We start from the raw sequence: 41324 nt of genomic DNA on the forward strand, positions 1-41324 counted from the left end.
CGTGCGCCTGACGCTGCGCAGTAACAGCTCTATCTCGGCAAACTTCTCTCGGCTGATGTCGCTCGGGTATTGCTTTCTTTTCACACCCCTATTGTCTGAGGTCGGAAGATCGCAAACAGGCTCTTAGGCTTATTCGGCCACCGAGCCGGGGCCGGCGATGAACCATGCGCGCCCGCGCAACCGCGCCACGATGGCATCCAGGAAGGCCAGCGCAAAGGCAATGCAGCCGATGGCCATGGAGAGCTGCGGAATCCACAGGGGCGTGGCGTCCGCCGCCGCAGAGACGTCGTGCGTGACGTAGGACAGCCACACGGCGCGCACGGCAAACCAGGCCAGGTACCCCGCCAGGCCCAGCGCAGCGACCAGCCCGCCCCACTCGAACACAGCACGCGCGCGGCTGCCCAGGCGGTCGAGCACCAGCGTGACGCGGATGTGGTCGCCGTGCATCAGGGCCGTGGGCAAGGCGAAGAACAGCGCCGCTGCAATGGCATAGCCGGCATAGGCATCCAGCCCCTGGATGTCGATGAACGACACCTGCCGCGCCAGGATGCCCAGCATGACGATGACGAACGCGGCCACCATGGACACGCAGGCAAGCCCGATGAGCAGGCGGTAAAGAGGACGGAAGAGCTGATCCATGGCAGGTTCCAGATGTGCACGAAAGAGGGGCGGGAAGCAGGAGCCAAGGCGCGTGCGCCCTGCGCCTTGCCTCCCGGCGGGGCTTAGCGCTTGTGGTAGGCGTCCACGATGGCCTTGCCGTCGGCGCCCGCCGTCTTCACCCATTCCTCGGTCATGGTGGCGCCGATGCGGGCGAACTCCTTCTTCAGCGCCTCCGACGGCTCGGCGACAGTCATGCCCTTGGCGGCCAGTTCCTTCAGGTACTCCTTGTCCAGGCGTTCGCTCGATTCCCAGCCGCGTTTTTCAGCCGCTGCGGCAGCCTTCATGACGGCCTCCTGCGTAGCCTTGTCCAGGCTGTCGAAGGCTTTCTTGTTGACCACGGTGGCGTTGCGCGGGAACCAGGCATTCACCGGGTAGAAATATTTGATCTGCTCGTACAGCTTGCTCTCCACGCCGCTGGCGCTGGAGGTAAGAAAGTTGTTCACCGTGTTCGTGGCCAGCGCCTGCCCCAGCTCGGACAACTGGATCGTCACCGGCTGGGCCTTGAGCAGTTGTGCAATGCGCGTGGAGGTCGGGTTGTACGCACGCATCTTCGTTCCCACCAGATCCGCGGGCGTCTGGACGGGCTTGCTGGAGTAGAGCGACTGGCCCGGCCAGGCGACGCTGTACAGCAGCTTCATCCCCTGGGAGGCCAGCAGCTTCTCCTGCGCCGGCCTGGCCGCCTGATACAGGCGCCAGGCATCGGCGTACGAGTTGGCCAGGAAAGGGACGGAATCCACTCCATACAGCGCGTTTTCATTGGCGGCGCCGGAGAGGATGAACTCGGCCGCCGGCACCTGGCCCGTCTGCACCGCGCGCTTGATCTCGTTGGCCTTGTAGAGCGACCCTCCCGGATGCAGCGTGATCTTGAGCTTGCCGCCGGTCAACTCGTCCACTTCCTTGGCGAATTGCTGGTTGTTCTGCGTCTGGAAGGTATTGGCCGCATAGCCCGTGGGCAGGTCCCACTTGACCTGTGCCTGGGACAGGCCTGCCGCCAGGCAGGCAACCGACAGAAGAATGCGTTTCATGGAATGGCTCCTTGGAATGAAAGAGGAAACGGGCGATCCGACAAAGATTGAACCCTCATGTGCAGAGCAGATTGACGAACCATTTACCGCACATTGTTCAACAATCATCGGGTAAAAACAGGGCAATCTGCATCCTGGGAAACCCTGAGCGGCGGCCCCTGCGCGCCGGGACGTGCACGGGGGCGCGCTGGATACACTTGCCCTTCCCGCCCTGCTTGCCCGCCCCATGCCCCAAGCCACCGACCCGCAACCCAACCTCTCCGACCGCATCGCGGCATTGGTCCGGGAAAAAATCATCCACGGGGAATTCGCCCCCGGGCAGCGCCTGTCCGAGGCCGCGCTGAGCGAACGCCTGGAGATTTCGCGCAACACGCTGCGCGAGGTCTTCCGCCTGCTGACCAAGGAAGGCCTGCTGCGGCACGAGCCCAACCGCGGCGTGTCGGTGGCCATCCCCAGCATCGCGGCCATCATCGACATCTACCGCGTGCGCCGGCTCATCGAGTGCCAGGCGCTGGCCCAGGCCTATCCGCGCCACCCGGCCAAGAAACACCTGCGCGAGGCCGTGGAAATGGCCCTGCGCTGCCGCGATGCGTGCGACTGGCGCAGCGTGGGCACGGCCAACATGGCGTTCCACCAGGCCATCGTGGAACTGGCCGACAGCGAGCGCCTGAACGAAATGTTCTCGCACCTGCTGGCCGAGCTGCGCCTGGCCTTCGGCCTGCTCAACGACCCCGAGTTCCTGCACGCGCCCTACGTGGACAGCAACGTGAAGATCGTGGAGCTGTTCGAGGCCGGCAAGCCGCAGGAAGCCGCCGCCGCGCTCAACGACTACCTGGTGCACTCCGAGCGCATCGTGCTGGCGGCCTACGCGCGGCGCATCTCCGACGCCGGCGCGGGCAAGTGATCGTCACCGGCCGGCGTCTGCGGCCGGCTTTTCGGCAGAGTCGCCCGCGGTGATCTGCTGCAGCGTGCGGGTCAGCGAGGACGTGCTGGGGTTCTCCACGAAGACGCACTGCTTTCCGGTGCGCTTGCAGAAGTCTTTCACGCGCCAATACGCGTTGTGGCTGATGCAGCCGGTCTGGCAGATGACCAGGTCCGCCGCGGCAAGCACCGAGTCGAGCGCTCCCTGCTTGTCCTCCAGCCCGCCATCGTGGTGCGCGAAATGCCCGCCCGCCTTCTCGACGACGTCCCGGTAGCTGGACACATTCCCGTTGCGGCCGCCGACGCACAGAACCGTCTTTTCCTTGAAATGGAACGTGACGGGGCTTTCCCTGGGCGCATCGCCCCGATGCTCCGCCGCAGGAGCGGGCGCGGCCTCGCGCAGCCCCTGCAGGTATTGCGCTTCGCCGAGCTGCTGGCGCAGCCGCGCGTTCTGCGCCTCCAGGCCGGCCAGCCGGGCGCCGAGCTGTTCGAGCTTCCTGCGCAGTTTCGAGGTGTCCTCGTAGTCCGGCAGCGACGCCCTGAGCCGTTCCAGGTCCTGGGTGAGGAACGCAATCCGCGAGTCCTTGCCGATCGCAATGGCGCGCTGCTGCACCAGCTGGGCGTTGAGCCGTTCGATTTCGGCCGACTTCTCGCCGATCACGCGGGTGCAGCGCTCCTGCACCCTGCCCAGCTCCCGGCCCAGGACCCCGTTTTCCTTGACCAGTTCGTTGACACGGGCGACGTCCACCCGCACCGCAGCCCCGGCCTGGTGCTGCAGCATGTGCATGTCGCGCAGGACGACCTCCTGCAGCGTCTCGTCGCAGCGCGGATGGGTCAGCACGGCCCAGAACGCGCCCGGGACATCCCCGCTTCGGACCGCTGCCGTCCACATGTCCGCGACCGCCTTGGCATCCTTGGCGGCACGCGATACCTGCACCATGCCGGCGTAGCGGGACTCCAGGTCCTTCTGCAGCAATTCGGACAGCCGGTTGCGCTTCATGCATTCGGCCACTGCGCCAAGGTGGATCTCGTAGTCGTCCGCGACGGCCTTGCCGCCCAGCGCCCTGCCGACCAGCTGGCGCAGCACCGGCAGCGGGAAGCAGACACCCACCACGGGACAGTGGCATCGGTGCGGCAGGTCCCAGAGCCGCCTGCGGCGCGACCCACGGGTGGCCGCCAGAAAGCGGAAGCATTCATCACACATGCGACCTCCTTGCTCTGCGCGCCCGGGGCTTCAGTGAACGGCACCCGCCCGGCCGTCGTGGCTGCGGCTCTCGCGCAGCTGGATGCCGTGCAGGCGCTTGTGCGCCTGGGACAGCATCTCGGCCAATGCCAGGAAGGCGCCCACCTCCAGCCGCACGGAGACACAGTCGAGGGAAAGATGCACGACGCCGCAATCGGGGCAGACGGACACATGTCCGACGGGGCTATGGGCCAGCAAGGCGTGCTGGCAGCTGGACGAAGTAGGCGAGCGCTCCATGCGGTCCTCCTGTGAGTGGCTGGAGCACATATTGTAGATAAGAATCATTCTCATTAAAAGAGAGCGAAACGTAACGAACCCCAGCGGCATCCCCAAGGGCGAGGGCAGATTGCGGCCCATGCCACCGGGCCGCCAGCGCGCGGCGGGAAACCTCGGAAAACGGCTTCAGCCCCCGCGCGGCGGCTGCCGGCCAGGCGTCACCACCGCCCCCGGTTGGGCTGGCGCCGGCGCACGGCCTGGGCCACCAGGTCCACCATGTCGGCGCGGTCGGCCTGGCGGGCGAAGTCGATGGCCGTCATGCCCAGGTCGTTCTTCAGCGTGGGATCGGCGCCTTCCTCGATCAGCAGACGCGCCACGTCGCCCGAGCCGTAGCGCACGGCCATCATCAAGGGCGTGGTGCCGTTGGGCGAGGCGGCGTCGATGTAGGCGCTCTCCTCCAGCAGCAGCGCCACCATGGCCTTGGCCTCCGCCGTGGTGCCGGAGGCGGCGTAGTGCAGCGGCGTCCAGCCGGTCTTGTTGACGTCGGCATCCAGCGCGATCAGCGTGCGCGCCGCGCTCAGGTTGCCGCGCAGGGCGGCCAGCATCAGCGCGCTCTCGTCCTTGGCGTTGCGCTCCTCCACCTTCAGGCCCCTGGCCGCGATCAGCGCGGCCGCGGCCTTGCGCGAGTCTCCGCGCAGCGCCACGATGAGCGCGGGCTGGCCCTTGGGGTCGCGCGCGTTGGGGTCGAAGCCACGGCGCAGCAGGTCGGCCACGGCGGCGCCGTTGTCGAGCTCTATGGCCTTGAAGAAGTCCTCGTAGGCGCCGGCATGCGCCAGGCCGGCCACGGGTGCGGCGGCGGCCAGCGCCAGCCATGCCAGGGTGCGGCGGCGGCTCGTCATGCGGCGCTCCCCTGCAGGAACAGCCGCTCGAAGTTGCGGCTCGTGGCCCGGGCCACCTCCTGCACCGGCAGGCCCCTGATGGCCGCGATCTGCTGCGCCACGAAGGGCACGTAGGACGGGTTGTTGGTCTTGCCGCGGTAGGGCACGGGGGCCAGGTAGGGGCTGTCGGTCTCGATGAGCAGGCGGTCCATGGGCACGAAGGCGGCCACGTCGCGCAGGTCCTGCGCGTTCTTGAAGGTGATGATGCCGGAAAACGAGATGTAGTAGCCCAGGTCCAGCGCCGCGCGCGCCACCTCGGCCGTCTCTGTGAAGCAGTGGAACACGCCGCCGGCGCGGTTGCCCGCGCCGTCCTCGCCCTCCTCGCGCAGGATGGCCAGGGTGTCGCCCGAGGCGCTGCGCGTGTGGATCACCAGCGGTTTGCCGCAGGCGCGCGCGGCGCGGATGTGGGTGCGGAAGCGCTCGCGCTGCCACTCCAGGTCGGCGATGCTGCGCCCGCCCTTGCGGTCTTCCATGCCGTAGTAGTCGAGCCCGGTCTCGCCGATGGCCACCACGCGCGGCAGCGCGGCGCGCTCCAGCAGGTCCTGCACCGAAGGCTCGGCCATGTCCTCGGTGTCGGGGTGCACGCCCACGGTGGCCCAGAAGTTGTCATGGGCCGTGGCCAGGCCGTGCACGGCGGGGAACTCCTCCATGGTGGTGCAGATGCACAGCGCGCGCTCCACCTGCGCCGCCGCCATGGCCTGGCGGATCTGGGGCAGTTGGCTGGCGAGCTCGGGAAAGTTCAGATGGCAGTGGGAATCGACGAACATGGCGCAATGGAAAACGAAAAGCCGGCCGGAGAGGCCGGCGGCAAAAGCGGGACCGCGCCGCTCAAATGGTCTGCGTGGGCCGGTCGGCGGCCAGGGCCGTGCCCAGGATTTCCTCGATCTTGAGCTTGAGCTGGCGCGACTTCTCGTCCTTGGGGAACTGTATGCCCACGCCCTGCGTGCGGTTGCCGACGGCGCGCGCCGGCGTCACCCAGGCCACGCGGCCGGCCACGGGGTAGCGCTGCGGGTCATCGGGCAGCGTGAGCAGCACGTAGACGTCGTCGCCCAGCCTGTACTCGCGCGTCGTGGGCACGAAGATGCCGCCCTCCTCGAAGAACGGGATGTAGGCTGCGTACAGAGCAGCCTTTTCCTTGATGTTCAGCTGCATGACGCTGGGGCGCGGCGCTGTGGACGGACTGCTCATAGGTGGCCTGGGGGAATCAATGGCGCGAGTTTAGTGTCTGGCGCGCCTGGGCTACAAGCGACTCCAGCATCAAGCCCGCGTTGAAAGGGTGGTCGGCCGTGCGAGCCTCCTGGATGAGCGCGCGCGACCAGCGCGTGAGCGGCCCCAGGCCGGGCGGCCGGGGCAGGTCTGCCGCGTCGAAGTAGCGCGGCTGCGCGCCCACGCGCTGCGCCAGCAGGTCGTGGCAGAGCTTCTGCAGCGCGTCCACGGCCTGGGCGGGTTCGAGCGCGGACAGCGCCGAGACGTCTCCGCGCGCCATGGCCTTGGGGATCAGGGCCCAGGCCTGGGGGCTGCGGCCCGCGCGGGCCAGGGCCAGCGCGTCGTCGGGCCGCCCGCCCGCGGCGCGCAGCAGGGCCTGGGCCGCATCGGGCGCCACGCCCTGCCCCGCGAGCCAGCCGTGCGCCTCGTCGGGCCTGGGCCACAGCATGGCGTGGCCCAGGCAGCGGCTGCGGATGGTGGGCAGCAGCTCGTGCGCGGCCTCGGTGGCGAGCACGAAGCGCACGTCGCCCGGCGGCTCCTCCAGCGTCTTGAGCAGGGCGTTGGCCGTCACGTGGTTCATCTGCTCGGCCGGGAACACCAGCACCGCCTTACCGCGCCCGCGCGCGCTGGTGCGCTGGGCGAACTCCACGGCGTCGCGCATGGCCTCCACGCGGATCTCGCGGCTCGCCTTGCGCTTCTTGTCCTCGATCTCGGCCTGGGCCTTCTCGGGCAGGGGCCAGCCCAGGGCCAGCGTCGTGGTCTCGGGCATGAGCACGCACAGGTCGGCATGGGTGCGCACGGCTATGCCGTGGCAGCTCGCGCACCGGCCGCAGGCGCCGTGCTCGCCGGGCGCGTCGCACAGCCAGGCGCGCACCAGCTCCAGCGCCAGCGCGTACTGGCCCAGGCCCGACGGGCCGTGCAGCAGCCAGGCGTGGCCGCGCTGCGCGAGCAGCTGCGCGCGCTGGGCCGCGATCCAGGGCGCCACTGCGTTCATGGCGCGGCCCCCGGCAGCCAGCCGCGCGCGGCCACCGCGGCCAGCATCTGCGCGGCCACCTGCTCGCGCGGCTGCGCCCCGTCGATGCGCGCGAAGCGCCGGGGCGCGCCGGCGGCGCGGTCGGCATAGCCGCGCGCCACGCGGGCGAAGAATTGCGTGGACTCGGCCTCGAACCGGTCGGGCGCGCGTGCCGTGGCCAGGCGCGCGGCGGCCACCTCGGGCGGCACGTCGAACCACAGCGTGAGATCGGGTTCAAGCATCGAATCGGGCTCCAGGCCAATCCCCGTCTGCGCAAGCTGCTCCATATATAAGAGCGCCTGCAGATCGAAGCCGCGGCCCGCGCCCTGGTAGGCGAAGGTGGCGTCGGTGAAGCGGTCGCACAGCACGGCCTCGCCGCGCGCGAGCGCCGGCCCGATCACGCGGCACAGGTGGTCACGCCGCGCGGCGAACGCCAGCAGCGTCTCGGTCAGCGCGTCCATGGCGTCGTTGAGCAGCAGCGCGCGCAGCTTCTCGGCCAGCGGCGTGCCGCCGGGCTCGCGCGTCAGCGTCACGCTGCGCCCGGCCGCGCGCAAGGCGCGCGCCAGCGTCTCAATGTGCGAGGACTTGCCCGCGCCGTCTATGCCCTCGAAGGTGATGAACAGGCCTGTCGTCATTTGCGTTGATACCGGTTGACGGCGCGGTTGTGCTCGTCGAGCGTGGCGCTGAAGTGGCTCGTGCCGTCGCCGCGCGCCACGAAGTACAGCGCGCGCGTATCGGCGGGCTGCACCGCGGCCAGCAGCGCGGCCCGGCCCGGCATGGCGATGGGCGTGGGCGGCAGGCCCGCGCGCGTGTAGGTGTTGTAGGGCGTGTCGGCCTGCAGGTCGCGCTTGCGCAGGTTGCCGTCGAACCTCTCGCCCAGGCCGTAGATCACCGTGGGATCGGTCTGCAGCAGCATGCCCGCGCGCAGGCGGTTGCTGAACACGCCAGCGATCTGGGCGCGGTCCTCGGGGCGGCCAGTCTCCTTCTCGACGATGCTGGCCAGGATCAGCGCCTGCTCGGGCGACCTCAAAGGCGTGTCGGGTGCGCGCAGGGCCCAGGCGGCCTCCAGGCGCCGGTCCATGGCGTGCAGCGCGCGGCGCAGCACGGCCAGGTCGCTGCTGCCCTTGGCGTAGGTGTAGGTGTCGGGAAAGAAGCGCCCCTCGGCGGGCACGCCCGCACGGTCCAGGCGGGCCATGATGTCGGCGTCGCTCAGGCCCTCGGTATCCGGCCTGAGCTGCTCGGCGCGCGCCAGCGCCTGGCGCAGCTGGCGGAAGTTCCAGCCCTCCACCAGCGTGACGGCGCGCAGCGCCTCCTCGCCGCGCACGAGCTTCTGCAGCAGCGCATGGGGGCTGGTGCCCTGCGCGACCTCGTAGTTGCCGGCCTTGATGCCGCGGTCCTTGCCCGACAGGCGGAACCACAGGAACAGCAGGCGCGCATCGGTGTCGAAGCCGGCCTGCACCACGGCGCGCGCCACGCCGCGCGGCGTGGTGCCGGGCTCTATCTCCAGCTCCAGCGGCTGCCCAGCGCCCACGCCCGCGCGCACGGGCATGGGGGCCTGCAGCCACCAGGCCGCGCCGGCGGCCATGGCCAGCGCGACGAGCAACACCAGAACGAGGAACCTGCGCACAACCCTGCAGCCTGTATGAAGGAAAGCCGGGCATCATAATTCAGCCATGACCGACCCCAAGCCAGTACCGCCGCCCCTGCCCGCGGGCGGCGTGACCCGTTTATCCCACCTCGGCGTGATCCGCGTCGCCGGCGAAGACGCCGCCAGGTTCCTGCACGGCCAGCTCACCCATGACTTCGCGCTGCTGGACCTGCAGCATGCGCGCCTGGCGGCCTTCCTCACCGTCAAGGGCCGCATGCTGGCCAGCTTCATCGCCTTCAAGCGCAGCGATACCGAGGTGCTGCTGGTGTGCGCGCGCGAGCTGCTCGCGCCCACGCTCAGGCGCCTATCCATGTTCGTGCTGCGCGCCAAGGCCCGGCTGAGCGACGCGACGGGCGACTTCGCCCTGTACGGCCTGCTGGGCGACGCGGCCCGCGCCGTGCTGCCCGAAGGCGGCGAGCCCTGGGCCAAGGCCGACCAGGACGACGCCAGCGTGGTGCAGCTGTATCCGGCCGACGGCCAGCCGCGCGCCCTGTGGCTGGCGCCCGCCGCGGGCAGCGCGCCCGCCGGTGCGCCGCTGGACGAGTCGCTGTGGCTGTGGAGCGAGGTGCGCAGCGGCATCGCCACGCTCACCGCGCCCGTGGCCGAGGCCTTCGTGCCGCAGATGCTGAACTACGAATCCGTGGGCGGCGTGAACTTCAAGAAGGGCTGCTACCCCGGCCAGGAGGTGGTGGCGCGCAGCCAGTTCCGCGGCACGCTCAAGCGCCGCACCTACCTGGCGCACGCGCCCTCGGCCATCGCCGCGGGCGCCGAGGTGTTCGCCGAGGGCGATGCCGAGCAGCCCGTGGGCACCGTGGTGCAGGCCGCCGCGGCGCCCGGCGGCGGCGTGGATGCGCTCGTGTCGCTGCAGATCGCGGCCGCCGGCGGCACGCTGCGAGCGGGCGCGGCGGACGGCGTGCCGATCGCGCTGCTGCCGCTGCCCTACGCGCTGCTGGCAGACATCTGAGCACCTGAAACAGCCTGAAAAGGCTGCCAGGCATTTCCAGAAAAGTGCCAGCAGCTATGATTTTTGTGTTGGCACAACGCAGCCCGCGTCGGCCCGCACACTCCGTCACCCCAGCATGCCCACCATCTTCCAAGGCGCCGGCGTCCTGTTCGCCATCGTTGCCGTTTTCGGCGTCATCAACCTCAAGTACCTCAAGCGGCTCGGCCTGCCGGACACCCTGGGCATCACCCTGACGGGCCTGGTGGCCTGCCTGGCCGTCTCGCTGATCGGACTGACGCGCCCGGAGATGTCGGCCTACGCGCAGAAGCTCGTCACCCAGATCAACTTCAGCGAAGTGGTGTTCCACGGCCTGCTGAGCTTCCTGCTGTTCGCCAGCGCACTGCACGTCGATTTCTCGCGCCTGCGCGAGCACAAGGTGGCCATCATTTCGCTCTCGACGCTGGGGGTGCTGATCTCCACCGCCGTGGTCGGCGTGGGCATGTACTACGCCACGGCGGCGCTGGGCCACCCCATCCCGCTGCTGTGGTGCCTGGTGTTCGGCGCGCTGATCTCGCCGACCGACCCCATCGCCGTGCTGGCGGTGCTCAAGAGCGCGGGCGCCCCGCCCTCGCTGGAGGCCAAGATCGCCAGCGAAGCCCTGCTGAACGACGGCACAGCCATGGTGACCTTCCTCACGCTGGTCGGGCTGGCGACGGGGGCCTCGGAGTTCTCGGCCGCGCACGTCGGCACCCTGCTGCTGCGCGAAGTCGCCGGGGCGCTGGTGTTCGGCGTGGCCGCGGGTTATGCGGCCTGCTGGCTGCTCAGCGACATCGACAGCTATCCGGTGGAGATCCTCATCACGCTGGCGCTGGCCACGGGCGGCTACAGCCTGGCGGAGACCCTGCACGTCTCGGCGCCGCTGGCCGTGGTGGCCATGGGCCTGGTGGTGGGCAACCACGGCGCGGCCAGGCACATGTCGGACAAGACCCGGGAGCACCTGTTCAGCTTCTGGGGCCTGCTCGACGAGCTGCTCAACCTGATCCTGTTCGGGCTCATCGGCCTGGAGGTGATCGCGCTGGCCTTCGACTTCTCGGGCCTGTGGGTCGGCGTCGCCGCCATCCCGGTGGTGCTGCTGGCGCGCGGCGTCAGCGTGGCCCTGCCCATGGCGGCGCTGCGGCGCTTCCGCCAGGTCAGCCCGCATGCGGTCAAGATCATGACCTGGGGCGGCCTGCGCGGCGGCATCTCGATCGCGCTGGCCCTGTCGCTGCCGGAGTTCCAGGGGCGCGACCTGGTCATCGGCGTGACCTACGTGGTCGTGGTCTTCAGCCTGCTGGTGCAGGCGACCACGCTGGGCCGCCTGGTGCGCCGCTACGCACAGACGCAAGCCTGACGGCAGGGCGCCCCGCCAGGCAAAAGCGGGGCGCTTCATACCGATGGACGATGCGGCTCCTTTCGCGCAAACGCAAAGGGCTTTGTTGCACAAGCCTGATCAGGCCCAGGTAAAACTGGAGGCCGCGCATCCGTGAACCCTGGTCAATCCAGCGTACGCTGCATGGTGATGTGGGCAATGCCCGCCTCCTCGAAGCGCTCGCCCACGGCCTCGAACCCCGCGCGCTGGTAAAAGCCCTCGGCGCTGCACTGCGCGTGCAGCGTCACCGCACGGTCGCCGCGCGAGCGCGCGGCCTGCACCAGGGCGTCGAGCACCATGCGGCCCCAGCGCTGGCCGCGCACCACGCGGTCCACGGCCATGCGGCCTATGCGCGCGTCGCCCGGGGCCTCGTACAGCAGGCGGCCCGTGGCCACGGCCTGGCCCAGGCGGTTGTAGGCCACGGCGTGCACGGCCGTGGCGTCGTGCGCGTCGAGTTCGATGGCAGGGTCGATGCCCTGCTCCTGCACGAACACCGCCATGCGCAGCCGGGTGGCGTCGCGGCCCAGGGTGGCCCAGTCGCCCACGCGCAGCTCGACCATCTCGCCGCCGTCCTCGAAGTGCTCGACCATGGCGCGCAGTTGGGGCGGCACGGCGCGCTTGGTCTGCGTGGCCGGATCGGCGAAGACGTAGACCAGCTCGATGGCGGCCAGCAGCCGCTCGCCCGCAAAGACGCCGCACTCGAACACCAGGGAAGTGTTGCCCACGCGCGCGCAGCGCATGCCTACGTCCAGCAAGTCGTCCAGGCGCGCCGAGGCGTGGTACTCCACGCTGGCCTTCTTGAGGTACACCTCGCCGCCCAGTGCCTGCATGCCGGCCTCGTAAGGCAGGGCCAGCGCGCGCCAGTATTCGGTCATGGCGCAGTCGGCGTAGGTGAGGTAGTGGGCGTTGAAGACGATTTTCTGGATGTCCACCTCGGACCAGCGCACGCGCAGGCGGTGGCAGCAGCGGAAGTCTTGTCGTTGCATGGCTCGTTTTCAGTCGGTGAGAAAGGCGGCGCGCAGGGCGCGCGCCGCGTCCCGGTGGGCCTGGCGCGCCTCGGGAATGGCGCGGCCCATCTTGATGAATTCGTGCGTGACGCCGCGGTAGATCTCCAGGTCCACGGCCACGCCGGCGGCGCGCAGCTTGTCGCCGTAGGCCACGCCCTCGTCCACCAGCGGGTCGCACTCGGCCAGGCCGATCCAGGCGGGGGCCACGCCATCCACGTCGGGGGCGAGCAGCGGAGCGAAGCGCCAGTCCTCGCGCTCGGCGCGGCTGGGGATGTACTGGTCGAAGAACCAGCCGATGGCCGCGCGGTCGAGCACCGGGCCGTGGGCGAACTCGGTGTGCGAGGGCGTGTCCTGGTGCGCCGTGGTGCCGGGATAGATCAGCAGCTGCAGCGCCAGCGGCAGGCCGGCGTCGCGCGCCAGGATGGCGTTCACGGCCGCCAGCGTGCCGCCCGCGCTGTCGCCGCCCACGGCCAGGCGCGCCGGGTCGGCGCCCAGCCGGGCGGCGTTGGCGGCCAGCCAGGCCAGCGCGTCCCAGGCGTCGTTGCTGGCACTGGGGAATGGATGCTCGGGCGCCAGGCGATAGTCCAGCGACACCACCATGCAGCCTGCCAGGCGCGCAAGCTCGCGGCACAGCACGTCGTGCGTGTCCACGCTGCCGATGGTGAAGCCGCCGCCGTGCAGGTACAGCAGCACGGGCAGCGCCGGCGCGGTGCCGGGCGCATACAGGCGCGCGGGCAGCTGCGCGCCATCGCGGCCGGGGATGCGCAGGTCTTCGATGCGGGGCAGGTCGGCCCTGGGCACTTCGAGCACGCCCGCGCCCAGCTCATAGGCCAGGCGCGCCTGCGCGGGGCTCAGGGTGTGCAGGGGCGGACGGCCGGCGCGCGCCATGCGCTCTATGACGCTGCGCATCTGCGGCGTCAGCCGCGCGTGGGCCTGGGAGGCGATATCGGCCGTCGTCAACGCTCAAGCCCTCACTTGAAATGCACCTGCACGGGCTGCGCGCCGGGCAGGCCGGCATAGGTGGCCGTGACGCTCAGGCCGGCGCGCGGCGGCAGCAGCGGCGAGAACGAGCCCAGGCTGATCAGGTCGCCCGGCTGCAGCGTGATGCCCTCCTGCTGCAGCGCCTGGGCGATCCAGACCACGGCGTTGAGCGGCTGGCCCAGGATGTCGCGGCCCTTGCCGCTGGCCAGCAGCTGGCCCTGCTGGTTGGTGAGCTGGACGTCCATGCGCTCCAGCGCGTCCAGCAGCGCATAGCGCTCGCCGCGCGTCGCGGGCACGGCGATCGGCTGGCCGGCCACGCCCAGGCGCGCGCCCACGTTGATCGCGGCCACGCCGGGGCCGTTGAGCTGCGGCGGCGCCTGCACGACCAGGTCGGGCAGCTCGATGAACGGGATCACCTGGTCGATGTGCTGCAGCACCTCATAGGGCGTGCGCGCGTGGTTGATGGCGGCGTCCCTCACGCGCACCAGCATGTCAGCCTCGTACAAGGGGCGCGCGCCGAAGGCGGCGGGCACGGCGGCGCCGCTGGGCTGGACCATGCCCTCGTACAGCTTGCCCCACACCGGCTTGTCGGTGTTGAAGCGCTTTTGCACCGCGGGGTTGGTCAGACCGGCCTTGTAGCCCACCACCTTGCCCAGGCTGGAGGCCAGCAGCACGTTGAGCTTGGCGCGCGTGCAGGCGCCGTCGGCATCCGACAAGGCGGGAAAGTTGGGCGCCGGCGTGCGGGCCGAATAGTGCGAGGCGAGGACGCCCACGTCGCCATCGCTGAGGCATTGCGCCTGCGCGCCCATGGCCCCCGCGATGCCCGCCGCCAGCGCGACGATGGTCTGCTTCATGCTCATGCCGGTCTCCTGCTTGGTTGTTGCAATGGCAGCCGATGGTAATGGCCCCGGCCGGCCACGCGCATCAGACAGGGTCCCCGGCGTCGTCGGGACGCGCCTTCCAGTCGATGGGGTCCTGCTGCAGCACCATGTCGATGTCCAGGCCCAGGGCCACGCCCACCTCGTCGGGGAAGGACACGGCCAGCTCGCGCGCGCCCAGCCCCGCCTCGCGCGCGCGGGCGCGCCAGGTGGCAAGGTGCAGCACGCCGGCCAGGGGTTCGCAGACGTCGTTGTCGAACGGCGCATGGTGGTGGCGCAGCGCATCGACCACCACATCCGGCAGTTGCCAGCGCCAGGCCAGGCCCGCGCTGACCTGCGCGTAGCAGTAGCCCAGCAGGTGCTGCTCCAGCTTGGCCCGGCGCGGGTCCAGCGGCCCCACCAGGGTGTTGACGGACTGCATGCGCGCCGCGTCGGCCATGTGCAGCGCGAGCTCGCCCACGCCATGCAGCAGCCCCGCCGTGTAGGCCGCGATCTGGTTGTGGTGCACCAGGCCCGCCAGCGCGCGCGCGAGCTTGGCCGTGTAGAGGCTGTAGCGCCAGAAATGCTGCAGGTTCACGCCCGGCACCGAGCGCGACGTGGTGCCCGGCGGAGCCGCGGCCACCAGCGCGCGCAGCCGGCCCACGCCCAGCAGGGCCAGCGCCTCGGGAATGCCGCTGACCTGGCGCTGCGCGGCAAAGGGAGCGGAGTTGGCTTCCTGCAGCAGCCGCGCGGCCAGCGCCGGGTCGGTGCCGAAGAACTGGTTCAGGCGCCGCAGGCTCGGCTCGGCGCTGCCCAGCTCGTTCATCAGTAGCGCCACGGCACGTGGCAGGCTGGGCAGCACGAAGGGCTGTTCCAGCAGTGCATTCAACTCCATCGGTTGCATTGCCCGGACAGGAAGGTGCGGGGATTATCCATGCAACGATTGTTGCTGCTTGCCGCGCCTCCGGCTCCGCCGGGTTGCCCGGTCGGCCGCGCCCCCATGATCCAATCGGGCAGACAGGCCAACGCGGTCCGGCCGTGGATCGCAACCTTCAAGCAGCAGGAAATCGCATGAACACGACAGCGAACGACGTCGGCCAGGTGCAGCAAGCCGTCCAGGACTGGTGGCGCACCTCCATCATCGACATGGCGCCGGGCAGCATCCGCTACAGCGGCTACCCCATACAGGAGCTGATCGGCCGCGTCGGCTTCGCGCAGATGGTCTGGCTGATGACGCGCGGCGAGCTTCCAAGCGAAGGCGAGGCGCGCCTGCTCGACGCCGCGCTGGTGGCCGCGGTGGACCATGGCCCCCAGGCGCCGAGCATCGCCATCGCCCGCATGGCGGCCACGTGCGGCGTGGGGCTGAACAACGCCATGGCCTCGGCGGTGAACGTGCTGGGCGACGTGCACGGAGGCGCGGGGGAGCAGGCCGTGGAGATGTACGCCGGCATCGCGCGGCGGCTGGACCGGGGCGAGGACCTTCGCGCCGCCGCGAGCGCGGGCCTGGACGAGGCGATAGCCCGCCACGGGAAGTTCGTCTCCGGCTTCGGCCACCGCTTCCACCCCATCGACCCGCGCGCTCCGCGCCTCCTGGAGCTGGTGGACGAGGCCGCCCGGGCCGGCGTGGTCGGCGGGCGCTTTGCGCGCATAGGGCGCGCGGTGGAGGAGGAGCTGGCGGCGCGCAAGAACGGCAGGCGCATCCCGATGAACATCGACGGCGCCACCGCGGTGATCTATGCCGAGCTGGGCTTTCCCGCGGCGCTCGCGCGCGGCCTGTTCTGCCTGTCGCGCTCGGTGGGCATCCTGGCCCATGCCTGGGAGCAGACGCTGCAGGGAGGGCGCAACAAGGGCCCCCTGCCCCGCGAGTACATCTGGAGCTACGACGGCCCCCCGCAGCGGGCGGTGCCGGACACCCCGGCCTGACGGCGCCTCAGCGCCGGCCCTGCAGCTTGGCGAACGCCGATGCCATGGCCGACTGCGGCGCGCTCTCGCTGCCCCGGCGCTGCGGCTGGGCGTAGCCGCGGCCCGCGCCCTCGAAGCGGTTCTCGCGCGGGCCGTCGCGGCGCGCGGGCGCCGCGTCCAGCTTCATGGTCAGGCTGATGCGGCCGCGCGCCACGTCCACCTCCAGCACCTTGACCTTCACGATGTCGCCGGTCTTCACCACCTCGCGCGCGTCCTGAACGAACTTGTGCGCGAGCTGGCTCACGTGCACCAGCCCGTCCTGGTGCACGCCCAGGTCCACGAAGGCGCCGAACTGGGCCACGTTGCTCACCGTGCCCTCGAGCACCATGCCTTCCTTGAGGTCGGAGATTTCCTCCACGCCCTCGTTGAAGCGCGCCACCTTGAAGTCGGGGCGCGGGTCGCGGCCGGGCTTTTCCAGCTCGCCCAGGATGTCGCGCACGGTGATGGCGCCGAACCGCTCGCTGGCGAACTGCTCGGGTTTCAGGGTCTTGAGCACTTCGGCGCGGCCCATCAGCTCCTGCACGGGCCTGCCGGTCTTCACGATGATCTGCTCGACGACCGGGTAGGTCTCGGGGTGCACGCCGGTCATGTCCAGCGGGTTGTCGCCGCCGCGTATGCGCAGGAAGCCCGCCGCCTGCTCGAAGGTCTTGGCGCCCAGGCCGCCCACCTCCATGAGCTGCTTGCGGTCCCTGAACGCGCCATGCTGCTCGCGCCAGCGCACCACGGCCTTGGCCACGCTGCCCGACAGGCCCGAGACGCGGCTCAGCAGCGGCACGCTGGCGGTGTTCAGGTCCACGCCCACGCTGTTCACGCAGTCCTCCACCACGGCGCCCAGCGTGCGCGCCAGCTCGCCCTGGTTCACGTCGTGCTGGTACTGGCCCACGCCGATGCTCTTGGGCTCGATCTTCACCAGCTCGGCCAGCGGGTCCTGCAGGCGCCGCGCGATGCTGGCCGCGCCGCGCAGGCTCACGTCCACGTCGGGCATCTCTTGGGATGCGTATTCGCTGGCCGAATACACCGAGGCGCCGGCCTCGCTCACGACTACTTTTTCGATAGCTTCTGGCGCTTGCCCCGCCTGCGCTGGAGCCTGTTTCTGCATCAGCTTGATGAGCTCGGCCGCGAGCTTGTCGGTCTCGCGGCTGGCCGTGCCGTTGCCGATGGCGATGAGCTGCACGCCGTGCTTCATGCACAGGCGCCCCAGCACGGCGAGGCTCCCGTCCCAGTCGCGGCGCGGCTCGTGCGGGTAGACGGTGGCGGTCTCCACGAGCTTGCCCGTGGCGTCCACCACCGCCACCTTCACGCCCGTGCGGATGCCGGGGTCCAGCCCCATCACGGCCTTGGGGCCGGCGGGGGCGGCCAGCAGCAGGTCGCGCAGGTTGTCGGCGAAGACCTTGATGGCGACCTTCTCGGCCTCCTCGCGCAGGCGCGAGAACAGGTCGCGCTCGGTGGAGAGGGACAGCTTCACGCGCCACGTCCATGCCACGCACTTGCGCAGCAGGTCGTCGCACTTGCGGCCCTGGTGGCTCCAGCCCAGGTGCAGGGCGATCTTGCCTTCCGCGATGCTGGGCTGGCGCGGGTCGGGCTGGGATGTGGAATTCGCCTCTGGCTCAGGCGGCACCAGCTTGGCCTCCAGGATCTCCAGCGACCGGCCGCGGAACACCGCCAGCGCCCGGTGCGAGGGCACGCGGCCGATGGGCTCGTCGTAGTCGAAGTAGTCGCGGAACTTGGCAACCTCGGGATCGTTCTCGTTCTTGCCGTCCACCTTTTTGCTGCGCAAGAGCCCCTCGGCCCAGAGCCATTCGCGCAGCGACTGCACGAGCTGCGCGTCCTCGGCCCAGCGCTCGGAGAGGATGTCGCGCACGCCATCGAGCACGGCGAAGGTGGTCGAGAAATCGGGGCCGGGCTTGCCGTCGTCGAGCGTCGTCGCGGGCTGGCAGAAGGCCCTGGCCTCCTCGTGCGGGTCGAGCGTCGGGTCGGCCAGCAACTTGTCGGCCAGCGGTTCGATGCCGAACTCCCTGGCGATCTGGCCCTTGGTGCGGCGCTTCTGCTTGAACGGCAGGTAGATGTCCTCCAGCTCCTGCTTGGTCGGCGCGGCGGCGATTTGCGCGCGGAGCTGCGCGGTCAGCTTGCCCTGCTCGTCGATGGCCTTGAGCACCGCCACGCGCCGCTCCTCCAGCTCGCGCAGGTAGGACAGGCGGGCTTCGAGCTCGCGCAGCTGCACGTCGTCCAGCCCGCCCGTGGCCTCCTTGCGGTAGCGCGCGACGAAGGGCACGGTGGCGCCGCCGTCGAGCAGCTCCACTGCGGCCAGGACCTGGGTTTCGGTGATTTTGATTTCTGCGGCCAACTGCCGGACGATCTGCTGCATGTGCCTGGAAAACGCAAGGGAAAACGAAGCGCGGGAGTTTGCCATACGGCCCGGCGCACCCGTGGCGGCCGCCCCATAATCGAACGCCAGCCATGTCCGCCCCGCCCTTTCCCATCCGCACCGAATGCCCGCCCGGCAGCTGCGTATGCGAGCGCGACGCGCTCATGCGCGCGCCCGGCGGCGACGTGCGCATCCTGCGCCTGACGCGCGAGGAAGAAAAGCGCCTGGTGCAGCGGCTGGAGAACCTGACGAGCCTGGCCGACCTGCGCCACATGGAGCAGCGCCTGTTGGGGCAGCTCGGCGTGCGCCTGTCCATCACCACCAGCCCCAACGAGGTGCGCACGCTGCGCGGCATCGCCATCCTCGTGCACGCGCAGCCGGGCCTGTGCCGCAAGACGCGCAAGGCCATTCCCGAGGCCATCCGCAAAAGCATGGAGCGGCGGCCCGAGATCGCCTACGGCCTGCTCGACGAGGGCGGCCTGTTCGAGGAGATGTAGGTGCAGGACGATCTGTTCGGCGGCCCGCCGCCGCCCTCGGCCCCGGCCGCACCCGATAAAGCCCCCGCGCGCCGCACCGGCGTGCACCCCGCCACCTGGAGCGGCGACCTGCACGCCCTGGCCGCAAGGCTGCCGCCCCGGCTGCGCCTGGGCACCTCGTCGTGGAGCTACCCCGGCTGGCAGGGCCTGGTATGGGAGGGCGCGCATTCCGAGCAGACACTGGCCAAAAAGGGCCTGCCCGTCTACGCCCGGCACCCGCTGCTGCGCACGGTGAGCATCGACCGCAGCTTCTACCGCCCCCTCACGGCCAGCGACTACGCACGCTACGCGGCCCAGGTGCCGGGGGATTTCCGCTTCGTCGTCAAGGCGCCCAGCCTGGTCGCCGACGCCCTCGTGCGCAGCGAGGATGGACGCGCACGCGAGCCCAACCCCGCCTTCCTGAACCCGCAGCTGGCCGCGCAGGAGTTCGTGGCGCCCGCGCTCGAAGGCCTGGGCGCGCGCACCGGCGCCCTGGTGTTCCAGTTGAGTCCCCTGCCCTGGCGCCTGCTCGACCGCCTGCCCGAGGTGCTGGAGCGCCTGCGCGCCCTGCTGCAGGCCCAGCCGCCCCAGGGCCAGCCGGACGCCGTGCTGGCCGTGGAGGTGCGCGACCCCGAGTGGCTGGCGCCCGAACACCTGGGGCACTTCGCCGACGTGCTCAGGAGCAGCGGCGCCACCTACTGCCTGGGCCTGCATGCGCGCCTGCCGCCGCTGGCCGAGCAGCTGCCGCTCCTGCGCCTGCTGTGGCCCGGCCCGCTGGTATGCCGCTGGAACCTGCACCCCGTGCACGGCCCCCACGGCTACGAGGACGCGCAGAAGCTGTACGCCCCCTATGACCGCATCCACCACCCCGACCCGGACACCCATGCGCTGCTCGCGCGCACCCTCGCCGGCGTGTGCGGGCGCGGGCAGAACGCCTACGTCACCATCAGCAACCATGCCGAGGGCTGCGCGCCGCTCACGGTGCGCCGGCTGGCGGAGCAGGTGGCCGCGCTGAATCCGACATGAAAAAACCCGGCAATGCCGGGTTTCTCGTGCGCGCGGGGGAAGGGGCCGTCAGGGCGCCAGCACCACCTCGACACGGCGTGCCTGGGCATTGCTGCCGCTGCCCTGCGTGACTTCGGGCTTCTTGAGCTCCACCTTCTCTTCGGGAACGCCCAGCGCCTTGAGCGCGTCGCGCACGGCCAGGGCGCGCTGCTTGGAAAGCTCGGCGTTCACCGCGGCGTCGCCCGTCGCATCGTGAAAGCCCGAGACCACGGCCGTCTTGCCGCCTTCGAGCACGCCCTTGACTGCCTCGGCCAGCGCCTCGCTGGCGCCCGCGGCCAGGTCGGCCTTGCCGGTGGCGAAGAAGAACTTCACCACGCCGCCCTCGACCACCACGCTGGCAGCGTCTTCGGCCACCACTTCGACCGCGGTCGTCACCACGGCGGCAGCCGGCGCCTTGGCCGGCGCGTGCGCGATGCCGCGCTTGTAGACCACCACGCCCACGACGGTGGACACCACCAGGGCGATGAGGGCGAAGAGGAACCCGAGTGCGAAGCGCTGCTGGCTGTCGTCGTCGGAGCTGCTGAAGGACATGATGGAGACTCCCGTGAATAATCCGTGCGTTGGACAAAACCCGCCGATTGTAGAGTCTCGCCATGCCTGCGCCTGCCGCCCCACTGCGCGATCCCGCCCCCATGCTCGAACGCACGCTCGAAGAATGGGGCGGCGCGGACGACCTGTGGATCTTCGGCTACGGCTCGCTGATCTGGCGCCCGGACTTCCCGTTCGCCGAGTGCCGCGCCGCCAAGGTGCACGGCTGGCACCGGGCGCTCAAGATGTGGAGCCGCGTCAACCGCGGCACGCCCGAATGCCCGGGCCTGGTGTTCGGCATGCTCTCGGGCGGCAGTTGCCGCGGCATGGTGTTCCGCGTGGAGCAGGCCCATGCCCGCCAGGTCATGGCCAACCTGTGGCAGCGCGAGATGGTGCTGGGCGTGTACGACCCGCGCTGGCTCGACTGCCGCACCTCCGCCAGCCCGGTGCGCGCCCTGGCCTTCACCCTCTCGCGCAAGAGCCCCAGCCACACGGGCGTGCTGGCCGACGAGGAGTACCGGCGCATCTTCGCGCAGGCCCGCGGCATCTACGGCACCACGCGCGACTACGCCGAGACCACCCACGCCGAGCTGCTGCGCATGGGCATCCACGACCGGGCGCTGGCGCGCCTGCTGGCCCTGTCGCGGCCGCGCGCTTGAGGGGCACAATCGCCGCATGAGCCACAGCCCCCTCTCCTCCTCCATCGCCGACCTGCGCAAGAGCTACGAGCGCGCCGAGCTCAGCGAAGACGCCTCCCACGCCGATCCGCTGCAGCAATTTGACCAATGGCTGCAAGAGGCCGTCGCCGCCCAGGTGCCCGAGCCCAACGCCATGACCGTGGCCACCGTGGGCAGCGACCTGCGCCCGAGCACGCGCGTGGTGCTCATCAAGGGCTACGACGCGCAAGGCATCGTCTGGTACACCAACTACGACAGCCGCAAGGGCCGCCAGCTCGCGGGCAACCCCTATGCCGCGCTGCAGTTCCACTGGGTGGAGCTCGAACGCGTGGTGCGCATCGAGGGCATCGTGGAGAAGGTCGGCGACGAGGAAAGCGACGCCTACTTCCACACCCGCCCGCTCGACTCGCGCATAGGCGCCTGGGCCAGCCCGCAGAGCCAGGTGATCGCCAGCCGCGGCGTGCTGCTGGCCAACGCGGCCAGGTACGGCGCGCAGTTCCTGCTCAAGCCACCGCGCCCGCCGCACTGGGGCGGCTACCGCCTCAAGCCCGACCAGTGGGAGTTCTGGCAGGGCCGCAAGAGCCGGCTGCACGACCGGCTGCGCTACCGGCTGGAAGGCGGCGCCTGGGTGCGCGAGCGCCTTGCGCCCTGATCACAGGATCACATGAACAGCCGCGCCGCCGCGAGCGCCAGCGGCACGGTCGCCAGCGCCAGCGCCGTGGAGATGGCGATGGCCGACGACACCTCCTCCTGCATCACCCCGTAGCGCTGCGTGAAGTACAGCACGTTGGCGCCCACGGGCAGCGCGGACGCGGTGAGCATCACCGCCACGGCCGGCCCCGAGAGGCCCAGCGCCCAGGCCAGCGCGGCCAGGGTCGAGGGCATGGCGAGGTTCTTGACCGCCGCGATGCGCAGCGCGCCGCGCCAGTGCGCGCCGATGCGCGCATGCGCCAGCGCGATGCCCACGAGCAGCAGCGCCATGGGCCCGAGCGCCGCGCCCAGCATCTGCAGGGGCTTGTCGACCACCTCGGGCAGCGGCAGGCCCGTCTGCGCGAACAGCAGGCCCGCGAGGATGGGCAGCGGCACCGGATGCACGATGCTGCCCCGCACCGCCTGCCACACCGTGCGCGCCATCGAATGCCCGTCATCGGCGCCCGCGCGCGCCTGCGCCAGCTCGAACACCAGCGTGGTGGCCGTGAGCAGCACCAGCGAGTGCAGCGAAACCAGCGTGAACAGCGTCACCAGCCCCGCGGGGCCATGGACCAGGCTGATGAGCGGCACGCCGATCATCACCGTGTTGCTGAAGGTGTGCGCCAGCGCCCGCGCCGCTGTCGCCGTGGTGAACGGCGCCCAGGCCAGCGTGGCCCCGAACAGCAGCGCCACCGAGGCGAAATACAGCCCCACGGGCCGGAAGTCCAGCTCCTGCAGGTGCACCTGCCCCATGGTGCGGAAGAGCAGCGCGGGCGTGAGCACGAGGAAGACGATGTTCGACAGGTCGGGCACGCTGGCCGCGCGCACCCAGCCCACGCGGGCGATGGAGAAGCCCAGGCCGATGCACAGGATGACGGGAACCAGGGGCAGGAGGATGGAAGAAAACACGGCGCGCGCACGGAGGGGGGGCGGGCGCAAGTGTAGAGGCTGGAGCACGAGTGCCGCGCAGACTATGCATTTGATAGCTCGTTGCGCTTTCCCCATGAGCGCTGGAGGCCGATTTCTCTTGCAATCCAGCGCGCTACCCCAGCCACCACCCCGCGGCGCCGCACAGCGGCACCACCAGCCAGGCGGGGGCGCGCCAGGCCATCAGCGCCACGGCCGCGCACGCCGCGAGCGCCGCATCCGCCAGCCCGTGGATGGCGCTGGTGCACACCGGGTCGTAGAGCGCCGCCAGCAGCAGGCCCACCACGGCGGCGTTCACGCCGGACAGCGCCGCCCGCGCCCTGGCGCCATGCCGCAGCCGCGCCCAGAACGGCAGCGCGCCGGCCACCAGCAGGAAGGCCGGCGCGAAGATGGCCGCGGTGGCCACCAGCGCCCCCGGCCACCCACCCATGCCATGGCCGGCCGCGGCCCCCAGGAAGGCCGCGAAGGTAAACAGCGGCCCCGGCACGGCCTGCGCGGCGCCGTAGCCCGCCAGGAAATCGTCCGCCGACACCCAGCCGCGCCCCACCGTCTCGGCCTGCAGCAGGGGCAGCACCACGTGCCCGCCGCCGAACACCAGCGCGCCGGCGCGGTAGAACGCATCGGCCAGCACCACCCAGGCCTGCGGCCAGGCGTGCGCCGCCAGGGGCAGCAGCACAAACAACCCCGCGCACAGCGCCAGCAGCGCCGCGCCCGTCCGCCGGGGCACATCGCCGCCATCGTTCTCTCCGGCCACGGGGACAGGCGGCACATCCCTCCCCCACAGCCAGACGCCCGCCACGGCGGCAACCAGCATGGCGGCCAATTGGCCCTGCACGCCCGGCCGCCACAGCGCCGCGCCGCAGGCCAGCGCCATCAACGCCAGCCGCGCCGGCCCCCGGCACAGGCTGCGCGCCATGCCCCACACGGCCTGCGCCACCACGGCCACGGCGGCCAGCTTCAGCCCATGCAGGGCGCCCGCGGGCAGCGCGGCATGGCCCGAGGCCAGCCCCAGGCCCAGCAGCCCCATCGCCAGCGCCGACGGCAGCGTGAAGCCCAGCCATGCCGCCAGCGCGCCCGCCATCCCCGCGCGCCGCAGGCCCAGCGCCATGCCCACCTGGCTGCTGGCCGGCCCCGGCAGGAACTGGCACAGCGCCACCAGGTCGGCGTAGGCCCGCTCGCCCAGCCAGCGGCGGCGCGCGACGAACTCGGCGTGGAAGTAGCCCAGGTGCGCCACCGGCCCGCCGAACGAGGTCAGGCCCAGGCGCAGGAAGACGCAGAACACGCGCCAGGCGCCATCCCGCGCGGGGAGGGCGTCATGGGGCGCCGGCATGGGAAGAAGCGGGGTGCGTCATGGCCCGCAGTGTCGCCGCTGCGCGCGAAGCATGCATGGGCGGCACGCATCGGGCCATCAGGCGGCGCAGGGCCCCATCCACACGCCGCTGCGCAGGCCCGCGGGCAGGTCCCGCGCCCAGACCTGGGCGCTGGTGTCCCAGGCGTCCTCCTGCACGTTCAGGCCGGCGAAGATGCCGTAGCCCTCGCCCGCCCGGATCGCATCGCGCGCGATCAGGCTTTCGCCCGCCTTGATGGCGCCATGGGCCTCGATGGACTCCCCGGCCTTGATACCCCAGCCCGCCTCCACGTGCATCACGCCGCCAATGGCGCCGCCCACGACGATGCCCTGCCCCGCGCGCAGGCTGTCCGCCCCGCTCAGGTGCCCGCCCACGCGCAGGCTTTTGCCGCAGTCGATGGGCCCCTGCACGACCAGGTCCTGGCCGATGGAGGCGCCCGCGCCCACCCTCAGGGCGCCCTGGCAGACCACGTCCCACGCGGCGCGCAGCTCGCCCCCGCAGGTCACCGATTCCTGCGCCTCGACGCCCCAGTCGGTGCGCAGGTCGCCCCCGCAGTGCACGGCGCCCTGGCTGCGGATGTGCGCGCCCGCGCGGATGTCCTCGCCCGCGACGAGCGCGCCGCCGGCGCGGATGCCGCCGCCCGCCTGGATGGAGCGGCCCGCGTGGAGCACGCCCTCCACGTCGATGCCGGCGCGCACCAGCACCGTGCCCGCGAACACGAGGTCCTGCGCCTCCAGGCTGTCCACGCTGAGCACCGTGTTCGTGGGGCCGAACTGCCGCAGCAGCCACAACGCGTCATCCACCCGCCCGGCCTGCACCAGGGTGTCCAGCGCGTGCTGGTAGCCCACGCCGTCCTCGATGTGGCGCACGAACCAGCGAAAGCCGTTGGCGCACGGGTTCTTGGCCCGAAGAAACTGTTTGGTGAATTCCATGCGGCAGCCCGGTCCTTTCGAGGGAGGCCGCGCCTGCGCCCGCTCGGCCCCCGCCATCGCGCATCGGAGAGATGCCCGGCGATGGTGGTGGTGCGCGTGTGGAAGAAGAAAGGGGTGTTATCGCCGGGCGTGGGAATGTGCGACCGGCTTGTATGGCCAGATCTCGCGCACCACGGCACCCCCGCCCGCGCGGCGGCGCGGGCATGTGCGAAGCGGGAGTGCGGCGAGAGGCATGGCCGCGCATGGTAGCCGCGCGCCGCGGCGGCGGCAACCTTGCCGCACGGCGGCGCGCGGTCTTTCTCAGAACGACACGCGCACGCCCAGCGTCACGTTGCGCCCGGCCAGCGGCGCCGCGTCCTTGATGAACGAGGTGTGGGCGTAGGCCAGGCGGTCGGTGAGGTTGCGCGCCTTCAGGTACAGCTGCCAGGGCGTGCCGCCGCCGGTGCGGCCGTTGTAGGCCACGCCCATGTTCAGCATGCCGTAGCCCGGGGTGGCTGCCTCGAACTGCGCCACGCGGTCCTGGCACGCCACCTGCACCCATTCCACCTGGCCTTCCCAGGCCTGCCAGCTGGCGTCCAGGCGCAGGCCGGCCCGCATGGGCGCGATGCGCGGCAGCAGGCCGCCGCCGTCCAGGCGCGCGCGCACGCTGTCGCCGAACAGCGTCACGCCCAGGCGGGGCGTGATGCGCTGGCGCACGCGGCCTTCGATGCCGGTGAAGGTGGCGTCCGCCTGGGCATACTGCAGCAGTTGCAGGCCGTCGTGCTCGTCGAGCGTGCGGCCGTAGATGTAGTCGCGGATGCGGTTGCGGAACACGGTTACGTCGAAGGTGGTGTCGCCGCTGGTCTTGCGCAGGCTCAGGTCGATGTTGCGCGCGCTTTCCGCGCGCAGGCCGGCGTCGCCGCGCTCGTAGGTGGAGGTGGCCATGTGCAGGCCGCGCGCGTACAGCTCCTCGGCCGTGGGCGCGCGGCTGGCGCGCGTGAGGCTGATGCCCGCCGCGTAGCCGGGCGCGAAGCGCCACACGGCGCCCAGCGACGCCGAGGTGCCGCCGTGGCGGCGCCGGTCCGTGCCGTCCTCCAGCTCGGCCGTCTGCCGGTCGTGGCGCAGCGCGCCCTCCAGCCGCAGGTTGCCGATGCGGTATTCCTCCAGCATGAAGACGCCCCACTGGCGCGTGAGCGTGGGCAGCACGTAGGCCTCCTCGCCCACGGCGCTGAACCTGCGCTGCGCGGTCTGCACGCCGAACATGCCGCGCAGGCCCGCGACGGGCGCGTGCTGCAGTTCCACGCGCAGGTCGTGCGCCTTGTTCCTGAAGGTGGTGGAGACGGCGCCGTCCTCCACCTCGTCGTGCCGGTAGTCCGTCACGCCCCCACGCAGGCGCAGCGCGGTGAAGCCGGCGAACGGGTCGCGCAGCTCGCCGCGCACGTCCATGCGCTCGCTGCGCAGGTCCACCACCGGCACGCCGCCATGGTCGTGGTCATGCTCGTCGTCATGGTCGTGGCCGTCGTGGCTGCCGCAGTGCAGGTGGTCGCCATGGGTGTGGCAGCCCTCGAAGCTATGGTTGTGGCCCGGCAGGCCGTACTTGGCGTTCTGGCGCGTGAGGGCCATGCCCAGGTAGCCGCGGCTGCCCACCCACGACAGGCCCACGCTGCCCGTGTCGGTGCGGTTGAAGCTGCCGGGCACGCGGCCGCCGCCGGCCCAGCCGCTGCCCACGCGGTAGTCGCCCGCGTCGCGCCCCGCGGCCTCCACGTGCACGGCCACGTTGCCGGCGCCGCCGGTCAGGGTCACGGCGCCGGCCTTTTCGCGCGCGGCGCTGCCGGCGCGCAGCTCGGCGCTGCCCTCGTAGCCCTTCTGCGGGATGGCCGTGGGCACCCTGCCGTCCAGCACGTTCACCACGCCGCCCACGGCGCCGGCGCCGTAGACCAGGGCCGATGGGCCGCGCAGCACCTCGACCTGCGTGGCCAGCAGCGGCTCGGCGGCCACGGCGTGGTCCGGGCTGACGGTGGAGGCGTCCTGCAGCTGCGAGCCGTCGGACAGCACGCGCACGCGCGCGCCGTCCATGCCGCGGATCACGGGGCGGCTGGCGCCCGCGCCGAAGTGGCTGCCGGTGATGCCGGGCTCGCCCTCCAGGGTCTCGCCCAGCGTGGCCTCGCGCCGGCGCACCAGCTCGTCGCCCTCCAGCACGGAGACGGGCTGCGTCATCTCCGACGCGCCCAGCTGCAGGCCGCTGGAGGACACGGTGACCTCGGGCAGGCTGGCCTCGGCCTGCGCCCAGGCGGGCGCGGCGCCGGCCAGGCTCAGCAGCACGGCCCAGGCCAGCGGATGGCGGGCGCCGGGCGCCCGCGGGGAAGAAGCAAAGGAATTCATGGATGGATTCGTCCAAAGAGGCGGCGCGCGCGCACGCACAGGCCGCGCGCGGCCGCACTGGAATTTCAATGAAAAACGCCACAAGCGCTTATGCAGCAAGCGCTGGCAGCTATCGAAATGGAACTGATCGGGCCGGCGCGCGATGCGGCGGCCTCATGAGGCAGGGACTGCCTCAGGCGCGCAGCGGCGGGGCGCGCGCGTGAAACGGCGCCGCGCCGCCCGTGCCGGGCGCGGGCGCGGGTACGCAGGCGGGCGGCAGCTGCGGCGCGGCCTGCAGCAGCGCCGGGGCCTGGCCGAGCGCCGCGCCCACCAGCGTCTGCTGGTCCAGCACCTGGCAGTCGGCGTTGCCGTGGCCGGCAAACAGGGCATGCAGCGCGTCGAGCGCCTGCCCCGCCCCGTGCGCGTGCGCCTGGGGGGCCGCGCCGCCGGGCAGGTGCAGCACCTGGTGCATGCGGCCCAGCGTGGGCGCGAGCACGAGCGCCAGCAGCAGCCACGCCAGCGCAAGGCGGCGGCGCAGCAGCGGCAGGGCGTGGGAGTGCGGTGGGCGCGGCATGGGCCCGGGAGGATAGCGCAGGATTCAGGCCCCGGGCTTCAGGTGGCGCGCGAAGGTCTTGCGGAACTTCGCCACCTTCGGCCCCACGACGAAGGCGCAATAGCCCTGTTCAGGGTGGCTGGCGAAGTAGTCCTGGTGGTAGTCCTCGGCCGGCCAGTAGCTCTTCAGTTCCTGCAGCTCCGTCACCACGGGTACGTCCCACTGGCCGCCCTGCGCCAGCTCGCGCAGCAGGTCCCCGGCCACCTGCCTGTGCGCGGGGTCGGTGTAGTAGATGCCGCTGCGGTACTGCGTGCCCACGTCGTTGCCCTGGCGGTTGCGCGTGGTGGGGTCGTGGGTGGCGAAGAAAATCTCGAGGATCTCGCGCACGCCGATCCGGTCCGGGTCGAAGGTGACGCGCACCACCTCGGCATGGCCCGTGTCGCCCGAGCACACCTGCTCGTACGTGGGCGCTGCCACATGGCCGTTGGCGTAGCCGCTTTGCACGTCGGTCACGCCGCGCACGCGGTCGAAAACGGCCTCGGTGCACCAAAAGCACCCGCCGCCCAGGGTGATGGTCTGCAATGCCGGGGACATGGGCACACTCCTTGAAACACGGGCGCACATGATAGGAAGGAATCCATACACAGGTCCATGCCCGGGCAAACGCGGCGCGTTGACACACGGGCCGCGCGATCGCTACCATCCGGTCGCCGCCATTACTAACCGGCCAGTCAGTAATTCCATGAGCGCCCTCCCCATCCTTCCCGACCAGCCCGAAGCCCCCCGGCGCGGCCGCCGCAAGGAGGCGCGCCCCGGCGAGCTGCTGGACGCGGCGCTGGACCTGTTCGTGGAAAAAGGCTTCGCCGCCACGCGCGTGGAGGAAGTCGCGGCGCGCGCCGGCGTGTCCAAGGGCACGCTGTTCCTCTACTTCCCGAGCAAGGAAGACCTTTTCAAGGCCGTGGTGCGCAAGAACATCGCCGGGCGCTTCGCCGAGTGGGACCTGGAGCTCGAGGCCTACGAGGGCACGAGCAGCGAGCTGGTGCATTACTGCTTCCAGACCTGGTGGGAGCGCGTGGGCTCGACCAAGGCCGCGGGCCTGGGCAAGCTCATGCTCAGCGAGGCCAACAACTTCCCCGAGATCGCCGGCTTCTACCGCCGCGAGGTCATCGAGCCCGGCCACCAGCTGATCCGCCGCATCCTGCAGCGCGGCATGGACCGCGGCGAGCTGCGCCCGCTCGACCTGGACCACGCCGTCTATTGCGTGCTCGCGCCGCTGATGTTCCTGATGATCTCGCAGCCCTCGCCGTCGCTGTGCATCCTCGATCCGGAGCGTTTTTCGCCGGAAAAATACATCCGCCTGCAGGCCGACAACGTATTGCAGGGCCTGTGCGTGCGGCCGACCTAAAATCGCGGGTTTGTCCGATTCCCCAGTCCGCCTTTCGGAGTACCTCCCATGAACATGCCCCTGAACACGTCCGCCGACATCCACGATCCCGTCGAGCAGGCCCGCTACAACATGGTGGAGCAGCAGATCCGTCCGTGGAACGTGCTCGACGCGGGCGTGCTGGAGCTGCTGTCCGTCGTGCGCCGCGAGGATTTCGTCCCGCCCGCCTACCAGGGCGCGGCCTTCACCGACACGCAGATCCCCCTGAACCCCGATGCGCAGGAAGCCGAGCGCCTGGGCCAGGTGATGCTGGCGCCGCGCGTGGACGCGCGCATGCTGCAGGACCTGCAGGTGCAGCCCACCGACCGCGTGCTGGAGATCGGCGCAGGCTCGGGCTACATGGCCGCCCTGCTGGCCGCCCGCGCCGAGCGCGTGGTGTCGCTGGAGATCGACCCCGACCTGGCCGAATTCGCCCGCGAGAACCTGCGCGGCGCCGGCGTGGAGAACGCCCAGGTGCGCCAGGCCGACGGCGCGCTCGACCCCATTCCCGACGGCCCGTTCGACGTGATCGTGCTCAGCGGCTCCGTGGCCGAGGTGCCGCAGAAGCTGCTGGCGCTGCTGCGCGACGGCGGCCGCCTGGGCGCCTACGTGGGCGACCAGCCCATGATGCGGGCCACCTTCGTGCGCCGCAGCGGCGAGCGCTTCGAGACCAGCCAGCCCTGGGACGTGGTCGTGCCGCGCCTGCGCAACTTCCCCGAGCCCTCGCCCTTCAAGTTCTGACCCGGCCCTGCACATGATCGACCACATCCGCCCGTCCCAGCTGGCCGACTGGCTCGCCGCCCACGCGGGCGATCAGCCCCTGGTGCTGGACGTGCGCGAGCCGTGGGAGCTGCAGACCGCCAGCGTCACGCCGCGGGGCTTCGAGCTCGCGGCCATCCCCATGGGCGAGCTGGCCGCGCGGCTCTCCGAGCTCGACCCCGCCCGCCCCGTCGCCTGCCTGTGCCACCACGGCGTGCGCAGCCTGCACGTGGCCGGCTTCCTGGCGCACCAGGGCTTCGACCGGGTGGCCAACATCACCGGCGGCATCGATGCCTGGTCGCACGAATGCGACCCGGCGGTGCCGCGGTATTGAACGACCCGGCCCGACCATGCGCATACCCCAACGGCTGCTCTGCTTATCCCTGGCGGCGTGCGCCGCCCTCGCCACGGCGGCCGGCCCCGCGCAGGCGCAGAGCCTGTCGGCGCTGGTGGAACTGGCCCGCGGCTATGACGCCCCCTGGCAGGCCGCCCAGGCGCAGCTGCAGGCGGCCGCCAGCCGCGCCGAGCAGGCCCGCGCCGGCCTGCTGCCCAGCGCGGGGCTCAGCGGCGGCGTGGCCTACGCGCGCAACGACGTGACGCGCCCGCCCCTGCCCGGCGTGGACGTGAACGGCCCCACGCAGAACCTGAGCGTGCAGGCGTCCCAACCCCTGTACCGCCCTGCCAGCCGCATCGGCTTCGAACAGGGCCAGCGCGGCATCGACCTGGCCAGCGCACAGCGCGACGCCGCCGAGCAGGACCTGCTGGTGCGCGTGAGCCAGGCCTACTTCGACGTGCTGGGCGCGCAGGACACCCTGGCCTTCGTGCGCGCGCAAAAGGCCGCCGTGGCCGAACAGCTGGCCGCGGCCAAACGCAACTTCGAGGTCGGCACCGCCACCGTGACCGACGAACGCGAGGCCCAGGCCCGCCACGACCTCGTCTCCGCCCAGGAAATCGCCGCCGAAAACGACCTGCACGTCAAGCGCCTGGCGCTCGACCAGATCGTCGGCCGCCCCGGCACCAACCCCCAGCCCCTGGCCCAGCCCGTGCAACTGCCCGGCGTGCGGCCCGCGGACGTCGACCACTGGGTGCGCACCGCCGAAGACCGGCAGCCGCAGGTGCGCCAGGCCGCCCTGGCCCTGGACGTGGCGCGCCTGGAGACCCGCAAGGCCGAGACCGGCCACCTGCCCACGGTGGACCTGCAGGCCAGCTACGGCGTGCAGCGCACGCCCAACGGCACCGTGCTCATGCCCGGCATCCACTCGCGCGCCAACGTGGCCAGCGTGGGCGTGGCGCTCAACCTGCCGCTGTTCGCGGGCTTCGCGGTGCAGAACCGCGTGAAGGAAACCCTGTCGCTGGAGGACAAGGCCCGCGCCGACCTCGACAACGCCCGCCGCACGGCGGCCCAGGCCGCGCGCGCCGCCTATTTCGGCGTGCAGTCGGGCCTGAGCCAGGTCGGCGCCCTGCAGGCTGCCGAGGCATCGAGCCAGAGCGCGCTGGACGCCAACCTGCTCGGCTACAAGGTGGGCGTGCGCATCAACATCGACGTGCTCAACGCGCAAAGCCAGCTCTACCAGACCAAGCGCGACCTGGCCACCGCACGCTACAACGTGCTCGTCGGCACCCTGCGCCTGAAGCAGGCGGCAGGCACGCTGACGGCCGACGACGTGGCGGCGGTGGATGCGCTGCTGGCGCGGTAGACATACGCCCGAACCTCACCCCTCGGAACAGTCCTGGAGCGACACCACGCGATCCGCATGGCGGATGGTCGATGGCCTGTGCGCGATCAGCACGACCGTCCACCCGCGGCGCTTGAGCAGGCCGATGGCCGTCCCGATCGCCGCCTCGCTCCGCGCATCCAGGCTGGCCGTGGCCTCGTCCAGCACCAGAATGGGCGCGCCCACCAGCAAGACGCGCGCGATGGCGATGCGCTGGCGCTGGCCGCGCGAGAGCTGCGCGCCGCGCTCCCCGCAGCGCGTGCCGTAGCCCTGCGGCAAGGCGGCGATGAAGCCGTGCGCCTGGGCCAGCCGCGCGGCCTCCTGCACCTCGGCCATCGACGCGCCGGGCCGCCCGAGGCGGATGTCGTCCGCCACGCTGGCATCGAACAGGTGCAGGTCCTGCGGCACCACGGCCACCAGCGCGCGCAGCGTGGCCAGCGGCAGGTCGCGCAGGTCGGTGCCGCCGATGCGGATGGCGCCCGCGTCGGGCTCCACCAGCCGCAGCAACAGGTGGACGCAGGTCACACGTCGGCCACGGCGGGCATCTCGGCCCGCCCCGCGTCGCGCACGCGCGCCGGCTGGCGCAGGATGGCCAGCACCCGCTGCGCCGCGGCGCGCACGTCGCCCAGCCGCCGCGCGGCCTGGGCCACCTCGGCGATGGGCGCCAGCGCCAGCCGCTGGCGCTGGCCGCCGGACAGGCGGCCGCCCCCCTCGCCCACGGGCGTGGCGTAGCCCTGCGGCAAGCCCTGGATGTGCTCATCGATGCCGGCGGCCCGCGCGGCGGCGCGCAACGCGTCCATGCCGGCATCGGGCCTGGCCAGGCGCAGGTTGCCCGCCACGCTGCCGGCCAGCAGCGTGCAGTCCTGCGGCACCCAGGCGATGCGTGCGCGCAGGACGTCCAGCGCCAGCGTGCGCAGGTCGGCGCCGCCGTATGCGCACCGTGCCCGCCTCGGGATCGAAGAACCGCAGCAGCAGCGCCGCCACGCTCGATTTGCCCGCGCCCGAGGCACCCACGAGCACGACGAATTCACCCTCACGCACTTCCAGCGAAAAATCCCGCAGCGCCCAGGACGCCGATCCGGGATAGAGAAAGCCCACCCGCTCGAAAGCGAGCGCGAAGCCCTCGGGCATGGGCTGCGGCGCAGGCGCCTCCCGCACGGCGGGCCGGGCCGCCATCAACCGGCGGATCGGCGCCCAGGCGCCGCCCGCCGTCCAGGCCGCGTGGAAGGCCTTTTCCAGCCGGTCCAGCGGGCGGAACACCTCGCGCGCGAGGAACAGCGTCAGCAGCAGCGCCTGCGGCGCGAGCTGCCCCCCGGCCACGCGCCCGGCGTTCACCGCCAGCACGGCGGCCATGCCGCCCAGGCCGATCAGCGTGGTGAGACCCGTGCGCGCCAGCGTGGTGCGCAGCGTGGCCGCCTGCCACGCCAGTCCGTCGCGCCAGCGGCCCGCCGCGCCGAAGGCCTTGAGCGTGACCAGCCCTTGCAGCGCGTCGAGCAGCGCCGCGCCGAACGCGCCCATCGCGGCGAACACGCCCGAGGTGGCGGGCATCTGGCGGCGCAGCCACAGCAGCTCGATCAGCGGCGGGCCCAGCGCGAACACGGCCAGCAGCGCCGCCGTGGCCGGATCGGCGCAGGCCAGCAGCGCCAGCACGCCGCCCGCGCCCAGCACCGCGATCCACACGGCGGGCAGGTAGCGGCTGTAGTAGCTCTCCAGCGCCTCCACGCCGCCCACGGCCGCCTGTTGCAGTGCGCCGGTGCGCTGGCCCGGCACGCCCGCCGGCCCCAGTCGCACGATCTGCGCCAGGATGGCGCCGCGCAGGTGCGCCTTGAACCGCTGCGCCACGCCTTCGGCCGCCCGCTCGCCGGCCCACACGCAGGCCGCGCGCAAGGCCGCCGACAGCAGCGCCAGCAACAGCCAGGGCAGCGCCTGCGCAAAAGGCGCCTGCCGCAACAGCGCGGCCAGCGCCAGGGCCAGGCCCGCGCCCTGCGCCACGTGCAGCGCCTGCACCGCCAGCCCCCAGGCCACGCACTGCGCGATGCGGCCGCGCACCGCGCGCGCCGGCTGCAAGCCGTCCATCACAAGGCCCCCGCCACCGCCAACGCCGGGCGGCCCGCCAGCAGGCCGATGGCGGCATCCACGCGGTACACGCGCGCCAGCAGCGCGGCGTCGATCACCTGCCCCGGCGGCCCGGCAGTGATCAGCGTGCCGCCGTCGAGCACCAGCACCTGGTCCGCGCAGGCCAGCGCCAGGTGCAGGTCGTGCAGCACCGCCAGCACGACCAGGTCCTGCGCGCGCGCCTCGTGCCGCACGCGGTCGAGCACCAGGTGCTGGTGGTACAGGTCGAGCGCGCTCGTGGGTTCGTCCAGCAGCAGCGCGCGCGGGCGGCGCACCAGCGCCTGCGCCAGGCCGACGAGCTGGCGCTGCCCGCCCGAGAGGCTGGCGAGCGGTCGGTCGGCCAGCGCCAGCAGATCGAGCCGCCGCAGCGCGGATTCGACGCCGGCGAGCGCCTCCTCGCTCCGCTCGCCGCCTGCCATCGCGGCGCTCAGCACGGCCTCGAACACCGCCAGGCCCGTGCGCGTAGGCAGGCTCTGCGGCAGGTAGACCAGCCGCCGCGCGCGCCGCGCGGTCGCCCAGCCGCTGATGTCCTCGCCGTCGAGCCAGACCCGGCCCTGCGCGCGCTGCAGGCCGGCCAGCCCGCGCAGCAGCGTCGATTTGCCCGCGGCATTGGGGCCGATGAGCGCGTGCACACGCCCCGGCGCCAGCAGCGGCAGCGACAGGTTGCGCAGCACCGGCTGCGCGCCGTAGCGCATGCACAGCCCCTCGGCGCGCAGGCCGCTTGCCAAAGAAGCGCTCATGCCGATGCCTTGCGCGTGCGTGCCACGATGGCGAGGAAGAACGGAATGCCGACCAGCGAGGTGACGATGCCCACGGGCACCAGCACGCCGTCGATCAGCGTCTTGCTCGCCACCGAGGCCATCGACAGAATCAGCGCCCCCGCCAGCGCCGAAGCGGGCAGCAGCACGCGGTGATCCTCGCCCACCAGCATGCGCGCGATGTGCGGCGCCACCAGCCCGACGAAGCCGATGGTGCCGACGAAGGCCACTGCCACGCCCGACAGCAGGCTGATGCGCAGCAGCGCCGCCGCGCGCAGCCGCCCGACCGGCACGCCGAAGCTGCGCGCGCGGTCTTCGCCCAGCGTCAGCGCCGTCATGGCCCACGACTGGCGCCAGGCCAGCGGCAGGCACAGCGCCAGCACGGCGGCCAGGATGGCGAGCTTGTCCCACGAGGCGCGCGCCAGGCTGCCCAGCGTCCAGAACACGAGCTGCTGCAAGGTGTCCTGGCTGGCGACGAACTGCAGCAGCGCCACCAGCGCGTTGAAGCTGAACACCAGGGCAATGCCGAACAGCACCAGGCTCTCCACGCCGAAGCCGCGCCACAGCGCCAGCAGGTAGAGCAGCCCCACCGAGGCCAGCGCGAACACGAAGGCATTGGCCGCCACCACGTAGGCGGGCGGCACGCCCGGCAGCGCCAGTCCGAGCACGATGGCCAGCGCCGCGCCCAAGGCGGCGGCGGCCGAGACGCCCAGCGTGAACGGGCTGGCGAGCGGGTTGCCGAGCACGGTCTGCATCTCCACGCCGGCCAGCGCCAGCGCCGCGCCCACCAGCACGGCCATCAGCGCATAGGGCAGGCGCACGTTCCAGACGATGACGGCCTCCACGCGCGGCACGCTGGCCGGGTCGCGCAGGATCTGCAGCAGCCGCCCCAGCGCCATGCCCGAGGGGCCGGTCGCCACGTCCAGCGCCACGCTGGCGGCGAGCGCCAGGGCCAGCGCGGCCAGCAGGCACAGGCGCTGCTTTCTGCGCCGCCGGTAGTGCGCGGCCGCCGATGCGGGCGCGTTCATGGCGCCTCGTCCACGAACAGCACGCCGGTCATCGGGATCGGCAGAAAGCGCCGGTACAGCTCCGCGCGCGTGCGCTGCGGGTCGATGTCGGCGAACAGCTCCGGGTGCAGCCATTTCGCCAGCGCCTCGACGGCGACCAGGTGCTCGGGCGAGTCGTAAAAGACGTGCCACAGCCCATGCGCGCGGCCCAGGTGCACGGCAGTCAGCTCGCGCGTCTCGGGCCGGCGGGCCACCGCGCGCAGGCTGGCGCGCGCCTCGTCGGGCGTGGCCTGGTAGCCCAGCGCCACGCCGCCCTGCCCGGCCGCGAACACGCCGGTGGCCACGTAGACCTGCGGGTCGCGCGCCAGGATGTATTCGGGGTTGAGCTTGCCGACCGGCCCCGGAATGCGGCCCGCGCCGATGTTGTCGCCGCCGGCGAGTTCCACCATCTCGCCGAAGTTGCCGCGCCCCGGCGAGCCGCAGCACTCCTGCAGCCCCGCCAGCATGTCGATGAACACGCTGGGCCGCTGGAAGCCCGGCCGGGCCGCCGCCCGCGCCACGCGCTCGCGCACGCGGCCCACGTGCTCCTCGTAGAAGCGGATGTATTCCTCGGCCCGCGCCTGCCGCCCCAGCACCTGGCCCATCAGGCGCAGGCTGGGCACGGTGTTGGCGAGCGGATGGCTGCTGAAATCGACGAACACCACGGGCACGCCCGCCGCCTCCAGTTGGCGCACGGCCTCGCTGCCGGGGGCCGGGCCGTGGCCGCCGGACAGGGCCATGAAAGCCACGTCTGGCCGCACCGACAGCGCCTTCTCCACGCTGAAGCTCTCGGACGTGGCGCCGCCCACCACGGGCACCTGTGCCGCCTGCGGAAACGCCTGGGCGAACGCCGCATAGCCCTGCACATCCAGCCCGCGGAAGTCGCCCTGCCAGCCGGCCACGCGCGCGAACGCCTGCCGCCCTTCGAGCAGCGCCAGCGTGTAGATCAGCCGCCCCTCGCCCAGCAGCACGCGCTGCACCTGGTCGGGCACCTGCACGCTGCGGCCCGCCACGTCCTCGAGCTGCGCGGCCTGCGCGCCCGCGCAGGCCAGCAGCGCCACGCACGCGGCGCGGCGCAGGAATGTCTTGAGTTGGTTCATGTTCATCAAATAAGTGAGCTGGTGGCGCTTGCTGTGTAAGGTTTTCATATGGTTTTTCATTTGGAAACCTTGTATGACAAGCGCCAGCAGCTATGGTTTCGATAGTCTCCGCGCCCACATCACCAGCCCGGTGGCGTACAGCAGCGGCAGCGCCAGCCCCGCCGCCAAGGCCAGCGCCTGGCCTGCCGTGCCCAGCATCAGCTCGCCATGCAGCGCCGACAGCACCGGCTTGAAGCCGCTGCGCTCGCTGGCGCCGAACCAGCCGGGCCGCGCCAGCCACACGCCGGTGGCGGTGATCACCAGCAGCGGCAGCAGCAGCCAGCCCGCGCTGGCGTTGTGCAGCCCGCGCCAAAGCGCGGCGCCCCGCAATCGCGGCAGCAGCGCCGTTCGCCAGGCCTTGGCCGAAAGCTGGCGCGGCCACCACAGCCAGATGCCGCTGGCCAGCGAGGCCAGCAGCGCCAACCCGCACAGCGCCACGGCCACGCTGCCCGCGCCGGGCGGCAGCAGCAGGCCGCGGTGCAGCGCCACGGCCTTGGCGAGCCACAGGTCGTCGTAGACGAAGAAACCGCGCGGCGCGGCGCTGTACGGGTCGAGCATGGCGATGCCCATCGCCCGCCGCCCCTGCACGGGGCCGAACACCAGCGCGTTGTCCGAGGTGAGGAACCCCGCGCACGGCGGCGCGGCGCCCTGGATGCGCGCGAACTGCGGGTACGCCTGCCGCGCAGCCTGCTTCCACGCCTCGGGCAGCGCCATGGGCGTGCCCGGCGCGGGCCGCGCCTGCAGCGTGAGCACCGCCGCGCCCACCTCCCACTTCAGCAGCGGCGCGCGCAGCACCAGCACCGCGCCGCTGGCGCCCAGCAGCGCGAACACCCAGCCCAGCAGCAGCGCCAGCCACAGGTGCGCCTTGCGCCACAGCGCCCGTCGATTCATGCGCGTACTCATCCGCTCAGTGCTCCAGGGCGCAGCGCATGAAACCGGCGCGCCCCAGGCCAGGGCAGCCGCGCAAGGGCCGCCCCGCCGCACGGGCGGCGTCCCCCTGCCCGCAGCGCGCAGCGCTGCGAGAGCGGGGGGAAGCGGCGCAGCCGCTCAGGGGGGTGTTCAAAACCTCCCACGCAGCGTCACCTGCACGTTGCGCGGCTCGCCATAGACGTTGCCGAAGTTCGCCGGGCCGAAGTTGCCGCTGCCCAGGCGCGTGTAGTACGTGCGGTCGAACAGGTTGCCCACGTTCAGCGCCGCGCTCCAGTGGCTGTCGATGCGGTAGCCCACGCGCAGGCTGGCCACGGCGTAGCCGCCCTGCGTGGCGCGCACGGCCGGGCTGCCGCCCTCGCTGTAGATGCCGCTTTGCGCGTTGATGCCCGCGCCCAGGTCCCAGGCGTTCAGGCTGCCCGGCAAGCGGACGTTCGTCCACAGCCGCAGCAGGTGCCTGGGCGCGATGGTGCGGAAGGGCTGGCCCTGGTTCTTCGGGTCTTCCTTGTACTTGCTGGTGTTCCAGGTGTAGCCGGCCATGAGCTGCCAGCCCGGCAGCAGTTGGCCCGCGGCCTCCACGTCGATCCCCTGGCTCTGCACCTTGCCGTTGGTGGCGTAGCAGCAGTTGTCGATGATGGTGGGCGACACCTGCACGCCCCGGTTGCGCTCGATGATGCGGAACACCGACAGCCCCAGGTTGAGCCTGCCGCCGTACAGCGCGCCCTTGATGCCGGCCTCGTAGTTCGCGCCGATGACCGGCGGCAGGCCGTTGCCGCCTTCGTCCTTGAGGTTGCTCTGCACGCGGAAGATCTCGGCATAGCTGCCATAGACCGACCAGGTGGAATCGAGGTCGTAGACCAGCCCACCGTAGGGCGTGAACTTGCCGCTCTGCTTGTAGGCGGACGTGACCGCGCCGGTGCGCACGTTGGTGTTTTCCACGTCCCACCAGCTCCAGCGCCCGCCCAGCAGCAGCGTCAGCGGATCGGCCAGCTTCAGGCGCGTGGCGCCGTAGATGCCGTGCTGGCGCGTGTCGGCGCGGCTGTCGCTGGTCCAGTTCACCGCGCCGGGGTCGGCGTAGGCCGCGGGGTCGAAATGGAACACATCCACCGCCGTGCCGCCGAAGCCCGGCAGCGCGCCGCCCTGCGAGCCGGCCTTGCGGTCGTACCAGTTGGCGCCCAGCACCAGCTCGTGGCGGCGGCCGAAGGCCTGGAAGACGCCGCTGAGCATGGCGTCCAGCGCGAGCTGCTTGTTGTCGTAGGCGTTGGCGCCGCCCAGGATGCGCGGCCCGGCCAGCGTGGCGCGGTTCACCGCGCCGGAGACGTAGGCGTACTTGAGGTCGCTGGTCTCATGGTCCGACACGGCCGCGAGCTTGAGCTGCCAGTCGTCACCGAAGCGGTGCGTCACGTCGGCGAACACCTGGGTGGTCTCGAAGTCCCAATGCGTCCACGGCGTGCTCAGGAAGGTGCTGCGCGGCAGCTTCAGGTCGCCACCGTCGGCGTAGCGCGGCACACCCATCATCGGCGGCAGCCAGTCGCGCTTCTGGTAGCCCGCGCCCAGCGCCACGGTGGTCGCCGCGCCCAGGTCGGCCTCGACGATGCCGTAGAGCGAGCGGCGGTCGCTGTTGGCGTAGTCCACGTGGGAATCGCGCTTGTCGATCGCGCCGGCCAGCCGCGCGCGCACCGTGCCGCTGGCGTTGAGCGGGGTGCTGAAATCCACCTCGGCGCGGCGCGTGTTCCACGAGCCCAGGCCCAGCGCGCCGGAAAAGCGCCGCTCGCCCAGCGGGCGCTTGCGCACCAGGTTGATGACGCCGCCGGGCTGGCCCGCGCCGTTGAACAGGCCGGCCGCGCCGCGCAGCACCTCCACGTGGTCGAACATCACCATGTCCGGCTGGCTCCACGAGGCGCCGCCGGTCTGCACCGGCAGGCCGTCGTACTGGAAATACTCCACCGGATAGCCGCGCGAGTAAAAGGCCGGGATCACGCCCGTGCCCGACAGGTCCACGCTGACGCCGGGCGTCTGCGCCATGATCTGGTCCAGCGTGGTCAGGTTCTGGTCCTCGATCTGCTGGCGCGTGATGACGGACACGGCGTGCGGCGTCTCCTTGAGCGTAGCGGGCAGCTTGGTGCCCACGGTCACGCCGCGCGGCGTGTAGCCCTCGGACACCTCGGTCGGCATGTCCTTGGGCTGCTGGCCCTGCACCTGCACGGTGGACAAGGTCTGTTCGGCGGCGCGGGCAAGTCCCGCCCCCGCCAGCGCCGCCACGGCCAGCGCCACGGGCGCCAGCGCGGCCGCGCCGGGCACACGATGATCGAGCATTTCGGCAATCTCCAGAGCAATTGAGAACGAATCTCAATCACTGTAGGAAATTGCCGCGTCCCACGCTTTCGCTGGCGGCGCGAAGACTTTCGTTTACGGGCCGCCCTGCCCGCGCACCTGCGCTCAGCGCAGCAGATCGCGCGGCGAGATGCCGAACCGCTGCCGGAACACCGTGGAGAAATGCGCCACCGCATAGCCCACATGGGCCGCCACCTGCGTGACCGTGCAGCCGCCGCTGGACAGCATGCGGTAGGCCTCCTCCAGCCGGTGCTGCTGCAGGTACTCGAAGACGCTCATGCCGAAAAGCCGGCGAAAACCCGCGGTGAGCTTCTTGGCGTTGAGGCCCGCCTCCCGCGCCAGTTCGGGCAGCGACGGCGGCTCGTGCGCCCGGGCGATCAGCAGGTCGCGCGCCCGCCACAGGCGCTGCACCTCGCCGGCCGGCAGGGCGTCGCCCGCGCCGGGGCACTGCGCCAACGGACGCGCGAGCGCCGCGGCCGCCAGTTCCATCCCCTTCGCGCCCAGGAACAGATCGCGCACGGCCCCGTCCTTGAACGGGCAATAGAGGATCTGCATGGCCGCAGCGCGCAGCGCCGAGGTCAGCGGCTGGTGCAGCACCAGCACCTCCTGGCTGTGCAGGCGGCGCCCGCCGCTCCTGGCCACCAGATCCAGGCCGAAGCCGCTGCGCTCCGCCACGTCGGCATCGATGCCGATGCGCACATGGCGCTGCAGCACGTGGGCCTCGAAGCGGTCCAGGCCGTCATGCTCGCCGGTGCACAGGACGAAGTAGGCGCCGGACTCCTCGATGTCGAAGGGCGCATAGCCGTCCACGCCGCCCTTGAGGCGGCTGCTGAGCGACACGATCACCTGCAGCCCCTGGAAGATCGGGGCCCGCACCTCCAGGCTTTCCTGCAGCACCGCGCTTCCCGCGGAAACCATCAGGCCGCCTCCCACCTTGCGTGGCCATGCAAACATTCCGAGGAATCACCATTAATTGCAAATGATTCTCAATCATAACTTGAGTCATCCATCAAGTGTTGATTCATTTCCAAATCTGGGCCATTTCGGGACGCGTTCACGTTGAAATCTGAGCCACGTTGCCGCTCTATCGTGCTGAATTTTTCAGCACGGGGGAGCAGGAGTGATCAACGTGAGCACATT

General features: G+C 71.6%; 43 protein-coding genes. 12 read left to right on the top strand and 31 right to left on the bottom strand.

Annotated features, from left to right (window positions below):
* Positions 1 to 129: 129 nt before the first annotated feature.
* A complete protein-coding gene (locus ACX12L_RS20465; protein ID WP_459264280.1) occupies positions 130 to 639 on the bottom strand; it encodes a TRAP transporter small permease in 510 nt (169 codons plus the stop codon).
* Positions 640 to 722: 83 nt separating this feature from the next.
* Positions 723 to 1685 (bottom strand): TRAP transporter substrate-binding protein, encoded by a 963-nt coding sequence (locus ACX12L_RS20470; RefSeq protein ID WP_459264281.1) that lies wholly within the window; start codon positions 1683 to 1685, stop codon positions 723 to 725.
* A 226-nt stretch (positions 1686 to 1911) separates the two neighbouring features.
* On the opposite strand from ACX12L_RS20470, the gene ACX12L_RS20475 reads away from it, so the two are divergent.
* A complete protein-coding gene (locus ACX12L_RS20475; RefSeq protein WP_459264282.1) occupies positions 1912 to 2589 on the top strand; it encodes a GntR family transcriptional regulator in 678 nt (225 codons plus the stop codon).
* A gap of 3 nt (positions 2590 to 2592) precedes the next feature.
* Here ACX12L_RS20475 and ACX12L_RS20480 read toward each other — a convergent pair whose 3' ends face one another.
* The 8 genes from ACX12L_RS20480 to mltG all read right to left on the bottom strand — a co-directional run bounded on the left by ACX12L_RS20480 (position 2593) and on the right by mltG (position 8848).
* Positions 2593 to 3810 (bottom strand): DUF2325 domain-containing protein, encoded by a 1218-nt coding sequence (locus tag ACX12L_RS20480; RefSeq protein ID WP_459264283.1) that lies wholly within the window; start codon positions 3808 to 3810, stop codon positions 2593 to 2595.
* A 30-nt stretch (positions 3811 to 3840) separates the two neighbouring features.
* Positions 3841 to 4086, bottom strand: a complete 246-nt coding sequence (locus ACX12L_RS20485) for a hypothetical protein (protein WP_459264284.1) — start codon at positions 4084 to 4086, stop codon at positions 3841 to 3843.
* Between the two features lie 197 nt (positions 4087 to 4283).
* The gene (locus ACX12L_RS20490) at positions 4284 to 4964 is read right to left on the bottom strand and encodes an ankyrin repeat domain-containing protein (RefSeq protein WP_459264285.1); all 681 of its coding nucleotides are present in this window, start codon (positions 4962 to 4964) and stop codon (positions 4284 to 4286) included.
* Complete coding sequence (locus ACX12L_RS20495) at positions 4961 to 5770, bottom strand: TatD family hydrolase (protein WP_459264286.1); 810 nt, start codon at positions 5768 to 5770, stop codon at positions 4961 to 4963. Before ACX12L_RS20495 ends, ACX12L_RS20490 begins: the two co-directional genes overlap by 4 nt.
* A 61-nt stretch (positions 5771 to 5831) precedes the next feature.
* On the bottom strand, positions 5832 to 6191 hold the full coding sequence (locus ACX12L_RS20500; protein WP_013518488.1) for a PilZ domain-containing protein: 360 nt from the start codon (positions 6189 to 6191) through the stop codon (positions 5832 to 5834).
* Positions 6192 to 6207: 16 nt separating this feature from the next.
* Complete coding sequence (locus ACX12L_RS20505) at positions 6208 to 7203, bottom strand: DNA polymerase III subunit delta' (RefSeq protein ID WP_459264287.1); 996 nt, start codon at positions 7201 to 7203, stop codon at positions 6208 to 6210.
* Complete coding sequence (gene tmk, locus ACX12L_RS20510; protein WP_459264288.1) at positions 7200 to 7856, bottom strand: dTMP kinase; 657 nt, start codon at positions 7854 to 7856, stop codon at positions 7200 to 7202. The genes ACX12L_RS20505 and tmk overlap by 4 nt, the downstream gene beginning before the upstream one ends.
* Positions 7853 to 8848 (bottom strand): endolytic transglycosylase MltG, encoded by a 996-nt coding sequence (gene mltG, locus ACX12L_RS20515; RefSeq protein WP_459264289.1) that lies wholly within the window; start codon positions 8846 to 8848, stop codon positions 7853 to 7855. The genes tmk and mltG overlap by 4 nt, the downstream gene beginning before the upstream one ends.
* Positions 8849 to 8894: 46 nt before the next feature.
* Between mltG and ygfZ the strand changes: the two genes are divergently transcribed.
* Positions 8895 to 9833 carry a CAF17-like 4Fe-4S cluster assembly/insertion protein YgfZ gene (gene ygfZ, locus ACX12L_RS20520; protein ID WP_459264290.1) on the top strand — a complete coding sequence of 313 codons (939 nt, stop codon included), beginning with the start codon at positions 8895 to 8897 and terminating at the stop codon, positions 9831 to 9833.
* Between the two features lie 115 nt (positions 9834 to 9948).
* Positions 9949 to 11202, top strand: a complete 1254-nt coding sequence (locus ACX12L_RS20525; RefSeq protein WP_459264291.1) for a cation:proton antiporter — start codon at positions 9949 to 9951, stop codon at positions 11200 to 11202.
* 143 nt (positions 11203 to 11345) lie between these two features.
* Here the strand turns inward: ACX12L_RS20525 and ACX12L_RS20530 are convergent, their stop codons facing one another.
* The 4 genes from ACX12L_RS20530 to ACX12L_RS20545 all read right to left on the bottom strand — a co-directional run bounded on the left by ACX12L_RS20530 (position 11346) and on the right by ACX12L_RS20545 (position 14960).
* Positions 11346 to 12206 carry a YbgC/FadM family acyl-CoA thioesterase gene (locus tag ACX12L_RS20530; RefSeq protein WP_459264292.1) on the bottom strand — a complete coding sequence of 287 codons (861 nt, stop codon included), beginning with the start codon at positions 12204 to 12206 and terminating at the stop codon, positions 11346 to 11348.
* A 9-nt stretch (positions 12207 to 12215) separates the two neighbouring features.
* Positions 12216 to 13136, bottom strand: a complete 921-nt coding sequence (locus tag ACX12L_RS20535; protein ID WP_459264321.1) for an alpha/beta hydrolase — start codon at positions 13134 to 13136, stop codon at positions 12216 to 12218.
* 62 nt (positions 13137 to 13198) lie between these two features.
* On the bottom strand, positions 13199 to 14068 hold the full coding sequence (locus ACX12L_RS20540) for a 2-keto-4-pentenoate hydratase (protein ID WP_459264293.1): 870 nt from the start codon (positions 14066 to 14068) through the stop codon (positions 13199 to 13201).
* A 64-nt stretch (positions 14069 to 14132) separates the two neighbouring features.
* On the bottom strand, positions 14133 to 14960 hold the full coding sequence (locus tag ACX12L_RS20545; protein WP_459264294.1) for an HDOD domain-containing protein: 828 nt from the start codon (positions 14958 to 14960) through the stop codon (positions 14133 to 14135).
* Between the two features lie 176 nt (positions 14961 to 15136).
* Here ACX12L_RS20545 and ACX12L_RS20550 point away from each other — a divergent pair, with 176 nt between their 5' ends.
* Entirely contained in the window at positions 15137 to 15988 is an 852-nt protein-coding gene (locus tag ACX12L_RS20550) for a citryl-CoA lyase (protein WP_459264295.1), read from the top strand.
* 7 nt (positions 15989 to 15995) lie between these two features.
* Here ACX12L_RS20550 and ACX12L_RS20555 read toward each other — a convergent pair whose 3' ends face one another.
* Positions 15996 to 18392, bottom strand: coding sequence for a Tex family protein (locus ACX12L_RS20555; RefSeq protein ID WP_459264296.1), 2397 nt, complete (start codon positions 18390 to 18392; stop codon positions 15996 to 15998).
* A gap of 92 nt (positions 18393 to 18484) precedes the next feature.
* Here ACX12L_RS20555 and ACX12L_RS20560 point away from each other — a divergent pair, with 92 nt between their 5' ends.
* Positions 18485 to 18889, top strand: a complete 405-nt coding sequence (locus ACX12L_RS20560) for a hypothetical protein (protein WP_459264297.1) — start codon at positions 18485 to 18487, stop codon at positions 18887 to 18889.
* On the top strand, positions 18890 to 19933 hold the full coding sequence (locus ACX12L_RS20565) for a DUF72 domain-containing protein (protein ID WP_459264298.1): 1044 nt from the start codon (positions 18890 to 18892) through the stop codon (positions 19931 to 19933).
* Between the two features lie 48 nt (positions 19934 to 19981).
* Here the strand turns inward: ACX12L_RS20565 and ACX12L_RS20570 are convergent, their stop codons facing one another.
* Positions 19982 to 20503: an OmpA family protein gene (locus ACX12L_RS20570; RefSeq protein WP_459264299.1), complete on the bottom strand. Its 522-nt coding sequence runs from the start codon at positions 20501 to 20503 to the stop codon at positions 19982 to 19984.
* Between the two features lie 62 nt (positions 20504 to 20565).
* Between ACX12L_RS20570 and ACX12L_RS20575 the strand changes: the two genes are divergently transcribed.
* Positions 20566 to 21159, top strand: a complete 594-nt coding sequence (locus ACX12L_RS20575) for a gamma-glutamylcyclotransferase (RefSeq protein WP_459264300.1) — start codon at positions 20566 to 20568, stop codon at positions 21157 to 21159.
* Positions 21160 to 21175: 16 nt separating this feature from the next.
* Positions 21176 to 21829 (top strand): pyridoxamine 5'-phosphate oxidase, encoded by a 654-nt coding sequence (gene pdxH / locus ACX12L_RS20580; RefSeq protein ID WP_459264301.1) that lies wholly within the window; start codon positions 21176 to 21178, stop codon positions 21827 to 21829.
* An 8-nt stretch (positions 21830 to 21837) separates the two neighbouring features.
* Here pdxH and ACX12L_RS20585 read toward each other — a convergent pair whose 3' ends face one another.
* The 6 genes from ACX12L_RS20585 to msrA form a co-directional block, all read right to left on the bottom strand.
* Positions 21838 to 22776: an AEC family transporter gene (locus ACX12L_RS20585; RefSeq protein ID WP_459264302.1), complete on the bottom strand. Its 939-nt coding sequence runs from the start codon at positions 22774 to 22776 to the stop codon at positions 21838 to 21840.
* Positions 22777 to 22909: 133 nt separating this feature from the next.
* The gene (gene chrA, locus ACX12L_RS20590) at positions 22910 to 24124 is read right to left on the bottom strand and encodes a chromate efflux transporter (protein ID WP_459264303.1); all 1215 of its coding nucleotides are present in this window, start codon (positions 24122 to 24124) and stop codon (positions 22910 to 22912) included.
* Positions 24125 to 24202: 78 nt separating this feature from the next.
* Entirely contained in the window at positions 24203 to 25075 is an 873-nt protein-coding gene (locus tag ACX12L_RS20595; RefSeq protein WP_459264304.1) for a hypothetical protein, read from the bottom strand.
* 300 nt (positions 25076 to 25375) lie between these two features.
* On the bottom strand, positions 25376 to 27436 hold the full coding sequence (locus ACX12L_RS20600; protein WP_459264305.1) for a TonB-dependent receptor domain-containing protein: 2061 nt from the start codon (positions 27434 to 27436) through the stop codon (positions 25376 to 25378).
* A 172-nt stretch (positions 27437 to 27608) separates the two neighbouring features.
* The gene (locus ACX12L_RS20605; protein WP_459264306.1) at positions 27609 to 27989 is read right to left on the bottom strand and encodes a hypothetical protein; all 381 of its coding nucleotides are present in this window, start codon (positions 27987 to 27989) and stop codon (positions 27609 to 27611) included.
* Between the two features lie 24 nt (positions 27990 to 28013).
* A complete protein-coding gene (msrA, locus tag ACX12L_RS20610) occupies positions 28014 to 28562 on the bottom strand; it encodes a peptide-methionine (S)-S-oxide reductase MsrA (RefSeq protein WP_459264307.1) in 549 nt (182 codons plus the stop codon).
* A gap of 148 nt (positions 28563 to 28710) precedes the next feature.
* On the opposite strand from msrA, the gene ACX12L_RS20615 reads away from it, so the two are divergent.
* Genes ACX12L_RS20615 through ACX12L_RS20630 form a run of 4 tightly spaced genes read left to right on the top strand, consistent with a single transcriptional unit; the run spans position 28711 to position 31847 of the window.
* On the top strand, positions 28711 to 29373 hold the full coding sequence (locus tag ACX12L_RS20615; RefSeq protein ID WP_459264308.1) for a TetR/AcrR family transcriptional regulator: 663 nt from the start codon (positions 28711 to 28713) through the stop codon (positions 29371 to 29373).
* A gap of 48 nt (positions 29374 to 29421) precedes the next feature.
* Positions 29422 to 30132, top strand: a complete 711-nt coding sequence (locus ACX12L_RS20620) for a protein-L-isoaspartate O-methyltransferase family protein (RefSeq protein ID WP_459264309.1) — start codon at positions 29422 to 29424, stop codon at positions 30130 to 30132.
* 13 nt (positions 30133 to 30145) lie between these two features.
* Positions 30146 to 30484, top strand: a complete 339-nt coding sequence (locus tag ACX12L_RS20625) for a rhodanese-like domain-containing protein (protein ID WP_459264310.1) — start codon at positions 30146 to 30148, stop codon at positions 30482 to 30484.
* Between the two features lie 16 nt (positions 30485 to 30500).
* On the top strand, positions 30501 to 31847 hold the full coding sequence (locus ACX12L_RS20630; protein ID WP_459264311.1) for a TolC family outer membrane protein: 1347 nt from the start codon (positions 30501 to 30503) through the stop codon (positions 31845 to 31847).
* Positions 31848 to 31862: 15 nt separating this feature from the next.
* Here the strand turns inward: ACX12L_RS20630 and ACX12L_RS20635 are convergent, their stop codons facing one another.
* The 9 genes from ACX12L_RS20635 to ACX12L_RS20675 form a co-directional block, all read right to left on the bottom strand.
* On the bottom strand, positions 31863 to 32390 hold the full coding sequence (locus ACX12L_RS20635) for an ATP-binding cassette domain-containing protein (RefSeq protein ID WP_459264312.1): 528 nt from the start codon (positions 32388 to 32390) through the stop codon (positions 31863 to 31865).
* Positions 32387 to 32737: a hypothetical protein gene (locus tag ACX12L_RS20640; protein WP_459264313.1), complete on the bottom strand. Its 351-nt coding sequence runs from the start codon at positions 32735 to 32737 to the stop codon at positions 32387 to 32389. The genes ACX12L_RS20635 and ACX12L_RS20640 overlap by 4 nt, the downstream gene beginning before the upstream one ends.
* Positions 32622 to 33941, bottom strand: coding sequence for an ATP-binding cassette domain-containing protein (locus ACX12L_RS20645; RefSeq protein WP_459264314.1), 1320 nt, complete (start codon positions 33939 to 33941; stop codon positions 32622 to 32624). The genes ACX12L_RS20640 and ACX12L_RS20645 overlap by 116 nt, the downstream gene beginning before the upstream one ends.
* Positions 33941 to 34720, bottom strand: coding sequence for an ABC transporter ATP-binding protein (locus tag ACX12L_RS20650; RefSeq protein ID WP_459264315.1), 780 nt, complete (start codon positions 34718 to 34720; stop codon positions 33941 to 33943). Before ACX12L_RS20650 ends, ACX12L_RS20645 begins: the two co-directional genes overlap by 1 nt.
* On the bottom strand, positions 34717 to 35766 hold the full coding sequence (locus tag ACX12L_RS20655) for a FecCD family ABC transporter permease (protein ID WP_459264316.1): 1050 nt from the start codon (positions 35764 to 35766) through the stop codon (positions 34717 to 34719). The genes ACX12L_RS20650 and ACX12L_RS20655 overlap by 4 nt, the downstream gene beginning before the upstream one ends.
* Entirely contained in the window at positions 35763 to 36932 is a 1170-nt protein-coding gene (locus ACX12L_RS20660; protein ID WP_459264317.1) for an ABC transporter substrate-binding protein, read from the bottom strand. The genes ACX12L_RS20655 and ACX12L_RS20660 overlap by 4 nt, the downstream gene beginning before the upstream one ends.
* Before the next feature lie 42 nt (positions 36933 to 36974).
* The gene (locus ACX12L_RS20665; protein WP_459264318.1) at positions 36975 to 37814 is read right to left on the bottom strand and encodes a PepSY-associated TM helix domain-containing protein; all 840 of its coding nucleotides are present in this window, start codon (positions 37812 to 37814) and stop codon (positions 36975 to 36977) included.
* Positions 37815 to 37982: 168 nt separating this feature from the next.
* Positions 37983 to 40166: a TonB-dependent siderophore receptor gene (locus tag ACX12L_RS20670; RefSeq protein ID WP_459264319.1), complete on the bottom strand. Its 2184-nt coding sequence runs from the start codon at positions 40164 to 40166 to the stop codon at positions 37983 to 37985.
* A gap of 123 nt (positions 40167 to 40289) precedes the next feature.
* Entirely contained in the window at positions 40290 to 41102 is an 813-nt protein-coding gene (locus ACX12L_RS20675) for a helix-turn-helix transcriptional regulator (RefSeq protein WP_459264320.1), read from the bottom strand.
* Positions 41103 to 41324: the final 222 nt, after the last annotated feature.

This window comes from Alicycliphilus sp. T452 (assembly GCF_054512775.1).

Bases quoted from the DNA above. Each gene is read 5' to 3' on its own strand.
- ACX12L_RS20650 (WP_459264315.1), bottom strand. From the start codon at position 34,720: ATGAGCGCTTCTTTGGCAAGCGGCCTGCGCGCCGAGGGGCTGTGCATG.
- msrA (WP_459264307.1), bottom strand. From the start codon at position 28,562: ATGTCCCCGGCATTGCAGACCATCACCCTGGGCGGCGGGTGCTTTTGG.
- ACX12L_RS20500 (WP_013518488.1), bottom strand. From the start codon at position 6,191: ATGAGCAGTCCGTCCACAGCGCCGCGCCCCAGCGTCATGCAGCTGAAC.
- ACX12L_RS20535 (WP_459264321.1), bottom strand. From the start codon at position 13,136: ATGCGCAGCGTCATAGAGCGCATGGCGCGCGCCGGCCGTCCGCCCCTG.
- chrA (WP_459264303.1), bottom strand. From the start codon at position 24,124: ATGCCGGCGCCCCATGACGCCCTCCCCGCGCGGGATGGCGCCTGGCGC.
- ACX12L_RS20475 (WP_459264282.1), top strand. From the start codon at position 1,912: ATGCCCCAAGCCACCGACCCGCAACCCAACCTCTCCGACCGCATCGCG.
- ACX12L_RS20615 (WP_459264308.1), top strand. From the start codon at position 28,711: ATGAGCGCCCTCCCCATCCTTCCCGACCAGCCCGAAGCCCCCCGGCGC.
- ACX12L_RS20560 (WP_459264297.1), top strand. From the start codon at position 18,485: ATGTCCGCCCCGCCCTTTCCCATCCGCACCGAATGCCCGCCCGGCAGC.
- ACX12L_RS20525 (WP_459264291.1), top strand. From the start codon at position 9,949: ATGCCCACCATCTTCCAAGGCGCCGGCGTCCTGTTCGCCATCGTTGCC.
- ACX12L_RS20465 (WP_459264280.1), bottom strand. From the start codon at position 639: ATGGATCAGCTCTTCCGTCCTCTTTACCGCCTGCTCATCGGGCTTGCC.
- ACX12L_RS20470 (WP_459264281.1), bottom strand. From the start codon at position 1,685: ATGAAACGCATTCTTCTGTCGGTTGCCTGCCTGGCGGCAGGCCTGTCC.
- ACX12L_RS20670 (WP_459264319.1), bottom strand. From the start codon at position 40,166: ATGCTCGATCATCGTGTGCCCGGCGCGGCCGCGCTGGCGCCCGTGGCG.
- ACX12L_RS20545 (WP_459264294.1), bottom strand. From the start codon at position 14,960: ATGGAGTTGAATGCACTGCTGGAACAGCCCTTCGTGCTGCCCAGCCTG.
- ACX12L_RS20630 (WP_459264311.1), top strand. From the start codon at position 30,501: ATGCGCATACCCCAACGGCTGCTCTGCTTATCCCTGGCGGCGTGCGCC.
- ACX12L_RS20555 (WP_459264296.1), bottom strand. From the start codon at position 18,392: ATGCAGCAGATCGTCCGGCAGTTGGCCGCAGAAATCAAAATCACCGAA.
- ACX12L_RS20485 (WP_459264284.1), bottom strand. From the start codon at position 4,086: ATGGAGCGCTCGCCTACTTCGTCCAGCTGCCAGCACGCCTTGCTGGCC.
- ACX12L_RS20620 (WP_459264309.1), top strand. From the start codon at position 29,422: ATGAACATGCCCCTGAACACGTCCGCCGACATCCACGATCCCGTCGAG.
- ACX12L_RS20625 (WP_459264310.1), top strand. From the start codon at position 30,146: ATGATCGACCACATCCGCCCGTCCCAGCTGGCCGACTGGCTCGCCGCC.
- ACX12L_RS20530 (WP_459264292.1), bottom strand. From the start codon at position 12,206: ATGCAACGACAAGACTTCCGCTGCTGCCACCGCCTGCGCGTGCGCTGG.
- tmk (WP_459264288.1), bottom strand. From the start codon at position 7,856: ATGACGACAGGCCTGTTCATCACCTTCGAGGGCATAGACGGCGCGGGC.
- ACX12L_RS20595 (WP_459264304.1), bottom strand. From the start codon at position 25,075: ATGGAATTCACCAAACAGTTTCTTCGGGCCAAGAACCCGTGCGCCAAC.
- ACX12L_RS20480 (WP_459264283.1), bottom strand. From the start codon at position 3,810: ATGTGTGATGAATGCTTCCGCTTTCTGGCGGCCACCCGTGGGTCGCGC.
- ACX12L_RS20540 (WP_459264293.1), bottom strand. From the start codon at position 14,068: ATGAGCATGAAGCAGACCATCGTCGCGCTGGCGGCGGGCATCGCGGGG.
- ACX12L_RS20605 (WP_459264306.1), bottom strand. From the start codon at position 27,989: ATGCCGCGCCCACCGCACTCCCACGCCCTGCCGCTGCTGCGCCGCCGC.
- ACX12L_RS20660 (WP_459264317.1), bottom strand. From the start codon at position 36,932: ATGAAAACCTTACACAGCAAGCGCCACCAGCTCACTTATTTGATGAAC.
- pdxH (WP_459264301.1), top strand. From the start codon at position 21,176: ATGAGCCACAGCCCCCTCTCCTCCTCCATCGCCGACCTGCGCAAGAGC.
- ACX12L_RS20575 (WP_459264300.1), top strand. From the start codon at position 20,566: ATGCCTGCGCCTGCCGCCCCACTGCGCGATCCCGCCCCCATGCTCGAA.
- ACX12L_RS20675 (WP_459264320.1), bottom strand. From the start codon at position 41,102: ATGGTTTCCGCGGGAAGCGCGGTGCTGCAGGAAAGCCTGGAGGTGCGG.
- ACX12L_RS20490 (WP_459264285.1), bottom strand. From the start codon at position 4,964: ATGACGAGCCGCCGCCGCACCCTGGCATGGCTGGCGCTGGCCGCCGCC.
- ACX12L_RS20505 (WP_459264287.1), bottom strand. From the start codon at position 7,203: ATGAACGCAGTGGCGCCCTGGATCGCGGCCCAGCGCGCGCAGCTGCTC.
- ACX12L_RS20600 (WP_459264305.1), bottom strand. From the start codon at position 27,436: ATGAATTCCTTTGCTTCTTCCCCGCGGGCGCCCGGCGCCCGCCATCCG.
- ACX12L_RS20665 (WP_459264318.1), bottom strand. From the start codon at position 37,814: ATGAATCGACGGGCGCTGTGGCGCAAGGCGCACCTGTGGCTGGCGCTG.
- ACX12L_RS20645 (WP_459264314.1), bottom strand. From the start codon at position 33,941: ATGGACGGCTTGCAGCCGGCGCGCGCGGTGCGCGGCCGCATCGCGCAG.
- ACX12L_RS20495 (WP_459264286.1), bottom strand. From the start codon at position 5,770: ATGTTCGTCGATTCCCACTGCCATCTGAACTTTCCCGAGCTCGCCAGC.
- ACX12L_RS20655 (WP_459264316.1), bottom strand. From the start codon at position 35,766: ATGAACGCGCCCGCATCGGCGGCCGCGCACTACCGGCGGCGCAGAAAG.
- ACX12L_RS20550 (WP_459264295.1), top strand. From the start codon at position 15,137: ATGAACACGACAGCGAACGACGTCGGCCAGGTGCAGCAAGCCGTCCAG.
- ACX12L_RS20570 (WP_459264299.1), bottom strand. From the start codon at position 20,503: ATGTCCTTCAGCAGCTCCGACGACGACAGCCAGCAGCGCTTCGCACTC.
- ygfZ (WP_459264290.1), top strand. From the start codon at position 8,895: ATGACCGACCCCAAGCCAGTACCGCCGCCCCTGCCCGCGGGCGGCGTG.